Source organism: Streptomyces sp. NPDC085932 (assembly GCF_044540525.1).
GTDB lineage: Bacteria > Actinomycetota > Actinomycetes > Streptomycetales > Streptomycetaceae > Streptomyces > Streptomyces levis.
The window spans coordinates 454,476-512,146 of the sequence record NZ_JBITSJ010000002.1 but is presented as its reverse complement, the minus strand read 5'-3'; the positions used below and the strand labels follow the sequence as shown (position 1 = coordinate 512,146).

General features: G+C 71.4%; 46 protein-coding genes and 2 tRNA genes (2 of these 48 cut by a window edge). 6 read left to right on the top strand and 42 right to left on the bottom strand.

From position 1 onward, the window contains the following. Positions 1 to 1,548: the 5' portion of a leucine--tRNA ligase gene (gene leuS, locus ACIGAQ_RS11500; RefSeq protein ID WP_399781535.1), read on the bottom strand. 1,335 nt of this gene lie to the left of the window's left edge; 1,548 of the gene's 2,883 nt are visible here — the first part of the coding sequence; the start codon lies at positions 1,546 to 1,548; its stop codon lies off the left edge, out of view. Between the two features lie 476 nt (positions 1,549 to 2,024). Between leuS and ACIGAQ_RS11495 the strand changes: the two genes are divergently transcribed. Then, complete coding sequence (locus ACIGAQ_RS11495) at positions 2,025 to 3,281, top strand: ferric reductase-like transmembrane domain-containing protein (protein WP_399781532.1); 1,257 nt, start codon at positions 2,025 to 2,027, stop codon at positions 3,279 to 3,281. Continuing rightward, positions 3,278 to 4,888: an NADH-ubiquinone oxidoreductase-F iron-sulfur binding region domain-containing protein gene (locus ACIGAQ_RS11490; RefSeq protein WP_311686857.1), complete on the top strand. Its 1,611-nt coding sequence runs from the start codon at positions 3,278 to 3,280 to the stop codon at positions 4,886 to 4,888. Before ACIGAQ_RS11495 ends, ACIGAQ_RS11490 begins: the two co-directional genes overlap by 4 nt. A gap of 119 nt (positions 4,889 to 5,007) precedes the next feature. Here the strand turns inward: ACIGAQ_RS11490 and ACIGAQ_RS11485 are convergent. The 10 genes from ACIGAQ_RS11485 to ACIGAQ_RS11440 all read right to left on the bottom strand — a co-directional run bounded on the left by ACIGAQ_RS11485 (position 5,008) and on the right by ACIGAQ_RS11440 (position 10,235). Beyond that, positions 5,008 to 5,080: transfer RNA gene (locus ACIGAQ_RS11485), tRNA-Ala, on the bottom strand. A 118-nt stretch (positions 5,081 to 5,198) separates the two neighbouring features. After that, positions 5,199 to 5,432: a hypothetical protein gene (locus tag ACIGAQ_RS11480; protein ID WP_006136074.1), complete on the bottom strand. Its 234-nt coding sequence runs from the start codon at positions 5,430 to 5,432 to the stop codon at positions 5,199 to 5,201. 3 nt (positions 5,433 to 5,435) lie between these two features. Further along, positions 5,436 to 5,609, bottom strand: coding sequence for a hypothetical protein (locus tag ACIGAQ_RS11475; protein WP_311686858.1), 174 nt, complete (start codon positions 5,607 to 5,609; stop codon positions 5,436 to 5,438). Between the two features lie 200 nt (positions 5,610 to 5,809). Continuing rightward, positions 5,810 to 5,882, bottom strand: a tRNA-Ala gene (locus ACIGAQ_RS11470). 75 nt (positions 5,883 to 5,957) lie between these two features. Then, on the bottom strand, positions 5,958 to 6,629 hold the full coding sequence (locus ACIGAQ_RS11465; RefSeq protein ID WP_399783127.1) for a histidine phosphatase family protein: 672 nt from the start codon (positions 6,627 to 6,629) through the stop codon (positions 5,958 to 5,960). After that, complete coding sequence (rsfS, locus tag ACIGAQ_RS11460; protein WP_311686861.1) at positions 6,620 to 7,066, bottom strand: ribosome silencing factor; 447 nt, start codon at positions 7,064 to 7,066, stop codon at positions 6,620 to 6,622. The genes ACIGAQ_RS11465 and rsfS overlap by 10 nt, the downstream gene beginning before the upstream one ends. Positions 7,067 to 7,170: 104 nt before the next feature. After that, positions 7,171 to 8,889, bottom strand: a complete 1,719-nt coding sequence (locus tag ACIGAQ_RS11455; protein ID WP_399781527.1) for an LCP family protein — start codon at positions 8,887 to 8,889, stop codon at positions 7,171 to 7,173. Positions 8,890 to 8,905: 16 nt separating this feature from the next. Then, positions 8,906 to 9,649 (bottom strand): nicotinate-nucleotide adenylyltransferase, encoded by a 744-nt coding sequence (nadD, locus tag ACIGAQ_RS11450; RefSeq protein ID WP_311686865.1) that lies wholly within the window; start codon positions 9,647 to 9,649, stop codon positions 8,906 to 8,908. A gap of 85 nt (positions 9,650 to 9,734) precedes the next feature. Next, complete coding sequence (locus ACIGAQ_RS11445; protein ID WP_311686867.1) at positions 9,735 to 9,899, bottom strand: hypothetical protein; 165 nt, start codon at positions 9,897 to 9,899, stop codon at positions 9,735 to 9,737. Between the two features lie 177 nt (positions 9,900 to 10,076). Then, complete coding sequence (locus ACIGAQ_RS11440; RefSeq protein WP_311686869.1) at positions 10,077 to 10,235, bottom strand: hypothetical protein; 159 nt, start codon at positions 10,233 to 10,235, stop codon at positions 10,077 to 10,079. A gap of 124 nt (positions 10,236 to 10,359) precedes the next feature. On the opposite strand from ACIGAQ_RS11440, the gene ACIGAQ_RS11435 reads away from it, so the two are divergent. Beyond that, on the top strand, positions 10,360 to 11,484 hold the full coding sequence (locus ACIGAQ_RS11435) for a M48 family metallopeptidase (protein ID WP_362274719.1): 1,125 nt from the start codon (positions 10,360 to 10,362) through the stop codon (positions 11,482 to 11,484). A 174-nt stretch (positions 11,485 to 11,658) separates the two neighbouring features. Here the strand turns inward: ACIGAQ_RS11435 and ACIGAQ_RS11430 are convergent, their stop codons facing one another. The 5 genes from ACIGAQ_RS11430 to proB form a co-directional block, all read right to left on the bottom strand. After that, positions 11,659 to 12,729 carry a hypothetical protein gene (locus ACIGAQ_RS11430; RefSeq protein ID WP_362274722.1) on the bottom strand — a complete coding sequence of 357 codons (1,071 nt, stop codon included), beginning with the start codon at positions 12,727 to 12,729 and terminating at the stop codon, positions 11,659 to 11,661. Between the two features lie 87 nt (positions 12,730 to 12,816). Continuing rightward, complete coding sequence (locus ACIGAQ_RS11425; protein ID WP_362274725.1) at positions 12,817 to 13,419, bottom strand: hypothetical protein; 603 nt, start codon at positions 13,417 to 13,419, stop codon at positions 12,817 to 12,819. Positions 13,420 to 13,564: 145 nt separating this feature from the next. Continuing rightward, complete coding sequence (locus ACIGAQ_RS11420) at positions 13,565 to 14,851, bottom strand: glutamate-5-semialdehyde dehydrogenase (RefSeq protein WP_399781520.1); 1,287 nt, start codon at positions 14,849 to 14,851, stop codon at positions 13,565 to 13,567. Between the two features lie 84 nt (positions 14,852 to 14,935). Beyond that, positions 14,936 to 15,394 carry a hypothetical protein gene (locus ACIGAQ_RS11415; protein ID WP_311686951.1) on the bottom strand — a complete coding sequence of 153 codons (459 nt, stop codon included), beginning with the start codon at positions 15,392 to 15,394 and terminating at the stop codon, positions 14,936 to 14,938. Positions 15,395 to 15,540: 146 nt separating this feature from the next. Continuing rightward, positions 15,541 to 16,647, bottom strand: coding sequence for a glutamate 5-kinase (gene proB / locus ACIGAQ_RS11410; RefSeq protein ID WP_311686953.1), 1,107 nt, complete (start codon positions 16,645 to 16,647; stop codon positions 15,541 to 15,543). A 328-nt stretch (positions 16,648 to 16,975) separates the two neighbouring features. On the opposite strand from proB, the gene ACIGAQ_RS11405 reads away from it, so the two are divergent. Continuing rightward, the gene (locus tag ACIGAQ_RS11405) at positions 16,976 to 19,012 is read left to right on the top strand and encodes a hypothetical protein (protein WP_399783123.1); all 2,037 of its coding nucleotides are present in this window, start codon (positions 16,976 to 16,978) and stop codon (positions 19,010 to 19,012) included. A gap of 72 nt (positions 19,013 to 19,084) precedes the next feature. Here the strand turns inward: ACIGAQ_RS11405 and ACIGAQ_RS11400 are convergent, their stop codons facing one another. The 13 genes from ACIGAQ_RS11400 to ACIGAQ_RS11340 all read right to left on the bottom strand — a co-directional run bounded on the left by ACIGAQ_RS11400 (position 19,085) and on the right by ACIGAQ_RS11340 (position 36,924). Further along, positions 19,085 to 20,293: a glycosyltransferase family 2 protein gene (locus ACIGAQ_RS11400; RefSeq protein WP_399781517.1), complete on the bottom strand. Its 1,209-nt coding sequence runs from the start codon at positions 20,291 to 20,293 to the stop codon at positions 19,085 to 19,087. Positions 20,294 to 20,494: 201 nt separating this feature from the next. Beyond that, positions 20,495 to 22,579: a hypothetical protein gene (locus ACIGAQ_RS11395; protein WP_399783120.1), complete on the bottom strand. Its 2,085-nt coding sequence runs from the start codon at positions 22,577 to 22,579 to the stop codon at positions 20,495 to 20,497. 203 nt (positions 22,580 to 22,782) lie between these two features. Beyond that, the gene (locus ACIGAQ_RS11390) at positions 22,783 to 24,279 is read right to left on the bottom strand and encodes a bifunctional cytidylyltransferase/SDR family oxidoreductase (RefSeq protein ID WP_311686882.1); all 1,497 of its coding nucleotides are present in this window, start codon (positions 24,277 to 24,279) and stop codon (positions 22,783 to 22,785) included. A gap of 342 nt (positions 24,280 to 24,621) precedes the next feature. Continuing rightward, positions 24,622 to 26,172 (bottom strand): alkaline phosphatase D family protein, encoded by a 1,551-nt coding sequence (locus ACIGAQ_RS11385; RefSeq protein ID WP_399781514.1) that lies wholly within the window; start codon positions 26,170 to 26,172, stop codon positions 24,622 to 24,624. A gap of 274 nt (positions 26,173 to 26,446) precedes the next feature. Further along, complete coding sequence (gene obgE / locus ACIGAQ_RS11380) at positions 26,447 to 27,880, bottom strand: GTPase ObgE (protein WP_311686886.1); 1,434 nt, start codon at positions 27,878 to 27,880, stop codon at positions 26,447 to 26,449. A 124-nt stretch (positions 27,881 to 28,004) separates the two neighbouring features. Then, positions 28,005 to 28,259, bottom strand: a complete 255-nt coding sequence (gene rpmA, locus ACIGAQ_RS11375; RefSeq protein WP_010041940.1) for a 50S ribosomal protein L27 — start codon at positions 28,257 to 28,259, stop codon at positions 28,005 to 28,007. 14 nt (positions 28,260 to 28,273) lie between these two features. Then, positions 28,274 to 28,594, bottom strand: coding sequence for a 50S ribosomal protein L21 (gene rplU, locus ACIGAQ_RS11370; RefSeq protein WP_003990208.1), 321 nt, complete (start codon positions 28,592 to 28,594; stop codon positions 28,274 to 28,276). Positions 28,595 to 28,825: 231 nt separating this feature from the next. Continuing rightward, positions 28,826 to 33,331, bottom strand: a complete 4,506-nt coding sequence (locus ACIGAQ_RS11365) for an Rne/Rng family ribonuclease (protein WP_399781509.1) — start codon at positions 33,329 to 33,331, stop codon at positions 28,826 to 28,828. 259 nt (positions 33,332 to 33,590) lie between these two features. Beyond that, positions 33,591 to 34,373 (bottom strand): TIGR03936 family radical SAM-associated protein, encoded by a 783-nt coding sequence (locus tag ACIGAQ_RS11360; protein ID WP_311686892.1) that lies wholly within the window; start codon positions 34,371 to 34,373, stop codon positions 33,591 to 33,593. 48 nt (positions 34,374 to 34,421) lie between these two features. After that, the gene (locus ACIGAQ_RS11355) at positions 34,422 to 35,630 is read right to left on the bottom strand and encodes a hypothetical protein (RefSeq protein ID WP_399783117.1); all 1,209 of its coding nucleotides are present in this window, start codon (positions 35,628 to 35,630) and stop codon (positions 34,422 to 34,424) included. A gap of 90 nt (positions 35,631 to 35,720) precedes the next feature. After that, complete coding sequence (locus ACIGAQ_RS11350; protein ID WP_399781505.1) at positions 35,721 to 36,197, bottom strand: GNAT family N-acetyltransferase; 477 nt, start codon at positions 36,195 to 36,197, stop codon at positions 35,721 to 35,723. Then, positions 36,197 to 36,427 (bottom strand): helix-turn-helix transcriptional regulator, encoded by a 231-nt coding sequence (locus ACIGAQ_RS11345; protein WP_311686896.1) that lies wholly within the window; start codon positions 36,425 to 36,427, stop codon positions 36,197 to 36,199. Before ACIGAQ_RS11345 ends, ACIGAQ_RS11350 begins: the two co-directional genes overlap by 1 nt. Continuing rightward, positions 36,427 to 36,924 (bottom strand): DUF2975 domain-containing protein, encoded by a 498-nt coding sequence (locus tag ACIGAQ_RS11340; protein WP_311686898.1) that lies wholly within the window; start codon positions 36,922 to 36,924, stop codon positions 36,427 to 36,429. Before ACIGAQ_RS11340 ends, ACIGAQ_RS11345 begins: the two co-directional genes overlap by 1 nt. 148 nt (positions 36,925 to 37,072) lie before the next feature. On the opposite strand from ACIGAQ_RS11340, the gene ACIGAQ_RS11335 reads away from it, so the two are divergent. Next, positions 37,073 to 37,762, top strand: coding sequence for a GAF and ANTAR domain-containing protein (locus ACIGAQ_RS11335; RefSeq protein ID WP_399781501.1), 690 nt, complete (start codon positions 37,073 to 37,075; stop codon positions 37,760 to 37,762). A gap of 350 nt (positions 37,763 to 38,112) precedes the next feature. On the opposite strand, the gene ACIGAQ_RS11330 is transcribed toward ACIGAQ_RS11335, so the two are convergent. From ACIGAQ_RS11330 to ACIGAQ_RS11275, 12 genes are all read right to left on the bottom strand, one after another. Beyond that, a complete protein-coding gene (locus ACIGAQ_RS11330; protein ID WP_399781498.1) occupies positions 38,113 to 40,170 on the bottom strand; it encodes a restriction endonuclease in 2,058 nt (685 codons plus the stop codon). Between the two features lie 209 nt (positions 40,171 to 40,379). After that, positions 40,380 to 42,344 (bottom strand): TIGR03960 family B12-binding radical SAM protein, encoded by a 1,965-nt coding sequence (locus ACIGAQ_RS11325; RefSeq protein WP_399781495.1) that lies wholly within the window; start codon positions 42,342 to 42,344, stop codon positions 40,380 to 40,382. Positions 42,345 to 42,432: 88 nt separating this feature from the next. Further along, positions 42,433 to 43,938 carry a CHAD domain-containing protein gene (locus tag ACIGAQ_RS11320; RefSeq protein ID WP_399781492.1) on the bottom strand — a complete coding sequence of 502 codons (1,506 nt, stop codon included), beginning with the start codon at positions 43,936 to 43,938 and terminating at the stop codon, positions 42,433 to 42,435. A gap of 54 nt (positions 43,939 to 43,992) precedes the next feature. Further along, positions 43,993 to 45,195 (bottom strand): rod shape-determining protein RodA, encoded by a 1,203-nt coding sequence (gene rodA / locus ACIGAQ_RS11315; RefSeq protein ID WP_399781489.1) that lies wholly within the window; start codon positions 45,193 to 45,195, stop codon positions 43,993 to 43,995. Next, positions 45,192 to 47,438, bottom strand: coding sequence for a penicillin-binding protein 2 (gene mrdA / locus ACIGAQ_RS11310; RefSeq protein ID WP_311686907.1), 2,247 nt, complete (start codon positions 47,436 to 47,438; stop codon positions 45,192 to 45,194). The genes rodA and mrdA overlap by 4 nt, the downstream gene beginning before the upstream one ends. Positions 47,439 to 47,586: 148 nt before the next feature. Next, positions 47,587 to 48,261 (bottom strand): rod shape-determining protein MreD, encoded by a 675-nt coding sequence (gene mreD, locus ACIGAQ_RS11305; protein ID WP_311686909.1) that lies wholly within the window; start codon positions 48,259 to 48,261, stop codon positions 47,587 to 47,589. 13 nt (positions 48,262 to 48,274) lie between these two features. Further along, positions 48,275 to 49,222, bottom strand: coding sequence for a rod shape-determining protein MreC (mreC, locus tag ACIGAQ_RS11300; RefSeq protein WP_311686911.1), 948 nt, complete (start codon positions 49,220 to 49,222; stop codon positions 48,275 to 48,277). Between the two features lie 144 nt (positions 49,223 to 49,366). Further along, complete coding sequence (locus ACIGAQ_RS11295; protein ID WP_006133575.1) at positions 49,367 to 50,386, bottom strand: rod shape-determining protein; 1,020 nt, start codon at positions 50,384 to 50,386, stop codon at positions 49,367 to 49,369. Positions 50,387 to 50,661: 275 nt separating this feature from the next. Beyond that, positions 50,662 to 51,075, bottom strand: coding sequence for a nucleoside-diphosphate kinase (gene ndk / locus ACIGAQ_RS11290; protein WP_311686917.1), 414 nt, complete (start codon positions 51,073 to 51,075; stop codon positions 50,662 to 50,664). A gap of 74 nt (positions 51,076 to 51,149) precedes the next feature. After that, positions 51,150 to 51,506, bottom strand: coding sequence for a DUF4233 domain-containing protein (locus ACIGAQ_RS11285; protein WP_399781484.1), 357 nt, complete (start codon positions 51,504 to 51,506; stop codon positions 51,150 to 51,152). A 6-nt stretch (positions 51,507 to 51,512) separates the two neighbouring features. Further along, positions 51,513 to 53,036: a folylpolyglutamate synthase/dihydrofolate synthase family protein gene (locus ACIGAQ_RS11280; protein ID WP_362274756.1), complete on the bottom strand. Its 1,524-nt coding sequence runs from the start codon at positions 53,034 to 53,036 to the stop codon at positions 51,513 to 51,515. A gap of 177 nt (positions 53,037 to 53,213) precedes the next feature. Next, on the bottom strand, positions 53,214 to 55,838 hold the full coding sequence (locus ACIGAQ_RS11275) for a valine--tRNA ligase (RefSeq protein WP_399781480.1): 2,625 nt from the start codon (positions 55,836 to 55,838) through the stop codon (positions 53,214 to 53,216). Positions 55,839 to 55,976: 138 nt separating this feature from the next. Here ACIGAQ_RS11275 and ACIGAQ_RS11270 point away from each other — a divergent pair, with 138 nt between their 5' ends. Further along, positions 55,977 to 56,939, top strand: coding sequence for a hypothetical protein (locus tag ACIGAQ_RS11270; protein ID WP_399781477.1), 963 nt, complete (start codon positions 55,977 to 55,979; stop codon positions 56,937 to 56,939). A gap of 72 nt (positions 56,940 to 57,011) precedes the next feature. Here the strand turns inward: ACIGAQ_RS11270 and clpX are convergent, their stop codons facing one another. After that, on the bottom strand, positions 57,012 to 57,671 hold the 3' portion of the coding sequence (clpX, locus tag ACIGAQ_RS11265; protein ID WP_010041898.1) for an ATP-dependent Clp protease ATP-binding subunit ClpX. 627 nt of this gene lie beyond the right edge of the window; 660 of the gene's 1,287 nt are visible here — the last part of the coding sequence; its start codon lies off the right edge, out of view; its stop codon occupies positions 57,012 to 57,014.

The following is a 57,671-nucleotide window of genomic DNA, read 5'->3' as shown; positions in this document are numbered from 1 at the left end:
GTCGCGCAGCCGGAAGTTGACGGTGCCCTCGCCGACGCCCTGGGCCTCCAGCCACTCGGTGATGCGGGCCTTGGCCTCGACGACGCCCAGGCCGTCCAGGGAGACGCCCGTGCCGGTGGAGTTCACGATCTTCGCGTCGTAGGAGGCGAAGGCGTCGTCCCACTCGGACGGGTCGGTGCCGCGGCCGTCGGTCGGCTCGACCACGCAGCGGATCGGCAGCTCGAAGGCGCGGGCGAAGGCGAAGTCGCGCGTGTCGTGGGCCGGGACGGCCATGATCGCGCCGGTGCCGTAGCCCATCAGCACGTAGTCGGCGATGAAGACCGGGACCTGCTCGCCGTTGACCGGGTTGGTCGCGTAGGCGCCGACGAAGACGCCGGTCTTGTCCTTGGCCTCGGCCTGGCGCTCGACGTCGGACTTGGACGCGGCCTGCGCGCGGTAGGCGGCGACGGCCTCGGCCGGGGTCGCGTGGCCGCCGGTCCACGCCTCGTGGGTGCCCTCCGGCCAGGCGGCCGGGGTGAACTTCTCGACCAGCGGGTGCTCGGGCGCCAGCACCATGTACGTGGCGCCGAACAGCGTGTCCGGGCGGGTGGTGAAGACGGTGATGCGCTCGCCGTCGATGGGGAAGTCGACGCGGGCGCCCTCGCTGCGGCCGATCCAGTTGCGCTGCTGCAGCTTGATGGCCTCGGGCCAGTCCAGCGCGTCCAGGTCCTCCAGCAGCCGGTCGGCGTAGGCGGTGATGCGCATGTTCCACTGGCGCAGCTTGGCCTTGAAGACCGGGAAGTTGCCGCGCTCGGAGCGGCCCTCGGCGGTGACCTCCTCGTTGGCCAGCACGGTGCCCAGGCCGGGGCACCAGTTGACCGGCGCGTCGGAGGCGTAGGCCAGCCGGAACTCGCCCAGGACGTCGGCCTTCTCGGCGGCGCTCAGCTCGCTCCACGCGCGCGTGTGCCCGGGGACGGGCCGCTCACCGGACTCGAACTGCGCGACCAGCTCGTCGATCGGACGGGCCCGCCGGGCGTCGTGGTCGTACCAGGAGTTGAAGATCTGCAGGAAGATCCACTGGGTCCACTTGTAGTAGTCCGGGTCGATCGTGGCGAACGACCGGCGCCTGTCGTGGCCCAGGCCCAGCCGGCGCAGCTGGGCCTTCATGTTCTCCATGTTGGCCTCGGTGGACACGCGCGGGTGCGTGCCGGTCTGCACCGCGTACTGCTCGGCGGGCAGGCCGAAGGCGTCGAAACCCAGGGTGTGCAGGACGTTGTGGCCGGTCATCCGCTGGAAGCGGGCGAAGACGTCCGTGGCGATGTAGCCCAGCGGGTGGCCGACGTGCAGGCCCGCGCCCGAGGGGTACGGGAACATGTCCATGATGAACTTCTTGGGCCGGGCGACGGTCTCCGGGTCGCCCGCCAGGTCACCCTTGGGGTTGGGCGCGGCGTAGGTGCCGTCCGCGTCCCAGAAGTCCTGCCAGCGTGCTTCGATCTCGGCAGCCGTCGCGGCCGTGTAGCGGTGCGGCGCGGCCACCTCGGAGGTGGCCGCGGGGTTCGTCTCGCTCATGATCCTCAAAGCTCCATCGATCGTCTCTGCCTGCGGCTGTGTCGTCGAGAAACGAAAAATCCCCTCGCACAGGAGGGGACGCCGCGCCGATTCCGGCCACTCGACTCGTCCGGTGGCCGGGACTGATCAGCGCGGCCCGCTAAGCAGAAGGCGTACGGCACGCATGGCGTTAGGGTACCGCAGGCCCCCAGCGCGCCGCGACGCGCTTCGGACGGGCCCTCGACGCTCGATCCCACACTCGTCAAGCTGAACCAAGGTCAAGAGTTACTTCGCGTAACAGTAGCTAAGGGGCATCGCAACAACCGCATTGTCCTTTGATAACAACGCAATAACTCAAACCTCGTACCCATCGGTATGGCTCCGCTTAGAGTGCGGCAGCGGGACCGCTTTCCCGAACCGCTCGGAGTTGCCCCCATGAACCCTCATCGCAGTACCCCCTCACTCCCCCCGGTCGCCGGGATGTGGGGTGGCAGGTCGTGAACCCCAACGACTCCACGGCAGACGACTCCTTCGCCGAGTTCCTCAACTTCGGCGCGGGCGTGCTGTCCCTCGTGTGCCTGACCTGCTCGGTGATCTGGGGTCTGGTCGCCCAGGACCGGATCCTGCTCGACGCGCGCCGGCGCATCCTGGCCCAGGCCGTGCACCGCACCACGGCCGTCGCCTCGATCGTCTTCCTGCTGGTGCACATCGGCGTGAAGCTGGCGCTGTCCCACACGTCGTGGATCGCCGCGGTCATCCCCTTCGGCCTGGTGTTCACCGACGAGGAACTGGTCGGGGGCAGGTCGTTCCTGATCGGCCTGGGCACCCTGGCGGGCATGCTCATGATCTTCGTGGGCGTCACCGGTGTGCTCCGCAACCGCTTCGCCTCCCCCGCGCCGGTCGCGGCCCGCTGGCGCGCCATGCACATGCTGGCCTACCCGGCCTGGTGCGCCGCCCTCGTGCACGGCCTCTACGCGGGTCGCGCCGCCAAGCCGGTCTTCGTCTTCCTGTACTGCCTCTCCCTGCTCGGGGTGACCGCAGCCCTCGCCCTGCGCGCCGCGCCGCGCCCGGTCAAGCGCAAGGTCGCCGACAAGGTCGCCGCCCTCATCGGCCCCGGCGAGGGCCTCGGCCGCCGTGACCTGGAGGAGAGCCGGGCCCGGGCCGGCTCCGCGCTGCCGGGCTACGAGGGCCGCACGGGCCGGGCGGAAGCGGCGGGGGCCGGGTCCGGGCCGCGGTACGAGCGGGCCGAACGCCCCTCGCCCCAGGAGTCCACGAGCGGCTTCGCCGCGGCCTACCGGGCCGTCTCGGGACCCCCGATGGACCAGGCCTACGCGCCGGGCCCCACCACCAGCATGGAACTGCCGCTGGACCTGCAGCCGACCGAGGCCCTACCGACCGTGGACGGCCCCTCCAGCACCTCCGGCAGCTGGCCTGTCCCGTCCCCGCCCCCGGTCGGCGAGGCCCCGCCGTCGGCCTACGACCCGCTCCAGGACACGGGCTTCAACATCCCGCCCTACGACCCGCTGCGGGACACCGGACAAAGCATCCCGGCCTATGGCAATCCGGTCGCCTCCGGGTACGGATCGAGTGATGTGTACGACACGGGTGAGACGAACGCCGTCCAGGACACGTACTACCCGAACGACACGTACAACAGCGGTCCCGCCACTGAAACACTGCCCGGTGCGTCCTACGACTTCGACGCACCGGGATCGGGCGAACCTTGGAACACGCCTTCCGGAGGCTTTAAGTGAACGAGGCCCTGCCCGACGTACCCGAAGTCCGCGTGGTCGGTCTTCCCCAGCTCACGTCGGGCTTCGACCTTGTCGATCGGCTCGATCTGCCCATGCACCTCAAGGTGCACGGGCCGCTCGAGCCGATGGGCGGTGAGCAGCTCGCGCAACTCGCCGAACGCATCAACCTGAAGGGCCGCGGCGGCGCGGGTTTCCCCTTCCACAAGAAGCTGCGCTCGGTCGCCGAGGCGGCGATCAAGCGCGGTGTCCGGCCGGTCGTCGTCGTCAACGGCAGCGAGGACGAACCGGCCTGCCGCAAGGACACGGTGCTGATCAACCGTGCCCCGCACCTCATCCTGGACGGCGCACTGCTGTGCGCCGAGGCCCTGGGTGCCCGCACGCTCGTGGTGGGGGTCACCCGGGAGTCCACCCAGCGCTCCATGGAGGCCGCGCTGGCCGAACGCGGCCTCAGCAACGGCCGCCGGTCGGCCCTGCGCGCCCGCGTGCAGCGCAACCCGGTCCGCATGGTCACCGGCGCCGCCGCGTCGCTGATCCGCTCGATCGACGGCGGCCCGGCCGTCCCGCCCGGCCGCAAGGTCAGCGCCTCGCAGAACGGCGTCGGCGGCGCGCCCACCCTGCTCTCCAACGCCGAGACCTTCGCCCAGCTGGCCATCGCCGCCCGCATCGGCCCGGAGCGCTACGGCAACACCGGCCTGTACGACGAGCCGGGCACGGTCATGCTCACGGTCTCCGGGGCGGTCGCCCGCCCCATGGTGATCGAGGTCCCCACGGGCGTGCCGCTGCGCTACGTCCTGCAGCTGGCCGGCGCCCCGCCGGTGCCGCAGGGCGTGCTCACCGGCGGCTACCACGGCAAGTGGATCGACGCCGCCACGGTGAACGAGGCGATCGTCTCCCGCAACTCCCTGGACGCGGTGGGCGGTTCGCTGGGCGCCGGGGCGATCCTGCCGATCAGTCAGGACACCTGCCCGCTGGGCGAGTCGCTGCGGGTCGCCCAGTGGCTGGCCGAGGAGAGCGCGGGCCAGTGCGGCCCCTGCTACCTGGGTCTGCCGGCCGCCGCGCGCGGCATGGAGGACATCCTCAACGGCGGCGGTCCGGCCGCCCTGGAGGCGCTCAAGCAGGTCGCCAAGAACGTCAAGCGGCGCGGTGCCTGCTCCCACCCGGACGGCTCCGCGATGTTCCTGGAGTCGACCATCAAGGCGTTCACGGACGACCTGGCCGCCCACGTCCTCGGCAACGGCTGCGGACGGCGCGTGGAGGGCGTTCTGCCGCTCTTCGAGGGGGGCAGGGCCCCGACGGGCATCCCGGGCGGCGGCGAGTCCGAGGAGAACGGCCCGAGCCGTCAGAAGATCTACGTCGACTGGACGCTGTGCCGGGGCCACGGCCTGTGCGCGGACATCCTCCCCGAGGTGTTCCAGCTGGGCGCCGACGGCTTCCCGACCGTGGCCCAGGCGCAGGTGCCGCGGTACGCCGAGGCCAAGGCTCTACGCGCGGTGCGCCGCTGCCCGGCGCTGGCCCTGCGCATCGAGGAGGACACCCGCGGGCAGGCGCCCTCCCGCAACCTCCCGGTGCTCTCCCAGGGCCGCGGCCGCCGCGCCCTCGGCCGCTGAGCGCGCGTACGGCGGGTCTTCCTCCGGGAAGGCCCGCCGTACGTCTCAGCGCATCGGCAGGACGGGAACGGCAAGAAGGCGGGCCATCCGGATCGGATGGCCCGCCTTCTCATCTGCTGTGGAGCTAAGGAGAATTGAACTCCTGACCTCCTGCATGCCATGCAGGCGCTCTACCAACTGAGCTATAGCCCCTTGCGGTGTTGCCTTCCGGGCTTCCCCGGCGGCGACGCCAACTTTACTGGTCCTGCGGGCCCAACACCAAATCGGTTTTCCGGCGCCCGATATGACCGATTCGCCGCTCCTTCTCGTCTCAGGCCGTCACGAACGAGTAGAACCGCTTGAGCGTGCAGTGCTCCTCCAGAAGCCGGCCGTAGATCGGCTCTCCCTCCAGCTCGCGGTACGTCTCGATCGGGTCGCCTTTTATGATCAGCGCCCGCGCGCACTCCTCGCACCAGTACTGGTAGTCGGGATTGATCGGCTCCATGTCACGGACGATCGGAGTCCCGCTGCCGCACCAGTCGCACTTCCGCCTGTGTGCACCCATCGATCAGCTCCAGCTGTGGCCGCAGGCCGTGCACACGTAGGACACCCCGCCGTTGTCGCCGAGCATCTGGGCCACGTGCGCGGATCCGCAGGAAGGGCAGCTGAGGCGGGTGGACAGGTCCCGTGTCAACGCCGCTCCGAGGAGGTGGTCGACCTCCTCGAGGATGCTCGCAGGCATCGGTGCTCCTCCCGTCGGGCCGCGCCCCCTTCCGGCCGTTTGATTCTGCCACGGCCGGGCCAATACGGTCAGCGACGCCTCAGTACCAGTCCGGACACGGCGGTCGTCGCGACCGTAGAGGTATACGCCTCGGGCGGCCCATGTGACTCAACTCCGGGCACGAAAAATCCCGCCCCCTGGACGGGAACGGGATCTTGACGTGGAGCTAAGGAGAATTGAACTCCTGACCTCCTGCATGCCATGCAGGCGCTCTACCAACTGAGCTATAGCCCCTCGTGTTCCTTCCCGGCGGGCCGGGCGAACAAGAAGAACTTTAGCCTGCGACCTGCCGGAAAGTGAAATCCGGGGTCAGTCGTCGTCGCCCAGCACCGGTTCCGGCAGCGTGCCGGCGTTGTGCTCCAGCAGCCGCCAGCCGCGGGCGCCTTCACCGAGGACGGACCAGCAGCAGTTGGAGAGTCCGCCGAGGCTCTCCCAGTTGTGCGGCTGCAGGCCGAGGAGCCGGCCGATGGTGGTGCGGATGGTGCCGCCGTGGCTGACCACGACAAGCGTGCCGTCCTCGGGGAGCTTGTCGGCGTGCCGGAGGACCACGGGGGCGGCGCGGTCGGCCACCTCGGTCTCCAGTTCGCCACCGCCGCGGCGCACGGGCTCGCCGCGCTTCCAGGCGGCGTACTCCTCGCCGTGCCGGGCGATGATCTCCTCGTGCGTCAGGCCCTGCCAGACGCCCGCGTAGGTCTCGCGCAGGGCCTCGTCGTGGGTGACGTCGAGGCCGGTGAGGGCGGCGAGCTCGGCGGCCGTGCGCGCGGCCCTCTGCAGGTCGGAGGCGACGATCGCGTCCGGCTTCAGGGCCACGAGCAGCCGGGCGGCACGGCGCGCCTGGGCGACACCGGTCTCGGTGAGTTCGACGTCCGTGGTGCCCTGGAAGCGGCGCTCCACGTTCCACGAGGTCTGGCCGTGCCGCCACAGGATGATGCGGCGGCCGCGGCCCGGCGTGGCGGCCTCGCTGAAGGCGTTCACCGCCAGTCTCCGTCCAGCTCCGCCGCCTCCTCGGCCGCCTGCAGCTTGGCGTGCTCCTCGCCCTTGCCGCGCGTGGCCTTGGCGTCCTCGGGCAGGTCGAGCTCGGGGCAGTCCTTCCACAGCCGCTCCAGGGCGTAGAAGACGCGCTCCTCGCTGTGCTGGACGTGGACGACGATGTCGACGTAGTCGAGCAGGATCCAGCGGGCGTCGCGGTCGCCCTCGCGGCGCACCGGCTTGGCGCCGAGCTCCTTCTGGAGGCGCTCCTCGATCTCGTCGACGATCGACTTGACCTGGCGGTCGTTGGGCGCGGAGGCCAGCAGGAAGGCGTCCGTGATGGAGAGCACGTCACTGACGTCGTAGGCGACGATGTCGTGCGCCAGCTTGTCGGCGGCCGCCTGGGCGGCGGTGGTGATGAGCTCCTGGGAGCGGTCGGTCACGGTCACTACAAGGCTTTCGGTCGGCGGTCGTTTGTCCTCAAGGGTCTCACGGACCGCCGTGCGCCCCCCACGCGATTACGGCGCTCCCGTGGGGGACGGGCCCGCGCCGCCTAGCCGGCGGAGGGCTTGTAGTCCTGGCCGAGGACCACCGCGACGTCGGCGCTCGCCGAGATCCTGCCCTGCGCGACGGAGCTCTCGGGCAGCCCGAGCGTCTTGGCGACCTCGGCGGCGTTCGTCTTGCCGGCGGCGTCGGCGTAGACGACCTTCGAGGTGGACCTGGCTGCCGCCGTGCCGCCCTCCAGGAACGTGAAGCCGCCGTTGAGGAGCACCACGCGGGCCTGCTCCGTGTTGTCCTTCACACCGGTCGCGTTCTGGACGGAGACGCTGACGGCTGCGTCCTTGTCGGGGCTCTTGGCGGTGCCGCCGAGGACGTTCCTGACGATGCCGGCGCCGGTCTGGGCGCTGAGCGTGCCGTCGCTGCGCACCGGCAGCAGGTCCGTGCGGTAGTCGCCGCCCTTGGCGAGGTCGGCGAGCCCGGCGAGGAAGGTGCCGAGGTCCTTGTCGGTCAGGGACGGGTCGAGGATCTGCGCCAGGGTCTGGACGGTGGTGGTCGCGGCCCCCGGGTCGGAGGACATCTTGCGCAGCACGCCCTGCATGACCTGCCCGAACCGCTCCAGCTGGGCGTTCTGGGCCTCGCCCGGGGCACGGTAGGTGGCGTAGGCGACGGCCATCTTGCCGCTGAGCGTCTGGTCCCGGCCCTTGTTGACCAGGGGCGCCTCGCCCTTCTTCTTGGCGGCGGGGTCGGGGACATCGGTGTTCGTGTCGACGTCGATGGTGCCGACGAGGTCGACGAGGTTCTGCAGGTAGGGGGTGTCCAGGCGCCAGGTGCCCTGGATGTCGGTGCCGAGGACCGTGTCGAGCGCCTCGCGGGTGCCGTCGGAGCCGTCGTCCTCGACCGATTTGGCGAGGGTCGTCGTGGTGCCGTCGTCGCTGGTCAGGGCGAGCGAATTGGGCAGCAGGACGGTGGTGCCCCGCTTGGTGGTGGTGTTGTCGACGAGGAGCGCGGTGGCGGTGCCGTCGCCCTTGGTGTCGTGCAGGTGGACGACGATGACGTCCCGTTTCTGGGCGCCGGCGGCCGTCTCCGTGCCCGTCCCGGGGTCCTCGGAGGACAGGCCGGGCAGCTTCCCCGCGTACCAGAGGTAGCCCACGCCGCCGGCCGCGACGAGCGCGAGGACGACGACCAGGGCGACGATCCGGCTGCGGGCGCGGCGCCGGGCCTCCTCGCGGCGCTCGGTGCGGTTCTCGGTGAACTTCAGCCAGTCGATGACGTCTTCGGAGTTGTCGTCCGGTTCCTCGACGAAGGCGAACTGCTCGGTGTGGTACTCCCGGTCGTCGTGCTCCCGGCCGGCGTCCCGCTCCTCCGCTGCGGGACCGGCCTGCTGCGGGATGTGCGGGGTCTGCGCGGTCTGCCGGGCGGTCTGCCCGGCGGCGGGCGCCTGTCCGTAGGGGTCCTGGTGGGCGCCCTGCGTCTGGCCGCCCTGGTGGCTCCCGGAGGTGTACGGGTCGTAGCCGTACGGGGCGGCGGACTGCTGCTGTCCCGCTCCGTGGTCGTACGCGGGCGGCTGCTGCTGCCCGCCCGTGGCGTAGGGGTCGTAGCCGTAGCCCTGCTGGTGCTGCTGATGCTGCTGGGCGTACGGGTCGTAGGTCTGCTGCTGGGTCTGCTGGGCCTGGACCTGCCGGTAGACCGGCTGTCCGTACTCGTCGTAGCCGACGAGTTCGTACTGGTCGGCGCCGTAGCCCGCGGCCCCCGCGTCGTATCGGTCGTTCACCGGTGCCCCTCTCGGCTCACTCGCCGCGGTACAGCTCGCGCTTGTCGATATAGCGCACGACACCGTCCGGCACCAGGTACCAGATGGGGTCGCCCTTGGCGACTCTCGCACGGCAGTCCGTCGAGGAGATGGCCAGGGCGGGAACCTCCACGAGCGAGACACCGCCCTCGGGCAGCCCCGCGTCGTCCAGGTGGTGACCGGGCCGGGTGGCGCCGATGAAGTGCGCGAGGGAGAACAGCTCCTCGCTGTCGCGCCAGGTCAGGATCTGGGCGAGGGCGTCGGCGCCGGTGATGAAGAACAGGTCCGTGTCCGGGTTGAGCGCGCGCAGGTCACGGAGGGTGTCCACGGTGTAGGTGGGGCCGCCGCGGTCGATGTCGATGCGGCTCACGGAGAACTGCGGGTTCTCGGCGGTCGCGATGACCGTCATCAGATAGCGGTCCTCGGCCGGGGAGACGCTGCGGTGGCTCTTCTGCCAGGGCTGGCCGGTCGGCACGAAGACCACCTCGTCGAGGTGGAACGCCGCCGCGACCTCGCTGGCGGCCACCAGGTGCCCGTGGTGGATCGGGTCGAAGGTGCCGCCCATGACGCCCAGGCGGCGCTTGCCCGGCTGCGACGGGCTCTTGCCGGGGCCGTCGATCTGGCGGGTCGGCGTGGCGGCACGGCGGGGCGCCGAGTGTCGCTCGGTGCCGCTCGCCGTGTCCGGTGCCGGGTCGTGCGGCGTCTCGTTCGCCGGACCGGTAGGCATGTCCTGCTCTCCCATGCGTGCAGACCCTACCGGCCCCGCCTGAGGGCTCCGGCCGCCCCCGCGGTCCCCGGGGCACCCCGCGCGGGGTGCCCTGCCGGGCTCAGCGGTCGCGGTTGAAGCGGGTGGTGATCCACAGCAGGAGCAGCAGGATGAAGAGGGCGGCGCCACCGGTGAGGTAGGGGCTGAGGCTCTCGTGGTTTCCGCCGTGCTCTCCGCCCTCGGCGGCGAGGGTGACCAACGGGGCAGCGGTGCTGTGGAAGCTCATCTTCGGCAGGACCTATCGCGTGTGGGCGGGTTAAAGACGTCGGCTCATCGTAAGCGGGCGCCTCGGCCGCGATCACCCCGACTCCGCCTGTTCGTGCGGCGGGAGTCCCCGGGTCCGGGACCGCGTGCCCGCGCCGGCCCGGTCCCGGGGGTCCGGCGGGGGAACCTTCGCGCCGCCTCAGTCGTCCTTCCGTCTGTAGCCGCGCAGCAGGAACCACGCGGTCACCGCACAGCCCACGATCATCACGAGCAGAACGATCCGGAGGATCCCCGGCCCCCCTTGCCGGTCGGCGGCGTTCGCGGCCTCGGCGAGCCAGGCGGCGGGGTGGTGCTCCATGACGGTGGTTCCCTTCGCTGTACTGCCCGACCACCGTAACTCCGCCTAGGCTGAGCTCAGCCTCGGGGAAGCAAAGGGCCGCACAAGGGGCCGCAAAGGTCATCCAGACGCACAGGGGAGACACATGTCCGACGGCCATGACCAGGACGGGCACGAGCACGTGCCGAGCCGGCAGCGCAGGCGCTTCCCAGGGATCTCCTCACGGACGTACGAGCACCCGGCCGACCGCTCCGCCCTGGTGGCGCTGCGCAAGCTGAGCGGTTTCGACACGGTGTTCAAGGCGCTCAGCGGCCTGCTCCCCGAGCGCAGTCTGCGGCTGCTGTTCCTGTCCGACTCGGTGCGGGTCTCCGACCAGCAGTTCTCGCACTTGAACGTGATGCTGCGCGACGCCTGCTACATCCTGGACCTGGAGAAGGTCCCGCCGATGTACGTGAACCAGGACCCGCAGCCCAACGCGATGTGCATCGGCCTGGACGAGCCGATCATCGTCGTGACGACGGGCCTGGTCGAGCTGCTCGACGAGGAGGAGATGCGGGCGGTCGTCGGCCACGAGGTGGGGCACGCGCTGTCCGGCCACTCGGTCTACCGGACGATCCTGCTGTTCCTGACCAGCCTCGCGGTCCGGGTGGCCTGGATCCCGCTGGGCAACCTCGCGATCATGGCGATCGTCACGGGCCTGCGGGAGTGGTTCCGCAAGTCGGAGCTGTCCGCGGACCGGGCGGGACTGCTGGTCGGACAGGACCTCCAGGCGTCCATGCGGGGCCTGATGAAGATCGCGGGCGGCAACCACCTGCACGAGATGAACGTGGACGCGTTCCTCGCCCAGGCCGAGGAGTACGAGGCCGGCGGCGACCTGCGCGACTCCGTGCTGAAGATCCTGAACGTGCTGCCCCGCTCCCACCCGTTCACGACCGTCCGGGCGGCCGAGCTGAAGAAGTGGGCCGAGTCGCGGGACTACCAGCGCATCATGGACGGCCACTACCCGCGGCGCGACGAGGACAAGGACACCTCCGTCAGGGACTCCTGGCGCGAGTCGGCCAACCACTACAGCACGCACGTGAAGAGCTCGAAGGACCCGCTGATGAAGCTGGTCACGGACCTGGCCGGCGGCGCCGGCGACCTCGGCGACCGGGTGCGCCGGGGCTTCGGCGGCTTCACGAACTCGTCCCCGAAGCCGCCCGGGGGCCCGCAGTCGCCGGGCTCGTCGGACGCTCCGGGGGACGACGGAACACCGCGCGACGACCGCTGAGCCACCTCGCCCCGCGAGGTCTCCCGCCCCCGGCCCTGAAGTCCGAAGGGCCTCCCATGACCGCGCCGGCCCGCGACGGCTCTCCGGAGCCGGCCGCCCCGTGACGGCCTGCGACGCGCCTCCGGAGCCGGGTTCCCCGGGCGCAGCGGGGCGCCGCGGGTCCGGGGTGGGGCCTCACACCTTCGGCTGCGCGCTCGTCGCCAGGGAGCCGCACAGGGCCGTGGCGCTGCCCGTCGCGTAGGGGTCGGTGCCGGCGGGGCCGCCCTCCTTGGCGGTCTGGCCGGCGAGCAGGGGGCGCAGGTGGTGCGTGGAGTCCTCGGCGCAGGACAGCGGGCCGGCCTGGACGTAGGAGACGACCAGCTGGGCCTGGTGCAGGCGCAGGTCGTCGCGGTCGAAGCGGAACTGCAGCTCGCGCCGGACGGTGAACAGGGACACCTCGCCCTCGTCACCGGCCCCGGCGGGCCGCAGGGCGTACACGAACGTGTGATCGGCCGTGACCTCCAGCGTCGACGCGTCGGTCTCGGCGGCCTGGAGCGTGCCCTGGACGCGCACCCGGCGGTCGGCCAGCTCGGCCCGGGAGGGGTCGAAGCGGACGAGCCAGCCGGTCGGCGCGTGGCGTCCGTCCGCGGTGGGGCGGGCGAAGCTCTGGTCGAACTGGTCCAGCTGGTCGGGGTCGAGCAGCACGCGCACGGCACGGATCTCGCCGCCCGTGATCACCTCCGGGTCGAGGGCGGAGCGCACCACGTAGTCCTTGGCCGTGGACAGGGCGGTCACGACCTGGCTGTCCGAGAAGTGCGCGGTACGCCGCGAGGCGGGCAGCGGCACGCCCTCCGCGCCGGTCTTGAACTGCGCGGCGGGGCTGTGCGCGTACAGGTACGCCGTGTCGGCCGCCCCGGGCACCTTGCCCTCGGGGACGAGCGGGATCACAGTCATCCGCAGCGGCTCGACCGGCTCCCGGGCGGCGGGGGTCTGGTAGGGGTGCCGGACCCCCATGTAGATCGCGGTGCCGAAGGCGATGGCGATCAGCAGGACCAGGACCAGCGCCTGCCGGGACAGGCCCCGTCGCAGGGGCGGGCGGCGGCGCACGGCGGGCGCGTGGTCGGCCATGCGCTCCTGCGCGGAGAACTCCTGAAGGCGGGCAGCACGGACGAACGACTCGTCGAAGACGACGGATCGGTACTCGTCCTCTCCACCTCCGGGAGCGCCCTCGGGTGTCCCCTCAGGTGGGTCTCCAGGCCCGCCCATATCTTCAGGGTAGGTCGCCGCGAGCCCGGGTAAACGCCGGGCTGCTCCACAAGTTCTGACAGGTCCTCACCAAGGGGTGGCTTCAGGTCAGGGGGTGCGCGGGATCACCGAGACGGCCGGCTGGGAGTAGTCGGCGGAAGCGGAGGGGGCCACCCCGCCGCCCTGTTCCAGCCCGGTCGAGGCGGGCGGCGGCACGGGGCCCTCGCGGTTCGAGGACGCCCCGCGGTAGACCGCCGTGAAGGCGAGCGCGACCATGCCGATCCCCATCACGAGGGCGAGCAGCCAGGCGACCGGGCGGTGCCAGCGCACCTGTTTGGAGTACGGCCCCGTGTCGCCGTAGTGGTCCTCCAGCAGGTCGGGCTCGTCCAGGTCGTCCAGGTCCGGATCACGGCCGAGACCGCGGCCGTCCGGGCCGTACCCGTCGTCGTACCGCTCGCCCCTGGGGTGGGCGCGGCGGGCGGCCTCCGCCTCGGAGGCCTCGGCTCTCGCCTGCGCGGCGGCCAGGAGGCGCTCCACGGCGGTCGGCTCGTGCACCACGGCCGCGCGTACGAAGGCCTCGTCGAAGACCACGGAGGCGAACTCTTCGTCCGACACCCCGCGGTCGTGGTCGTCGTCGGGCTCGCGGCCGTCCGGAAACGGCGTGCCCCCCACGTCCTCCGGCACGGATCCAGAGTAGACCTGGGGGGTCAATTTGGGCAGACGGTATGGAAATTCATCCGCCGGTCGAGACGGCTCGCACCGGAGCGCGCAAGGGCGCGCGACCGGGCGCTGAGCCCTCCGCCGCACGCGCTTGCGCCATGCCGCCGTTCGGGTGCACCGGCCCTCGGGCGTCCGGTCAGCGGCGGACGTGCCCGTCGCCGGTGACGATGTACTTCGTGCTGGTCAGCTCCGGCAGGCCCATGGGGCCGCGGGCGTGCAGCTTCTGCGTGGAGATGCCGATCTCCGCGCCGAAGCCGAACTGGCCTCCGTCGGTGAAGCGCGTGGAGGCGTTGACGGCGACGGTGGTGGAGTCGACCAGCTGGGTGAAGCGGCGGGCCGCCTGCTGGGAGGTCGTCACGATCGCCTCGGTGTGGCCGGAGGTCCACAGCCGGATGTGCTCGACGGCCTTGTCGAGGGAGTCGACCACGGCTGCGGCGATGTCGTACGACAGGTACTCCGTCTCCCAGTCCTCGGCCGTCGCCTCGACGACGGTGGCCTTGGAGTCCTTGGCGTAGGCCTGCACGCGCTCGTCGGCGTGGACGGTGACCCCGGCCTCCGCGAGGGCGTCCAGGGCGCGCGGCAGGAACGCGGCGGCGATGTCCTGGTGGACCAGGAGGGTCTCGGCGGCGTTGCAGACGCCGACCCGCTGGGCCTTGGAGTTGATCAGGATCTCGACGGCCATGTCGAGGTCGGCCTGGGCGTCGACGTAGACGTGGCAGTTGCCGGTGCCGGTCTCGATGACCGGGACGACGGACTCCTGGACGACCGTGTTGATCAGGGAGGCGCCGCCGCGCGGGATGAGCACGTCGACCAGGCCCCGGGCGCGCATCAGCTCGCGCACGCTGTCGCGGCTCTCGCCGGGCACGAGCTGGATGGCGTCGGCGGGCAGCCCGGCCCCGCCCACGGCGTCGCGCAGGACGCGCACCAGGGCGGTGTTGGACTGGTAGGCCGAGGAGGAGCCGCGCAGCAGGACGGCGTTGCCGGACTTCAGGCAGAGGGCGGCGGCGTCGACGGTGACGTTCGGCCGGCCCTCGTAGATGATGCCGACGACGCCGAGCGGCACGCGGACCTGGCGCAGGTCGATACCGTTGGGCAGCGTGTTACCGCGCACGACCTCGCCGACCGGGTCGGGCAGGGCGGCGACGTCGCGCACGTCGGAGGCGATGGCGCGGACCCGCTCGGGGGTGAGCGTGAGCCGGTCGATCATGCCGTCGCCGAGGGCGGACTCGCGGGCCTTGGCGACGTCCTTGGCGTTGGCCTCGACGATCTCGCTCGTGCGGACCTCCAGCGCGTCCGCGATGGCGAGCAGCGCGTCGTCCTTCTCGGCCCGCGGCAGCGGCGCGAGGCTCGCGGCGGCGGCCTTGGCCCGGTAGGCGGCCTCGGTGACCGGGGACATGGAGTCGTACGGCGAGAGCGTGGTCATGAGGGAAGGGTAGTGCGCCGGGCGAGGGTGTTCCTCGCGCGTTCCACACCCCGAGACACTTCGCGAGACTCCTGCCGGAGCGGGTCAGAACGGGTGAACTCCGACGGGCGAGGCCGGGGGCGGCCCGTACCCCTCGGCGATGCGCTGGTGGTAGGTCGCGCGGTCGATGACCTCCAGGCCGACGATCTCCCAGGGCGGCAGTCCGGCGGTCTGCCGGTGCTCGCCCCACAGCCGCAGGGCGACGGCGGCCGCGTCGTGCAGGTCGCGGGCCTCCTCCCAGTAGCGGATCTCGGCGTGGTCGACGGCGTAGCGGCTGGTCAGCAGGAAGGGATGGTCGTGGGCGAGCTGTTCCAGGGCACGCCTGACCTCGGGCAGCGGGGCCTCCTTGCCGGAGACGCTGAGGGTGACGTGCCACAGGCGCGGGAGGTCCGCGGGTTCCTCGCCCTCGAACCGGTCTCCGGCCGCGACGCTGGTCAGGGCGCGCTCCTCACCGGCCGCGCGGGAGCCGGTACCACCACGGGACGCCGGCGTCCCAGGGCGCACTCGTCTCACGACGGCCTCCTTCGCTCAGTGGCGCTGCTTGTGGCGCTGCTGCGGAACAGTTCCCTGGGACAAAGTTGAGCAGGCCGCACGGGCTCGTGGGGCGGTTTTGCGGAACGTCCACCACCGGGGGCGGATGTTTCGACACATTACGGGTGCAGAACCACCAGGTCGTCCCTGTGTACGACCTCCCGTTCGTACGCGGGTCCGAGGTCGCGGGCGAGTTCCCGGGTGGAACGGCCGATCAGCCGCGGGATCTCCTTGGCGTCGAAGTTGACCAGCCCGCGGGCCACCGCGTGCCCGGCGCCGTCCCGCAGCTCGACCGGGTCGCCGGCGGTGAAGTCGCCCTCGACGGCGGCGATGCCGGCCGGCAGCAGCGACTTGCGGCGCTCCACGACGGCTTGGACGGCTCCGTCGTCGAGGGTCAGGGCGCCCTGCGGGGTGGAGGCGTGCTGGAGCCACAGCAGCCGGTCGGCGGAGCGCCGGCCGGTGGGGTGGAAGAAGGTGCCGGTGTCCTGGCCGGTCAGCGCGTCGGCGGCGTGGACGGCGCTGGTGAGGACGACGGGGACGCCGGCGGCGGCCGCGATCCGGGCTGCCTCGACCTTGGTGACCATGCCGCCGGTGCCGACGCCGGCCTTGCCCGCGCTGCCGATCTCGACGTGGGCCAGGTCGGCCGGGTCGCGCACCTCGGCGATGCGGGAGGTGCCGGGCCTGCCCGGGTCGCCGTCGTAGACGCCGTCCACGTCGGAGAGCAGGACCAGCAGATCGGCGTGGACGAGGTGGGCGACCAGGGCGGCGAGCCGGTCGTTGTCGCCGAAGCGGATCTCGTCCGTGGCGACGGTGTCGTTCTCGTTGACGATCGGGAAGGCGCCCATCGCCAGCAGCTTGTCGAGCGTGCGCGAGGCGTTGCGGTGGTGGGCGCGGCGGCTCATGTCGTCGGAGGTGAGCAGCACCTGGCCGACGCGGACGCCGTAGCGGGCGAAGGAGGCGGTGTAGCGGGCGACCAGCAGGCCCTGGCCGACGCTGGCGGCGGCCTGCTGGCGGGCCAGGTCCTTGGGGCGGCGGCGCAGGCCGAGCGGTGCGAGACCCGCGGCGATGGCGCCGGAGGAGACCAGGACGATCTCCCTCTCTCCCCCGCTGCGGACCTTGGCCAGCACGTCGACCAGCGCGTCCACGCGGTCCGCGTCCAGGCCGCCCGAGGCGGTGGTCAGCGAGGAGGATCCGACCTTGACGACGATCCTGCGGGCCTCGCCCACGGCCTGCCTTGCCCCTGCCACGTCGCCGTCCGTCCCCTCGCCGCGTTCCGGTCCCTCACCGGGAAATCTACGGGACGCGCGGGTCCGCCGCCGAGCCGGTCCACGCTACGGACGGTGCGGGCGGGGTCACACGAGGGTGGACACGGCGGTTCCGGCCTCCTGTGACCCGGCCCCACGACAGGAACACGAGATTCCGCTACGGTCCGAGCGCACGACGGGGCGCAGTCGCCCGGCCCGGCCCGAGGACACGCGCGTGTCGTCCGGAGGTCGCCGCGCGTTAACCCGTACGGCCGACCTGCGCCGAACCGACGCTCCTGGAGTGACCGCAGTGCCCGTACCTCTTCCCCGCCCACCGGCCCTTCTGAAGGGGCTGGTCACCGTCGTCCTGGCCGCCGCGTTCGCCGCCCAGGCAGTCGCGGCGCTGCTGCCCCACGTCCCGCTGCTGCTCGCGGCGACCGCCGTGTCCCTGGCCGTCGAGGGCGTCCTGTACCGCTGGCAGCGCGGTGTGCTGGCGCTGTTCGCCAAGTCGCACGCGGACATCACCGTGCGCCACGTCCTGCGGGACCTGCTGCTGGTCGTGGCGCTGCTGCGGATCGGCGAGCAGGACCGGGAGACGGTGTACGCCCCGCTGGTGGGCGCGCTGCTCGCCTTCTACGCGCTGCACTGCGCGATCCAGGCGGTCTCCGTGCTGGTGCGCCGCACCCGCACGCTGCCGGTGGTGACCCGCAACATCGACGCCTCGGCACTGCGGCTGTCCCCCGCCCCGGCCGTGCTGCTGCGCCGCCCCGGCCTGCGGCTGCTGGTGTTCGGCCTGCCGGCGACGGCCGGGCTGCTGGCCGGCGCGGCGGGCGGCCGGCCGGTCCTCGCGGCCGCGGGCATCGCGCTGTCCCTGCTGCTCGCCCTGGCCGGGCTGGGCGCGCTGCTGCTGCGGCTGCTGCCGGGACGCCGGCCGGCCGACGAGCAGCAGGTGCTGGAGTGGTTCGACGCGTGGCTGGCCTCCTACCGGCCGACGGTCGGCCTGTACTTCTCCGGCGGAGCCGCCTCTGCCTACCAGGCGAACATGTGGCTGGAGCCGCTGGCCGAGCTGGACGGCCGTCCGGTCATCGTGCTGCGCGAGCGGTTCATGGTGCAGAAGATCGCGGCGACGGACATCCCGATCGTGTGCCTGCCGAAGGTGTCCACGCTGATGCGCCTGGAGCACTCCACGCTCCAGGTCCTCATCCACCCCTCGAACTCGGGCAAGACCTCCCAGGTGCTGCGCATCCCCACGATCAAGCACACCTTCGTCAACCACGGCGAGAGCGACAAGCTGTCCTCGTGCAACCCGTACGCGAAGGCGTACGACGAGGTGTGGGTGGCCGGTCCCGCCGCCCGCGAGCGGTACGCGCTGGCCGAGGTCGGTGTCGAGGACAAGGACGTGGTGGAGACGGGCCGCCCGCAGCTGGACGGAGTGCTGCCCTACGCGGGTCCGCCGGCCGGGGCGTACACGACCGTCCTGTACGCGCCGACCTGGGAGGGCTGGGACGGCAACCCCGGCAACACCTCGGTGGTCGCGGCCGGCGAGAACCTGGTGCGGGCGCTGCTCGCCGACCCGGGCGTGCGGGTGCTGTACAAGCCGCATCCGCTGACGGGGTCGGTGGATCCGCGCGCGGGCGCGGCCGACCTGCGCATCCGGGAGCTGATCCGGGCGGCGAACCGGGAGCGGGCGGCGACGCGCACGCCGGCCGCGGCGGACCTGGCGCGCCGCGCCGCCGAGCTGGACCGGCTCACCACGGCCGACTTCCGGCCCGGGGCGGACACGGTGGAGCGCATGCTGGTGCAGTCGGCTCCCGAGCCGGGCCGCGCACAGGCGGTGGCGCGGGCGACCGCCGCCTGGGAGGAGGCCTACTGGGCGTCGCTGCCGGAGGGCGAGCACCAGGTCGTCACGGACGTCCGGCCCGCGCTGTACTCCTGCTTCAACGTGGCCGACCTGCTGATCAGTGATGTCTCCAGCGTGATCAGCGACTTCCTGGCCAGCGAGAAGCCGTACGCGGTGGCCAACACCAGCGGGCTGCCGGAGGACGCCTTCCGCGCGGCGTTCCCGACGGTGGCGGCGGCGACCGTGCTGACGCCGGACGCGGCCGGGGTGCCGGATCTGCTGGAGTCGGTCCGGCACCCGGAGAAGGACGAACTGGCCGCGGCGCGGGCCGAGCTGAAGCTGCGGCTGCTCGGCCCGGCCGAGCCGTCGTCGCAGGAGCGCTTCGCCCAGGCCGTGCGGGCGCTGTGCGCGAAGGCCCGGGACCACCGGGCGCGGGTGGCGGAACGGCTGGCCGCGGAGCTGCCCGGCCAGCGCACGGAAACGGCGATCCCGACCGCACCACGCTGACCGGCGGGACACCGGCACAGCGGGACGCCGGGACGACTGCGGGGCCGGGGGAAACCCCGGCCCCGCTGCCGTTCAGGCCGCCGGCCGCACCTCACGGGACGTCAGCACGCGCCGCGCCTTGCGCACCGCCCGCCGTACGAACGTCTCGACGCCGCCCTCCCGGTAGCCCGGGAACGCCCGGGCCTCGTGGGGCTCGGCGAGGTAGACCGCGTCCGGGATGCCCGCGGCACGGTCGCGGAAGTGCGGGTAGGCCAGGTAGACGCGGCGGCCCTTCTTCTCCAGCAGGGCCGCCGCCTGCTTCTTGGCCTTCACGAACCGCACCACGTCCAGGAGCAGGTCCGCGCGCTGCTCGGCGACCAGGTGCAGGCGCAGCCGCTCGTGGACCTTCAGGCGCTGGGCGACGCCCTCCGTCCAGTACGTGTCCATCAGCGGCTTGGCCAGCTCCAGCTTGTGCCGCCGGACCTCCTCGCTGTCGGTGGCGAACTTCGGGCCGAACTGCGGCAGCAGGGTGACCAGGAACGGCCGGACCATCAGCTGGTCGCGCCGGCCGCCCGCCGGGACGAGCTCGGCGATGAGGTGCATCAGGGCCCGCGCGGAGTCGAAGCGCAGCGTGTAACTGCCGCTCTTGGTCACGTGCTTGCCGTCGTCACGGCCGACCAGGTAGTAGCAGGTGTGGTCGGCCACCACCGAGACGCCGTTCGCCCGGAGGTAGGCCTCCATCGTGAACAGCGCGTCCTCGCCGGTGAACAGCGACTCGTCGAACCGCATGCCGTGCCGGTCCAGCAGCTCCCGGCGGAACAGCTTCTGCGCGCTCAACGTGAACTTGATGTTGGAGGAGTAGACGTCCGTCCGCTCCACCGTCTTCCCCCACATGGACTTCGGAGCCGAGCGGTTGACGCCCTCGACCTTGCCGAGGACGACGTCCGTGCCGGCACGGTCGGCCATGGCGACCATCCGCTCCAGCGCCTCGGGGCCCAGCCGGTCGTCGGCGTCGAGGAAGAAGACGTAGCGGCCGCTCGCCTTGCCCAGGCCCACGTTGCGCGGGCCGCTGGGGCCGCCCGAGTTCTCCTGCCGGATCACCAGCACGGGCATGGGCGCCCGCGCGGCGAACTCCTCCAGGTACTCCCCCGTGCCGTCCGTCGATCCGTCGTCCACCGCGATGACCTCGACGCGGTCCGGATCGATGGTCTGTGCCTCGACGGACGAGAGGCACTCGATCAGGTACGGCATCGCTTCGTACGCCCCGATGATCACACTCACATCAGGCTGCGTCACGGTCACTTTTCCCCCTAGTCAATGGGATATTCCCCCCGTATCGCCTCATTGCTCATTGGTAGACGGGTGATCGAGGCAAGCGGTTGCCTCGCACACGGGTGTTAGTGGGACACGTCACAGGGTGAACGGGCGGGGAACGGGAGAACAAAAAAGTCCGGCCCCCGAGGAACTCCTCGGGGGCCGAACTCGTCAGCGGTCGGCGGCGGTTCAGCCCGTGCCGACTCCGTCCGTGTCACCGGCCGTGGACACCCGTTGCCCGGGCACGGCGTTCGCCAGCTCGGCCTCGGCCTCGGCCAGGGCCGCCGCGTCCCGTGACTGCTGGCCGACGTTGCGCGTCTCTGCCTTGAGCGCGAGGTTCCCGACGGCGGTGTTGAACTGCTCCAGGGAGGTCGGCTCGTCCGGACCCAGCAGGTACTGCTTGAGCTCCTTGCGGTCCTCGGCCAGCGGATCGGCGGCCGGGTCGCGCACGGCGTCCAGCAGCTCGCCCAGCTCCTTCGCGCTGTTGGACAGGATCACCGCGGCACGCACCGCCGTGTTGTTCCGCTTGAACTCCTCGACGCCCACCTCCGCGGAGTCCGTCACCGCGTACGGCTTGCCGCTCGCGATGAAGTCGGAGACCACGCTGGAGATGTCGGAGACCATCGCGTCCGAGACGTTGAAGCAGTCGTACAGCCGCGGCTCGGCGCCGGTGACGACCCCGTGCTCCCAGCTCGGGAAGGAACGCCAGTAGGCGTCGTTCCACTCGGCGCGCAGCCGGGCGACCTCCTCGTGGCGGGCGATGTCGATCAGCCCGTCACGGGTGGCCTCGGCCTCGTCGCCGCGGTCGTTGCCGGCGCCGGACAGCTGCGCCAGCCGGGCCTCGATCCGGTTCAGCTCGGCCTTGGCCTGCGCCTGGGCGGCGGTGTCGGCGACGAAACGCGGGTCCATGGCGCGCTCCGCGGCGGCCTTGCGGACCAGGGCGGTGACGCGCTGGTGGGCGGCGCCGGCCTCCTTGCTGACCGTGCCGGTGAACGGGTGCGGCTTGTACAGCACGCGCACGGGCGGGTCGGCGGCCACCAGCTTGCGCACGATGTTCTCGCCGGCCAGCACGAGCGAGGTGTTGCCCGGGTTGCCGTCCCAGCCCTCCCAGGTGGGGGCGTACAGCACGGTCGGGATGCGGCCCTCGGGCACGCCCTGCCAGGTCTGGATGGGGGCGAGCTGGGGGCGCCCGACCTCGACGATGTCCTCGTCGCGGACACCGACGTCGGCGATGGCGTAGCGGTCGCGGCCCGCGCGGCCGGCCGTCCACACCTCGTCGTAGACCTTGCTGAACGGGTTGACGCTGGCGAGCTTGTCGCTGTCGCCGTGGCCGATGAAGACGTGCTTCATGGTGGGCACGCGCAGCAGGTGGATGTTCTTGCCGACGTTGGCCGCGTACAGCGCGACGCGCACCGTGGACAGGTCCAGGTTCATCAGGTGCACCCCTCCGGGCACGCAGATGACGGGAACCGTGGTGGGCGCCAGGTTGTTCAGGATGGCCCGCTCGCGCAGGATGATCAGCGGCTTGGAGTCCAGCTTCTCCATCGTGTCCAGCCACATGTTGACCTGGTACGCGGAGTCCTTCGAACCGGAGAAGTACAGCACCGTCTCGGGCCTGTACTCGCCCAGCCAGTCGTCGACGGCGGCCAGCACGCGCTCAGCGTTCGGCGGGATCTTCCGGCCGCGCACGAACGGCACCAGCGCCAGGACGTACAGGGTGGCGAGGGCCACCGTGAGGCCGATGCCGGCGAACCCGATCAGGGAGGACTTCAGCTGTGCGGCCAGGAGGATGCCGACGACCGCCGCGAGGTCGAGGTGGAGCATCTTCTCGGCGGAGCGGTGCAGCAGCCGGCGCGGCGGGGCGTCCGGGATGCGGATGCGGGACTTCAGGTCGACGTTGCGTGTGGCGACCGGCATGCGGCGGCGGTTGCGGATGAGCTGCACCAGCGCGCCGTGCGGGGCCTGCAGACCGTAGAAGGCGATGAAGCAGGCGATCGCGCCGTAGTAGATCAGGTTGTCCGCGAGGGACAGCCGGGCCAGCAGCAGGACCAGGAGCAGCTGCCGGATCAGGAAGCGGATCGACAGTCCGGCCCGGACCTTGCCGAGGCGGTTGATCAGGTAGCTGCCCTTGCGGTGCAGATAGTGGTCCGCCAGGTACGTCACGGCGGCCGCTGCCGCGAAGGCGGGAACGCTCGGGACGAGCGCGGCCAGCATGAGGGCGGGGAACCCCGCCACCATGAGGACCGCCGCGGCCAGCTCGGCCGCGCTGCCCACCCGGGCGACGCGAATAGCGGTGGATATCACGGAGAAACCTGCTCTTGAGAGGGGTGTGCCGGTCTTGGTTCTGAATGCGGCTGGTCTGTGAATATTCGCGGGACTGTATGGATTCAGGCCCCTGCGAACACCCCCGTTGACGGATCCCCGTTAACAGGAGGGCGCAGAGGCCTGAATTACCGAAGTCTAATTGGCGCCAATTATTACACGCCGTCCTGCCGGTCCAGAACCGAGGCCAGGGCCTGCTCGAAGCCCGACGCGCGGGCCGCGCCGGCCGTCGGGTCCTGCTGGCGGACGTCGATGACGTGCCCGGTCAGCTCGGAGAGCAGCACGTCGAGCGAGGTACGGGCGACCGCCTCGGAGGACAGCAGGGAACCCGCGGGCTCCTGGCCGAAGGCCTTGGTGCGCATGGGGGTCGCGGTGCGCTCGGGGTTGATGCAGTTGACGCGGACGCCGTCGCCGGCCCACTCGTCGGACAGGGCCTGGGTGAGGTTCACCATCGCGGCCTTGGTCGAGGAGTACAGGCTGTACTCGGCGCGGCCGCGGGTGTAGCTGCTGGAGGTGTAGAGCAGCAGCTGGCCCTTGGTCTCCGACAGGTACTTGTACGACGAGCGCGCGATCTGCACCGGGGCCAGGTAGTTGACCTTCAGCGCCTCCTCGATGGTGGCGTTGTCGGTCTCGGCGAGCTTGCCTATGCGCAGCACGCCGGCGGTGTTCACCACGTAGTCGATGCGGCCGGTCTCGGCGTACGCCTTGGACAGCGCGTCGTCGACCTCCTCCGGGTTCTCCACGTGCGTGCCGGTGGTGGAGCGGCCCAGGGCGTAGACGGTGGCACCGTAGGACTCGGCGAGTTCGGCGATGTCCTTGCCGATGCCGTACGAGCCGCCGAAGACGACGACGGTCTTGCCGGTGAGCAGCTCGCGGTAGGCCTCCTCGGAGACCTGCTCGGGCGCGGCCGTGGAGGCGAGCTGGAAGAGCTTGTCGGCGATGAAGACGTCGACGGGCTGGGTGACCTTCATGTTGTACTCGTCACCCGCGACGACGTGGATCGGCACGTCGGGCAGGTACTTGAGCACGACGGAGCAGTCGTCGGTGGCCTGGAAGTTGGGGTCGCCGGCGGCGACCTCGTAGGCCCGCCTGATCGTGGACAGCTTGAAGGCCTGCGGCGTCTGGCCGCGGCGCAGCCGTGCGCGGTCCGGGATCTCGGTGATGAACTCGCCGTCCTCGCCGTGCGTGCGCGTGACGATGATGGTGTCCGCGGACGGGATGGCCACGTCGACGGCCTGGTAGCGCTCCAGGGCGGTGACGCAGTCGTCGATGACGCGCTGCGACAGCAGGGGGCGCACGGCGTCGTGGAAGAGGACGTTGACGTCCTCGCCCTCGGCGAGACCCTCACCGAGGGCCGCGATGGCGCGCTCGGTGGTCTCGTTCCGCGTGGAACCGCCCTCGATGATCTTCGAGACCTTCTTGAATCCGGCCTTCGCGACGATCTTCTCGATGTCGGGCACGTAGCCCTGTGCCATCAGCACGATGATGTCGTCGATCGAGTCGGCGTTCTCGAAGGTGGTCAGCGTGTGCTCGATGACTGCCTTGCCGGCGATCTTCAGCAGCTGCTTGGGGATCGACAGACCCACCCGCTGACCGGTGCCACCGGCCAGGATCACTGCGGTGGTACGGGGCTTGGCTATGTGCTGGGACACAGGTGACCTACCTTGGGGCGACAGGGAACTTCGAAATGGTCCCACTCTTGGTTACCGCAGTGCAAGGTGAGCGCCCTTCGCCGCATATGTGCGCGCAACCTGTCATTCACCTGGTACTGCTGGTGATTGGTGAGACGGTTCCAGGGCCTCGCGAGGGTCCCTCTAATTGCTGTGAGTAACTCCACAAGGAGTTCTCGATCAAGATTCCGCAGCAATTCGGTCTCGGTGCGGGCAAGGTGACGCCCGCGCGCCCGGCCGCGCCCGGCCGCGCCCGTACGGCGGGAGCCCGGGACTCCGAAGAGTCCCGGGCTCCTGTGTGCCCCCGGCGTACCGGTGTCGCGGTCAGACGACCTCCACGCCCGGCCGGCCCGCCTCGACCCGGAGCCGGGCCAGCGTGCTCGGCGTCGCCTGCGGCTGCCGCACGGTGTCGACCACCCGCACCTGCGCGTCGATGCCGCCCCGGCGGATGTCGAAGAGGTGGTAGCCGCGGTGCGCGTCGAGCAGCTTCCAGTGCGGGTTGTCCGGCCGCCGCGGGTCCCACTCCCGGCGGAAGGCCTCCTGGTCCTGGTCGCCGTTGCTGGAGATGGAGGTGCCGACGAACTCGGCGCCGACGACCGCGGAGTCCGGGTCGGCGTAGTCCTCCTTGAGGTCGCTGATCATCGTCAGGTGCCGGTCGCCGGAGAGCACCACCGGGTTGCGGACCTGCCTGAACTCCTCCATGAACCGGTTGCGTTCGGCCTGGTAGCCGTCCCAGGCGTCGTAGAACCAGAGCTTGCCCTCGCCGACCTTGAGGTCCGTCTCGGCCATCATGATCTGCGAGGCGATGAGGTTCCAGCGGGCCGGCGAGTCCTGCAGGCCGTTCAGCAGCCACTGCTTCTGCCGCGCGCCCAGCATGGTCAGCGAGGGGTCCTGGGCGCCTTCCTGACTGGTGGCCTGATCGCTGCGGTACTGGCGGGTGTCCAGGACGTTGAGCCGGGCCAGGCGGCCGAACTCCAGGCGGCGGTACATCCGGATGTGGGGGCCGTTCGGCACGGCGGTGGCACGGACCGGCATGTGCTCGTAGAACGCCTGGTAGGCCGCGGTCAGGCGGGCCACGAACGCGTCGTGCGGCTGCTTGTCCGGATCCTGCGGGATCTCGCCGGCGAAGTCGTTGTCCACCTCGTGGTCGTCGAAGGTCACCACGAAGGGCGCGTTCGCGTGCATCGCCGCGAGGTCCGGGTCGGTGCGGTACTGGGCGTACCGGTTGCGGTACTGGACGAGGCCGAACGGCTCGCCGGTGCCCTCGTGCCGCCGCAGGGCCGTGGCCGAGGGCGTGGACTCGTAGATGTAGTCCCCGACGAAGACCACGACGTCCGGGTCCTGGTCGAGCATGTCCGCGTAGGGCGTGAAGTAGCCGTGCTGCCAGTTCTGGCAGGAGGCGAGGGCCATGCGCAGGGAGCCGCCGGCGCTGTAGGGGTGGGGCGCGGTGCGCGTGCGGCCGACGGGCGAGAGCTGACCGCCGGTGCGGAAGCGGTACCAGTAGGCACGGTCCGCGCGCAGTCCGCGTACGTCCACGTGAACGCTGTGCCCGTACTCGGGCCGGGCCTGCGCGGTCCCCCGGCGGACGACCCTTCTGAACCGGTGGTCCTCGGCGATCTGCCACTCCACCGGCACCACCCGCTCCGGCATGCCACCGCCGTTCAGCGGGTCCGGGGCGAGCCTGGTCCACAGCACGATGCCGTCCGGGAGCGGGTCCCCGGAGGCGACGCCGAGGCTGAACACCCCGTCGGGCAACGGCGTTTCGGCCGCGTGCGCGGCGGCCGGAAGCCACAGCTGGGCGGAGGCCGCGGCACCGAGCACGGCGGCGCCCGCGGTCAGAAAGCGGCGTCGGTCGGGGGACACTGCTCCGGTCATCGGCTGACTCCCTTACCTCGCTGGCCACATGGACACGGGGAAGCTTCACGCTCGCGGGCGGTCCGCCCGCTGAACGCCGGGGTTCACGTACATGACAACTAAGCAGACAAAAGAAGACCCGCCGCCAGCGCTGGAACAAGCCGTTGCCGGGGCGAGTCTGACAGGTGTTCAGTTCGAGGTGGGTGAGCGAAACCCGGGGGCGGTGGCCGCGTGGCGGGGGTCCGGGCCCCTCATCCGCGCGGCCCCGTACGACCCGTCGGGGAAGCGGCTCGGATCAGAACGGCTCGAAGTCGTCGAACTCCTGCTGCGCCTCGTCCCGCTCGGCCTGCCGGTCCCTGCGGCGCTGCGCGGCCGGACGCGACTCCTCGAAGCGGTGGTCCTCGCCGCGCCGGCCGAGCATCTCGGCACCGGCCGTCACGGACGGCTCCCAGTCGAAGACGACCGCGTTCTCCTCGGGGCCGATGGCGACGCCGTCGCCACCCCGGGCGCCGGCCTTCATCAACGCCTCCTCGACACCGAGCCGGTTGAGCCGGTCCGCCAGGTAGCCGACCGCCTCGTCGTTGTTGAAGTCGGTCTGCCGCACCCACCGCTCGGGCTTCTCGCCGCGCACCCGGAAGACGTCGTCCTCGCGGGTCACGGTGAAGCCGGTGTCGTCCACGGCCTTGGGCCGGATGACGATCCGCGTGGCCTCTTCCTTCGGCTTCGCGGCCCGGGCCTGCGCCACGAGCTCGGCGAGCGCGAACGACAGCTCCTTGAGCCCCAGGTGCGCCACGGCCGACACCTCGAAGACGCGGTACCCGCGCGCCTCCAGGTCGGGCCGCACCATCTCGGCCAGGTCCTTGCCGTCCGGTACGTCGATCTTGTTCAGCACGACCATGCGCGGCCGGTTGTCCAGCCCGCCGTACTGGCGCAGCTCCTCCTCGATGATGTCGAGGTCGGAGAGCGGGTCGCGGTCCGACTCCAGGGTGGCGGTGTCCAGGACGTGCACGAGCACGCTGCACCGCTCCACGTGCCGCAGGAACTCAAGGCCCAGGCCCTTGCCCTGGCTGGCCCCGGGGATCAGCCCGGGAACGTCGGCGATCGTGTAGACCGTCGAACCGGCCGTGACGACGCCGAGGTTCGGCACCAGCGTGGTGAAGGGGTAGTCGGCGATCTTCGGCTTGGCGGCGCTGAGCACCGAGATCAGGGAGGACTTGCCCGCGCTCGGGTAGCCGACGAGCGCCACGTCGGCGACCGTCTTCAGCTCCAGGACGATGTCCTGCATGTCCCCCGGCTCGCCGAGCAGCGCGAATCCGGGCGCCTTGCGCCGGGCCGAGGCCAGGGCCGCGTTGCCGAGCCCGCCGCGGCCGCCCTGCGCGGCGACGTACGACGTGCCGTGCCCGACCAGGTCCGCGAGGACGTTGCCCGCCTTGTCGAGCACGACCGTGCCGTCCGGCACCGGCAGGACCAGGTCCTGCCCGTCCTTGCCGGAGCGGTTGCCGCCCTCGCCGGGCTTGCCGTTGGTGGCCTTGCGGTGCGGGGAGTGGTGGTAGTCGAGCAGCGTGGTGACCGACTGGTCGACGGTGAGGATCACGTCCCCGCCGCGACCGCCGTTGCCGCCGTCCGGGCCGCCCAGCGGCTTGAACTTCTCACGGTGGACGGAGGCACAGCCGTGGCCTCCGCTACCCGCGGCGACATGGAGCTCGACGCGGTCCACGAAGGTGGTCATGGTGGGTGCCTCCAGAAGTACGTGCGAGATTTACTTGTTCAACGAGATGTACTTGTTCAACAAGCGAAAGGCGGACCCGCCTTCCCGCAACGGGAAGTGAGGTCCGCCTCGCGAGAGTGTCCGATCAGGCGACCGGAACGATGTTCACGACCTTGCGGCCACGGTGGGTGCCGAACTGCACCGAACCGGCCTGGAGCGCGAACAGCGTGTCGTCGCCGCCACGGCCGACGCCCGCACCCGGGTGGAAGTGGGTGCCGCGCTGACGGACCAGGATCTCACCAGCGTTGACGACCTGACCGCCGAAGCGCTTCACGCCGAGCCGCTGGGCATTGGAGTCGCGACCGTTCCGAGTGGACGATGCGCCCTTCTTGTGTGCCATTTCTCCTCAGTCCCTTACTTCGCAGCCGTGGGGATCTCGGTGACCTTGATCGCCGTGTACTGCTGGCGGTGGCCCTGACGACGGCGGTAACCGGTCTTGTTCTTGTAGCGCAGAATGTCGATCTTCTGCCCCTTGTGGTGGTCCACGACCTCGGCCTGGACCTTGATGCCGGCCAGCACCCACGGGTCGCTGGTCACGGCGTCGCCGTCGACAACGAGCAGGGTCGAGAGCTCGACCGTGTCGCCAACCTTGGCAGTGGAAATCTTGTCAACCTCAACGATGTCGCCGACAGCAACCTTGTGCTGGCGACCACCGCTGCGCACGATGGCGTACACGCGGAACTCACTCTCTCGCTCGGGAAACGGCACCCCCGCAGGCCAGCCACCCGGCAGAGCGAGCGGCCTCTCCTGGGCGCCCGGCGCCCGGAGGATGAGGTTTACGGGGATGTGACGTGTCAGTCGACACGCCGACGGTCAAGGTTACGGGGCTGCGGCCGAGAGGGTCAAACCGGGCCGGGCCCCGCGCCTGTGCGTCCGGTCACTCCGGACGCACAGGCTTCCTGCGGGTCAGTCCTCGTCGGTGGAGGCGGTGACGGAGGAGAGCGTCTGCTCCGCCGCCACGGTCTTCTTCGACGTGGCCTTCTTGGCGGCCGTCTTGGTGGTCTTCGCCGCCTTCTTGGCCGTCGTCTTCTTGGCCGCGGTGGTCTTCTTCGCCGCGGTCTTCTTGGTGGCGGCCTTCTTCGCCGTGGCCTTCTTGGCCGTCTTGCGGGCCGTCTTCCTGGCCGCGGCCGGCTCCTCGGCCGTCACGGCCGCCTCGCCCGGCTCCCCCGCGTCGGCGGCCGGAGCGGCGGCCTGCACCGGCTCCTGCGCCGGCTCCTCCGCCGGAGCCGACGGGACGACCACGACGGCCGCCTCCTCGGACGCGGTGGGCGCGGTGGACTTGCGCACGGCACGGCGCCGCGGACGGGCCGGGGCCGGGCTCTCGGCGGGCGCCTCGTCGGCCGGCTCGGGCTGCGCGGCCTGCTCGACCGCCGCGGCCTCCGGGGCCTCCGGGGCCTCGGACACCGCGGGCGCGGTCTCCGCCACCGTCACGACGGCGGCCTCGGCTCCCGCCGGCGAACCGGCCGGAGCGGACACCTTGCGGGTGGCCCGCCGCCGGGTGCGGCCCTTCGGCGCGGCCTCCTCGGCCGGAACGGCCGGCGCGGGCTGCTCGGGCTGCTCGGGCTGCTCGGGCTGCTCAGCCCGTGCCGCCTCGACCACCGGGTCCTCCACGGCCATCGGCTCGGCCTGCGCCTCGGCGGCCGGCTCCGGCTGCACGGGACGGGCGGCCTCGTCCGCCGCGGTCACGTCCTGCGCCGTGGGAGCCCCGGCCCGATCGGCGACCGGCTCGGCCGTGGTGCGCTCCGCCTTCGCGGACTCGCCGCGCGGTGCGCCCGCCGGGGCCGACGCGCGGCGGCTCGCCCGGCGCCGCGACCGTCCGCGGGTGGCCGCGGCCTCGGCCTCGGCGGCGCTGCTGTACAGCTCCTCGTCCGGCTCGAAGGCCGGCTCGGGCAGTGCGATCGGCTCGGCGGCCTCGGCGACGACCTCGGCCTCGGTCTCCGCCTCCTGCTCGGCGGTCTCGACGGCCGCCTCGTGGACGTGCGGCTGGTCGGCGGCGCCGGCACGGGCGCGCTTCTTGCGCTTGCCGCCGCCACCGGTCGAGGTCGGCTGCTCCATGTGCACGATGACGCCGCGGCCGTTGCAGTGGACGCAGGTCTCGGAGAACGACTCCAGCAGGCCCTGGCCCACCCGCTTGCGGGTCATCTGCACCAGGCCCAGCGAGGTCACCTCGGCGACCTGGTGCTTCGTACGGTCCCGGCCCAGGCACTCCAGCAGGCGCCGCAGCACCAGGTCCCGGTTGGACTCCAGCACCATGTCGATGAAGTCGATGACGATGATGCCGCCGAGGTCGCGCAGCCGCAGCTGGCGGACGATCTCCTCGGCCGCCTCCAGGTTGTTCCGGGTGACGGTTTCCTCCAGGTTGCCGCCCTGGCCCGTGAACTTGCCGGTGTTGACGTCGACGACGACCATCGCCTCGGTCCGGTCGATCACCAGCGAACCGCCGCTGGGCAGCCAGACCTTGCGGTCCAGGGCCTTGGCGAGCTGCTCGTCGATCCGGTACGTGGCGAAGACGTCGACCTCGGAGGTCCACTTCTGCAGCCGCTCGGCGAGGTCCGGGGCGACGTGCGAGACGTACCCGTGGATCGTCGACCAGGCCTCGTCGCCGCTGACGACGACCTTGGAGAAGTCCTCGTTGAAGATGTCGCGCACGACGCGGACGGTCATGTCCGGCTCGCCGTACAGCAGCGTCGGCGCGTTGCCGTTCTTGGCCTTCTTCTGGATGTCCTCCCACTGCTGCTGCAGCCGCTCGACGTCCCGGCGTAGCTCGTCCTCGCTCGCGCCCTCGGCGGCGGTGCGCACGATGACGCCCGCGTCCTCGGGGACGATCTTCTTGAGGATGGTCTTCAGCCGGGCCCGCTCGGTGTCGGGCAGCTTGCGGCTGATGCCGGTCATGGAGCCCTCGGGCACGTACACGAGGTAGCGGCCCGGCAGGGAGACCTGGCTGGTCAGACGCGCGCCCTTGTGCCCGATCGGGTCCTTGGTGACCTGGACCAGCACGGACTGCCCGGACTTCAGGGCGGTCTCGATGCGGCGCGGCCCGTTGGCCATGCCGAGCGCCTCGAAGTTGACCTCGCCCGCGTACAGCACGGCGTTGCGGCCCTTGCCGATGTCGATGAAGGCGGCTTCCATCGACGGCAGCACGTTCTGCACCTTGCCGAGGTAGACGTTGCCGACGTACGAGGTCGACTGCTCCTTGTTGACGTAGTGCTCGACGAGCACGTTGTCCTCGAGGACGCCGATCTGGGTGCGGTCGCCGTGCTGACGGACGACCATCACGCGCTCGACGGCCTCACGACGGGCCAGGAACTCGGCCTCGGTGATGATCGGGACGCGCCGGCGGCCCTGCTCGCGGCCTTCACGGCGGCGCTGCTTCTTGGCCTCCAGCCGGGTCGAGCCCTTGATGGACTGCACCTCGTCGGAGGGCTCGCTGCCCTTCTCGCGGGCGGGCCGGGGCTCGCGGACCTTGACGACCGTGCGCTTGGGGTCGTCGTCGGAGAGCTCGGCGTCGAGGCCGGAGTCCCCGGCGCGGCGCCGGCGGCGCCGACGACGGCGGCTGCTGCTGGAGCCGCCCCCGCCGGACGAGTCGTCCCGGTCGGTGGCCTCGTCGGCGTCCTCGCCGTCCTCCTCGTCCTGTTCCGCGGTGTCCTCGGCGTCCTGCGCGGCCTGGGCGGCGGCGATCTCGTCGGAGTCGCCGTCGGCGTCGCCGTCGCTCTCGGCGGACTCGCCGCGACGGCGGCGGCGACCGCCCCGGCGACGGCGCCGGCGCGAGCCCGGGCCCTCGTCGTCGTTCTGGTCGTCGCCCTCGGCCTGGTCCTCGGCGGCCTCCTCGGCCTCCTCCTCAGGCTCCTCGGCGACGGTCTCGGCGGCCGGGGCCTCCGGCTCCTCGCCGCCCCGGCGCCGGCGACGGCGGCGGGACGCGGAGGTCTGCTCGTCGCGGTCGGAGCGGTCGTCGCGTCCGTCCTGCGCGTCCGGCGTGTCCTGCGCGTCCGGCGTGTCCTGCGCGAGGTCCTCGGGCTCCTCGGCCGTGCCGGCCGCCTCGGCGGCGGCCGCGGCGGCGGCCCGCTCCGGGGTCTGGAACTGGGGCTCGGTGAAGACGGGCGGCTGGAAGAGGGCGACGGCGGGCCGGGCGGGGCGCGCCGGTCCCTCGCCCTCGCCCGCGGCCGCACCGGCGGCGCGCTTGGCGGGCTGGGCGGGCTCGGCGAATCCGCCGGCGGCCCGGCGCACGACCCGGCGGCGGCGCCGCGGGGCAGCGTCCTCGGCGGGGGCCTCGGAGGCGGCAGGGGCCTGGCCGGAGGCCTGTGCGGCGTCGGTGGCGGCCTCGGACACGGGGGTCGTCTCGGCGGCGGCCTTGGAGCGGGACCGGGTCCTGGACCTGCGGGCCGGCTCGGCGGGGTTCTCGGACACGGGAGCGTTCGCCTCCTCGGGCGATTCCGCGGGCGCCTCGGCGGACGCGGCGGTGGAGCCGGACGGACCGGCGTCGACACCGGAGTCGGCCGCGTCGGCGGCAGCGGGCGCCCCGGCGGGCGCGGACACGCGGCGCGAAGCGCGGCGGCGGGTACGGCGCGGAGCGGCGTCGTCGACGGCCTCGGCACCGGCGGTGCCGGCCTCGGTGGCCTCGGACGCCTGGGCGGCGGCCGACGCGGCGTCGACCGGCGCGCCCTGGTCGGCCTGCTCGGCCTGGACGCTCTGCGCCGCCTGGGCGGCCTGCGCGGCCTTGCCGGTCCGGGCGGTCCTGCCGGTCCTGCCGGTCTGTGCCGCCTGGGCGGGCTGGTCGGTCTGGGCGGCCTTGTCGGCCTGGACGCTCTGGTCGGCCTGCGCGGGCTGGTCGGCCTGCGCCTGCGTGTCCGTCCCGGCGGCAGCGGGGGCGGGCGAGGTGACACTGCGGGTCGCGCGGCGGCGGGTGCGCCGGGGAGCGGCGTCCTCGACGGGGGCGGAGACGTCGGCGGAGGCGGAGGCCTCGGCCTGGTCCGGCGTCTCGGGGGCGGCGGGGGCGGCGCTCGCGGGCACCACCGTCTCGGCGGCGGCCTCGGAAGCCGGAGTCCCGGCCGGCGCGGAGGCGCGGCGCACCACACGGCGCCGCTTGCGCCCGGCGGACGCGGTGTCCTCCACCGCGGCGGCCTCGGCGGGCTCCGTCGCGTCGGCGGCGGTCTCCGCGGACGGTGTCACGTCGCTGTCGGCCTCGCCGGTCTTCTCGGCATCGGCCGCCGGCTCCTCGGCATCGGCCGCGAGCTCGTCGGCCTCGGCGGCCGGTATGGCCGGCGCGACGGTCTCGGCCGGCGCGTCGGCGGCACCGGCGGGCGGCCCCGCCGGGCGGGACGCGGCACGCCGCCGCCGGCGGGGCGGCAGGGTGTCGCTGGGGGTGTTCTGTTCGGAGCCCTGCGAGGACTCTGCGGGTTCGGTCGGTTCGAGCATGCGGGCTTTTCTCCCGTCAGGCTCCCGGGCGCCGCGCCTGGTCCGGCGATGCCGGTGACGTCCGCGGCTCGCGCTGTGCGCGTCGCCGCCGTCCGGGGCGCGGGCGCCGCACGGGAGCTCTCCGTGTCCTGTCTCGCCGGTTCCGTACGCCGAATGCGCACGGCCTGGCGAAAGTCTTCTGATCGGTACGCTGCCCGACCCAGGTGGCTCCCGAGTCCAAGGGCGGCGCTACGACGTCCGTCCCTACGCGGGACCTTCCTTACGCCGGCGCCGTCGCGGCGGCAGGCTGTTCGGCCGTTGAGTGGGCCTGCGCTGCCTCGCGGTCGGGCGCGAGCGGGTCGGTCACCGTGCCGGTCTCTTCATCGAACAGCCCCTGCGCCAGCCTGGTCACCGCTGCGGGGACCGGCGGCGCCAGGTCGGCCACGGCGCGGAGACCGGACAGGACGTCGTCGGGTCGTACGGCAGGCGTCACGTGCCGAACAACCAGCCGCAGTATCGCACAGGGCTGGTCGGTCGGCCTATCAGCCTGCGAACTCTGCGTTTCCGCGAGATCGCGGCTCTCCAGGCTCACGACGGCGGAGCGGGCGTCGAAGGTACGGACCCCGTTCTTGGCGAGGCGCTGGACCTCGACGGTCCCGGCCGCGGTGAAGGCGTCCGCCGCGCGGCGGGCCTCCTCCGGCGACACGCCGTCCAGCCGCAGCTCCCACACGGAAGCGGTCAGCCGGTCGGCGAGGCCCGAGGTGCGGGCCTCGACCGCCTCGACGATGTCGAGCCCGGCGGGCAGCGACGCGTCGAGAAGGAGCCTGAGCTGCTCCGGGTCGCGGGGCGCGGTGAGCGCGATCTCCAGGTATTCCGCCTCACTGCCCGTGCCGGTGGGTGCGGCATTGGCGTACGACACCTTCGGGTGCGGCGTGAACCCGGCCGAGTAGGCCATCGGCACCTCGGCACGGCGCAACGCACGCTCGAAGGCGCGCTGGAAGTCACGGTGGCTGGTGAACCGGAGGCGGCCGCGCTTGGTGTAGCGCAGTCGGATGCGCTGCACCGCGGGTGCGGGCGGCGGGCCTTCGGGCTGTCGCTTGCCCAGTGTCGTTCAGTCCTTCGTGAGAGCGGTCGTACTGCCACCAAGAGTACGTGCCTCGCGGCCGGAAGGTTCCCTCCGGGCGACCGGCGCGGGTCGCCTCGGCTCTCCGAAGAGCATCCGCCGGACGTCGGCGCGGGCCTGGCGTACGGTCTCGCGGGCGGTGGCGAGCGCCTGCCGGGTGGCCCGTCCGGCGCTGCGGGCGGCCTCGGCGGCGGGCCGCAGGACGTGGTCGCGCACGACGTGTCCGACGGGCGTGAGCACACTGCGGTACGCCCAGCGCACCGGCTCGACGAAGATCCACCGCAGGAGCGTGCCGAGGAACCGCCCGACGGCGAGCGAGACGTGGCCGGCGATGCGCCAGGCGTGGCCGAGGGCGTCGAGCACCTCCCGTCCGACGACGGCGAGGACGCGGCCGACGGGCGCGAGGACCCAGCGCCAGAGGGCGAGCGCGGGCAGGACGAACAGGATCCGCGTGATCCAGTACAGGGCCACCCCGAGGCCGTTGACGGCTGTGCTCACCAGCCACACGAGCCCCTTGCCGCACCACAGCAGGGCGTGCCCGACGGGCCTGAGCACCCAGGTGTACACCAGGACGGCCGGCAGGACGACGAGGTACCGGCCGAGCCACGCCACGGCCGCGTACACACCCGAGCCGATCGCGGCGAGCACGGCACCGATGCCCCTCAGGACCCACGTCACGGCGTGTCCGACGGGCGTGAGCAGGTGCGCGTACACCCAGCCGAGCCCGGCCCCGACGCCCCGGCCGGCCCAGGCGATCGCATGTCCCACCGGCGTCAGCACGTAGCGGTGAAGACCGACGAGCGGCACGACGACGAGGACCTTCCCGAGCCAGGCGAGAGCCTGGCCCAGCGGCACCGCCACGTACCGCCACAGCCCCACCAACGGCAGGACGAACACCGCCCGTCCCAGCCACAGCAGGGCCCGTCCCAGCGGCCGGAACAGGGTGTCGTTCAGGAAGCGGCCCGTGACGACGAGGGCGTCCCAGAGCATCCGCACGGGGACGACCAGCACGAGCACGACGATCCGCACGGGGATCCGGATCGCGACGGCCAGACACCCCTCGGGCGGCTCGGAGGCCTCGGGCACCACGGCAGCCACGGGCGCCACGGGCTGCCGCCGGACGGGTGGCCCGGCCGGGCTCTCGCGCGGATCGACCCGCGGCTGGGTGCCCTCGCGGGGCGGCTTGTGCAGATCCATACCGTCGAAGACGCCGCAGCCTCCCGTCCGGATCCCGTTCCGCACGATCCCGACGCCGCTCTCCCGCGGTTCCTCCACCCGGAGTCCTGCTCACACGGCCCGTGTCCCGGCGACCCGGGCGTGCCGCAGCCGGGGTGACTCCCGGAAACCCCAGCGGGCGTAGGCGGGGATCGCCCGCTCGCTGGAGTGCACGGTCACCCGCTCCAGGCCGAGCTCCCGGGCCTCGTCCAGCACCGCCCGGACGAGCCGCCCGCCCGGACCGCCGTCCCGAGCCCCGGGGACGACGTAGACGCACTGCAGGTCACCGGAGGCCCGGTGGGGCGCCCGCGGGGTGGGCACCCGCTGCACGACGGCCAGCCAGGCCATGCCGATGACGACGTCGTCCCGGACGAGCACCGTGCAGCGGTGGGTTCCGGCGTTGTCCCGCGCCCAGGCGGTGAAGTGCCGCAGGAAGTCCTCGCGTCCGACGGCGGCCTCCTCGGCGTTCTCGACGAGCCACTCCCACCGCAGCGCGGCCACCGCGGCCAGGTCCCCGGTACGGACCGGACGGATGTCGGTGTTCTCCATCAGGGCATGGTCGCGGGGGCGTCCCCGTCCGGCTCGAAACGCAGCAGATCGCCGGGCTGGCACTCCAGCACCTCGCACAGCGCGGCGAGGGTGGAGAAGCGGACCGCCTTGGCGCGGCCGTTCTTGAGGACGGCCAGGTTGGCCGGGGTGATGCCGACGCGTTCGGCGAGCTCGCCCACGGACATCTTCCGCTTGGCCAGCATCACGTCGATGTCGACGGCGATCGGCATCAGATGACCTCTTCCAGCTCGGCCTGCATCCGCGCCGCCTCGATGTCGCGCGCGACGGCCTGCGCCAGCAGCATCCGCAGCACCAGCACGACCAGTGCCACCCCCAGCACCGCCAGGCCGACCCCGCCCAGCAGCAGCACCACCCCCGGGGCGACGGCCTCGCCGGGCGCGAGCACCACCCCGAGCGCGAACACCAGGCAGGCGGCCGCCACGAACGCGCCGATCACGATGTGCACGTACCGGAAGGCACCCGTGGAGAACACCGTCCCGCGCCGCACCATCGTCACCAGCCGCCACACGCAGACCAGCACGACCTGGGCCGTCACGACCCCCAGCACCAGGATCACCAGGATCGGCGTCCGCAGGTGGGCGTACTCGGGCTTGAGCCCGTTCATGTCGATGGCCAGCAACGGGACCATCACGCCCTGCACGAACAACGACCCGGCGAGCAGCACCCCGAGCACCGCCCGCAACGCGGCCACGGCCAGCTTTCCCATCCCACTCCCCATTCTCCGATCGAACTACGATGGAAATCTATCGAGAATCGATAGACGCGGCAAGTGGTCGTCCCAACGGAGGCGTGCGACCCGTGACACCGTGGCAAGAGGCATCCAAGGCCGGCACCCCGGACCGAGGAGGACGACGGTGGACTGGCGCGTGTTCGCACGGGAGATGGCCTCCATGGCGCGGGACCTGCTCGCCCAGGACTCGGTGGAGGCCACCCTCGGACACATCACCGGCGCGGCCGTCGAGCTGGTCCCGGGCTGCGACGCGGCCGGCGTCCTGCTGCTGCACGGCAAGACGGCGGAGTCGCTCGCCCCGACCCACGACCTGGTGGTGGAGAGCGACCGGCTCCAGGAGCGCCTCGGCGAGGGCCCCTGCTTCGACGCGGCCCGCACCAGCACCGGCGAGCGCGTGTTCCGCATCGGCGACATCACCCATGGGCGGTCCCGCTGGCCTGCCTACGCCACCCGGGCCGAGGAGCTCGGCATTGGCAGCATGATGGGCTTCCTGCTGTACACCGAGGACGAGGACCTCGGCGCGCTCAACCTGTACTCCCAGCGCCCCGGGGCCTTCTCCGAGGACAGCGAGACCGCCGGCTGGCTGCTGGCCTCGCACGCCGCCGTGGCCTTCTCCAGCGCCCGCAGTCACGCCCAGCTGGAGCAGGCCATCGCCACCCGGCACGCCATCGGCGAGGCGATGGGCATCCTCATGGGCAGCCACCGCCTCACCGAGGAGCAGGCCTTCGACGTGCTGCGCCGCTACTCCCAGGAGAACAACGTCAAGCTCCGGGAGGTCGCCCGCCGGGTCTGCGAGCACGGCGGACTGGGTTGACGGCTCCCCCAGCACACATTCTGAACTGGGGGAACCTGACGGCGCCGGTCCCCCGGGGGAGCGTCACCGACCCCGCCTCTTCAGCGGGTCCCCCAGGACCGGTGTCTCACCCCTCACGGTCCCGCCCGCACAACGACCGCCGGCACGCGACCACCGACCCGTCGTACACGTGGTCCGGCATGACGACCTCCGTGACCGCGCGGGCAAGCAGCGTGGACGGCTACTGCCAGCCGGGTTCCAGTCGGTGACGTCCTCGACCTCGCCGCTCAGCATCCGGTGGGTGTAGCCGCGCGGGTGCGGCTCGGGGTGTCCGCCACCCCGGAGGCCACGCACATGCAGCAGTCAGGGGATCACTCCACCTCGATCCCGTAGTCCCGGACGAGTTGCTCCAGGCCACCCGTGTAGCCCTTGCCGCCCAGCACGAAGTCCCAGTCGCCGTTGGACCTGCGCCGGAAGGAGCCGAGGACCAACGCGCTCTCTCCGGCCCGCCCGTCGGAGACTTCGAGCCGCCCGAGCTCGGTCATCGCCGGATCCAGGAGCCGGATGCAGGCATCGGTGAACCGCGACAGGTCAGCCTCCGGATTCACCTCCGGATCCACGGCAGCCACGATCACGAGCCGATCAGCTGCCTCGGGCAGCCCGTCGAAGGAGACCCGCATGGCTGCCTTGTCGGGTCCCGCAGCCGGTACGGCGCATACCGTGCCGTCAGGTGTTTGCGGGTTGTTGAAGAACACGAAGTGATCCTCACTGAGGACCCGGCTGCCCCGGCAGACGAGCGCGCACACGTCGAGTGCGACGTCGCCGGACCACGTCATGCCCAGCACGTTGTGGTCGTCCGGCGGTACCGAGGGGCCGGCGCCTGCCGGCTGCGCCGGAACCGCCGTTCCTCCCCCTCCCAGACGCCCACGCAGCCCATGCCGGTGCAGGAGGTCCACGAGCTCTCCGCCCGAGATCAGCTCCAACGGCTTACCTCTGGCGAAGGTGTGAGAGCCCGGACCGAACCCGGACGTCGTCACGAGTACGCCCTTGTTGGCACCGACGTCCTGGACGGTGCCGTAGAGATCGCGCACGGCCGTGGGCGGCACCGTGTTGCGGTAGCGCTTCACCTGGACGACGATCTTGCCGCCGCGGATGGGAGCCGGGTCCGTCGCATCGACGTCCACGCCACCGTCGTTCGAGCGCTGGGTCGTCACGGCCTGCATGCCCATGGCGCGGAACAGATCGGCGACCAGGGACTCGAAGGCGATCGGATCCATGGCGTACAGGTCGGGCTCGTGATCGCCACCATGGGCGGCCACAGTGCTGCCGACGTCCTGGGGCTGCCGGCCCGGCCGCACGGAAGTGAGCTGGTCGGGCCGGGTCGAGAGCTGTCCCCTCAGCGCGTCGGTCAGGCAGCTGACCGGGTCCACCTGTCCCAGATGCAAGTCCGTGAAAACCGCCCGGGAAGCCATGACGGTCGCCAGGAAGATCTGCGTCTGTCGTCCTGTCGCCGGGTCGGGGGCGTCCACGAAGCCGTTCAGCGCTATCGAGTCGAGGATGCCGTACTCGTCCGCCGTGAACAGCTGGTGCAGCACCAGCAGCATGCTCTGCCCCAGCACCTCGCGGTACAGCGCCCGCCGCTGACTCACCGGGCGTGCCGCTTCCTTGTACTGGTCCTCACGGGACAGATACCTGACGGACTTCGCTTCGGGAACCACCTCGTACGGGGGCAGCTCCCAGTCCAGCACCAACTGCCGTCCCGCCGCGTCGTAGGCCGCCGCCACCTGCCGGGGAAAGCCCTCCGGCCAGGCCGTCGACGCGTACAGCGCGGCCGAGAAGTACGCGACCACGGAATCCGGCTCGCCCCGCCGGACCCCGTCGGTCACCTCCGCGACCCCGGCGTTGTGCCGACGCACCTCGGCCCGCTGGGACTCCGTCCGCTGCTCGTGGTCCCGCTGCAACGCGGCTAACCGCTGCTGCCGCTGCGCCTCGGCGGTCTGAGCGGCATGCCAGTCCTGCTCGAACCGGGCCCGCGCCTCGGCTTGTGCCCGCGCTCGCTGACCGGCGGTCCAGCCGCCCTGCGCCTGGTAGTGACTCGGGTCCGGCATCCGCACCGGCCAGGCGAGCTGCCCGGGGTCGAACGGTGCGACGTCTTCCGCACGCAGGAGAGACGCGGCCCTGAAGGCCGGCGCCCGGCAACCCGTGGTCAGCAGACCCTGCAGAGCTGCGACCTGGGCCTCCAGTTCCTCCGTACGGCGTCTGGCCTCCGCCTGGCAGTACTCCCGGTGCCCTTGCGCGGCCGACCGCTGATACGCCCGGGCTTGCTGCGCCTCGTACCGCCGACGCCTTGCATCGGCTTCCACCTGACGTTGTTGCTGCCGCTGAATCTCAGCCCAGGCACCGACCACACCAGCAGAGCGACGACTCATGCGCTACAGGCCCTCCCCAGGACGTCGGCCCAGCCGACCAAGCCCTGGTTGCCCCCGCAACCAGGAGTGACAAAACGACTGTATCCAGCAATCGCCGCCGTGAATATCACGTTGCCGAAGTGATCAGAACGGATCATTCGAGCAGGTCACCCGGCCGCCGATAGCACTGAGCCCCCTCCACGCCGGAGGGGGCTCGGTCGGTGCTCAGGTCAGTGTGCGTGGCCGCTCGGGGCCGGGGCCGCGTTCTTGACCGTCAGGGGCAGGAGCTTCTTGCCCGTCGGGCCGATCTGGATGTGGGTGTCCATCTGCGGGCACACGCCGCAGTCGAAGCACGGCGTCCAGCGGCAGTCCTCGACCTCCGTCTCGTCGAGGGCGTCCTGCCAGTCCTCCCAGAGCCAGTCCTTGTCCAGGCCCGAGTCGAGGTGGTCCCAGGGGAGGACCTCCTCGTAGGTGCGTTCGCGGGTGGTGTACCAGTCGACGTCCACGCCGAACGGCTCCAGGGCCTTGTCCGCGCACGCCATCCAGCGGTCGTAGGAGAAGTGCTCGCGCCAGCCGTCGAAGCGGCCGCCGTCGTCGTAGACCGCGCGGATGACCGCGCCGATGCGGCGGTCGCCGCGGGAGAGCAGGCCCTCGACGATGCCGGGCTTGCCGTCGTGGTAGCGGAAGCCGATGGAGCGGCCGTACTTCTTGTCGCCGCGGATCCTGTCCCGGAGCTTGGCCAGGCGGGCGTCGGTCTCCTCGGCGGAGAGCTGCGGGGCCCACTGGAAGGGCGTGTGCGGCTTGGGCACGAAGCCGCCGATGGAGACCGTGCAGCGGATGTCGTTGGAGCGGGAGACCTCGCGGCCCTTGGCGATGACCTTCGTCGCCATGTCGGCGATCTGCAGGACGTCGTCGTCGGTCTCGGTGGGCAGGCCGCACATGAAGTACAGCTTCACCTGGCGCCAGCCGTTGCCGTAGGCGGTGGCGACCGTGCGGATCAGGTCGTCCTCGGAGACCATCTTGTTGATGACCTTGCGGATGCGCTCCGAGCCGCCCTCGGGGGCGAAGGTCAGGCCCGAACGGCGGCCGTTGCGGGTCAGCTCGTTGGCCAGGTCGATGTTGAAGGCGTCCACGCGGGTCGACGGCAGCGACAGGCCGATCTTGTCGTCCTCGTAGCGGTCGGCGAGGCCCTTGGCGATGTCGCCGATCTCGCTGTGGTCCGCGGAGGACAGCGACAGCAGGCCGACCTCCTCGAAGCCGGTCGCCTTCAGGCCCTGCTCGACCATGTCGCCGATGCCCGTGATGGAACGCTCACGGACCGGGCGCGTGATCATGCCGGCCTGGCAGAAGCGGCAGCCGCGGGTGCAGCCGCGGAAGATCTCCACCGACATGCGCTCGTGGACCGTCTCGGCCAGGGGCACCAGCGGCTGCTTGGGGTACGGCCACTCGTCCAGGTCCATGACGGTGTGCTTGGACACCCGCCACGGGACACCGCTGCGCTTGGGCACCACGCGAGCGATACGGCCGTCGGGCAGGTACTCGACGTCGTAGAAGCCGGGCACGTACACCCCGCCCGTCTTCGCCAGGCGGAACAGCAGCTCCTCGCGCCCGCCCGGGCGGCCCTCCGCCTTCCAGGCACGGACGATGGCGGTGATCTCCAGGACGGCCTGCTCGCCGTCGCCGATCACGGCGCAGTCGATGAAGTCCGCGATCGGCTCGGGGTTGAACGCGGCGTGGCCGCCGGCCAGGACGATCGGGTCGTCCAGGCCGCGGTCCTTCGACTCCAGCGGGATGCCCGCCAGGTCCAGGGCGGCCAGCATGTTCGTGTAGCCGAGCTCCGTGGAGAAGGAGAGGCCGAGCACGTCGAACGCCGTCACCGGCCGGTGACTGTCGACCGTGAACTGGGGGACGCCGTGCTCGCGCATCAGCTCCTCCAGGTCCGGCCACACGCTGTACGTGCGCTCGGCGAGGACGCCCTGCTGTTCGTTCAGGACCTCGTAGAGGATCTGCACGCCCTGGTTGGGCAGACCGACCTCGTACGCGTCCGGGTACATGAGCGCCCAGCGGACGTCACAGGACTCCCAGTCCTTGACCGTGGAGTTCAGTTCTCCGCCGACGTACTGGATCGGCTTCTGCACATGCGGGAGCAGAGCTTCGAGCTGCGGGAACACCGACGCAGCGACTTCGGCAGGCATGTCGCGCACCTTCGTGAGCTGGACTTAACTGACAGGGGTGACCATCCAGCCTAACGCGGCCGCGGGGCACCTCCGTACGCCGTGCGCCTCACAGGCCCGCGATCGTGCCCCTGATCTCCTTCCACAGCCCGGGCAGCTCGGCCTCCGTGCGCAGGGCCCGCTGCTCCTCGCGCTCGTGGAGCAGGCCATAGGTGAAGGCGCTCTCCCCCGCCGCGTGGGCGACCGCCGACAGCTCGCGCAGGGTCTGCCGGGCCATCACGCTGTCCTGGTGCTCGCCGAGCAGCTTCTGCAGTGACTTCATGGACTTGAGCATGGTCTTTGCGGGCTTGCCCAGGGCCGGTTCGGCCGCCTCCGCGGCGTAGCGGGCGCGCTTGGCCTTCTTGCGGGCCTCGTGCACGGCGACGTCCCGCTCGCTGCCGGGCTCCAGCTCCAGCGCCCGCTCCACCAGCCGGGCCACCTTGCGGAAGTCCTTGTTCACCGCGGCGGCGAGCGGCTTGCCGGGCTTCTTACCGGCCGCTTTCAGCAGCGGCGGATCGGCGATCAGCGCGTCCAGGGTGTCGAGCAGGGCGAGATGGCGGCGGGAGTCCAGGATGCCGAGGAGCCGGCCGCGGGCCGTGTGGTGCTCGGCGCTCGACCAGCCGCGCAGCCGCTCCCCGACGGGACCGCGGACCAGGTCGTCGGGCACCTCGTCGAGGGCCGCCGTCAGCCGTGCGGCCAGCACCTCGCGGTCGCGGTCCAGGCCCAGCTCCCCGGCCAGCCACTTCAGCTCGTCGGCGACCGGGTCGGTCACGGCCCGGTCGAGGATGTCCGGGAAGGACTTGAAGGTGCTGCGCAGCCGCCGGGTGGCCACGCGCATGCTGTGCACGGCGTCCTCGGCGTCCCGGCGGACGGCCGGGTCCAGCGCCACGATCGCGTCGCGCTGGACGCGTACGTACGCGAGCACGTGGTCCGCGGCGGTCACCGGCTCCCCCGTCTCCGCGGCGGGGCGCCGCTTCCGGGGCGCCGTCTCGGCCAGGGCCCGTGCCAGCTTGGACGGCGACTTCGAGGGCCGCACGCCCGCCTTGCGCAGCCGCTTGTCCACCTTGTCGAGGAAGGCCGGGTCACCGCCGTCGGCGAGCTCGACCTCCATCTCGGTCCACTGCGCCGCGCCCCCGTCGGCCGTGAGCCGCTCGGCGTGCACGGCGTCCACGCTGACCTCCGCGAGCAGCCGGCCCTCGGCGTCCACGAGGTGCCGCACGTCCCGCTCGGAGCGCAGCCGGACCAGCGGGACCAGCTCGGCGTCGCGGACGCGGGAGCGGACCAGGCCGGCGAGTTCGCCGGGGAGGGTGTCGGAGAGCGGGGCGTGGATCTCGTCCCGGGTGTCGGGGCCGACCGGGAACTTCAGGTGCCAGCCGGCGTCCGAGCCGCCGGTGCGGCGGCGCAGGGTGACGGATGTCGCCGCGAGGCGTTCGTCGGCGGTGTCGTAGTAGGTGGCGTCGAGGTGGGCGACCCCTTTGTCGACCACGTTCGCGACGCCGGGCACACCGGTCAGGTCCGGCAGCCCGCTGTCCTCGGCCTCGTACTTCCGCTCGATCTCACGCTTGGTGTCCGCCATGAAGCGAATCTAGTCGGCCCGGACGCGGGGCGGCAGAGGGCCACCCCGCGTCGGTCATGCCGACATCGGCCGCTGCACCCGGATCGACTGCAGCAGTCCCACCGCTATCCACACGGCGAACATCGAGGAGCCGCCGTAGGAGACGAACGGCAGGGGCAGGCCCGTGACCGGCATGATGCCGAGGGTCATGCCGATGTTCTCGAACGTCTGGAAGGCGAACCAGGCGACGATGCCGGCGGCCACGATCGTGCCGTACAGGTCGGTCGTCTCCCGGGCGATGCGGCAGGCCCGCCACAGGACGATGCCGAGCAGCAGGATGATCAGGCCGCCGCCGAGGAAGCCCAGCTCCTCCCCCGCCACGGTGAAGACGAAGTCGGTCTGCTGCTCGGGCACGAACTGGCCGGTGGTCTGCGAGCCGTGGAAGAGGCCGGAGCCGGTCAGTCCGCCGGAGCCGATGGCGATGCGGGCCTGGTTGGTGTTGTAGCCGACGCCGGCCGGGTCGAGCTCGGGGTTGGCGAACGCGGCGAAGCGGGCGATCTGGTAGTCGTCGAGCACGCCGAGCTGCCAGACGGTGATCGCGCCGGTGGCGCCCGCGCCCAGCAGCCCGAACACCCACCGGTTGGTGGCGCCGGAGGCGAGCAGGACGCCCAGCACGATGATGACCATCACCATGACCGACCCGAGGTCGGGCATGAGCATCACGATCAGCATGGGCACGGCGGCCAGGCCGAGGGCCTGCACGACCGTGCGGTGGTCGGGGTACTGCTTGTCGCCCGCGTCGACCCGGGCCGCCAGCAGCATCGCCATGCCCAGGATGATCGTGACCTTCACGAACTCCGAGGGCTGGAGCGAGAAGCCGCCGGGGAGCTTGATCCAGGAGTGGGCGCCGTTGATCGTCGAGCCGAGCGGGGTGAGCACCAGCAGGATCAGCAGCACCGAGAGGCCGTACAGGACCGGCACGGCCGTGCGCAGGGCGCGGTGGCCGAGCCAGATCGTGCCGGCCATCAGGGCGAGGCCGATGCCGGTGTTCAGCAGGTGCCGGACGAGGAAGTAGTACGGGTCGCCCTGGTTGAGCTCGGTGCGGTTGCGGGTCGCCGAGTAGACCAGCAGCGTGCCGAGCAGGGACAGGGCCAGCGCCGACAGCAGGATCGGCCAGTCGAGCCGCCGGGCCACCGAGTCGCGGGCCAGCAGCCGGGTCCAGCCGGAGCGCTCGGGCCCGTAGCCGGAGACCTGGAAGCTGTTCACACCGCCGGTCATGTCGGCAACCTCCGGCTTCCCCGCCGGCGCCGGCGCCTTCGGGTGTCACGGTTCTCGGGCGTCGGCGGGGCCGCCGTCGCCGGCTGGAGCGGGTCGGCCGGGGCGTTCGGGTCCTTCTTGTTCGCCTGCTGGTCCTTGGCCGGGTCCTTGGACATCTTCGGGGAGGCGATGGTGCCGTCGACCTTGACCTTCGGCAGGGTCTTCTGTGGCGTGGGCAGCAGGGCCTTCTTCGTGTCGATGTCGCCGTCGGGGGAGACGCCGTACAGCGCGTTGTAGATGTTGCGCACGGCCGGGCCCGAGGCGCCGGAGCCCGTACCACCCTGGGAGATCGTCATGACGACCGCGTAGTCCTTGGTGTACGTGGCGAACCAGGAGGTCGTCTGCTTGCCGTAGACCTCGGCCGTACCCGTCTTGGCGTGCATCGGGATCTTGTCCTGCGGCCAGCCGCCGAACCTCCAGGCGGCCGTACCGCGGGTGGCGACTCCCGCGAGGGCATCGCTTATCTCGTTGCGCGTCTTCTGGCTCATCGGCAGCTTGCCGTGGGCCTGGGGCTTGATCGGCGTGACGGTCTTGCCGTCGGCGCTGATGACGGCCTTGCCGACGGAGGGCGTGTACATCGTGCCGCCGTTGGAGATGGCGGCGTAGATGGTGGCCATCTGGATGGGCGTGACGAGCGTGTCGCCCTGGCCGATGGAGTAGTTGACGGAGTCACCGGCGCGCAGGCGGTTGCCTTCGAGGCAGTTCTCGTAGGCGATCTTCTCGGCGTAGCTGCCGTTGCGCTTGCCGGTGCGGCACCAGACGTTCTTGTTGGCCTTCCAGTAGTCGAGCTTCCACTGGCGGTCGGGGACGCGGCCGGTGACCTCGTTGGGCAGGTCGATGCCGGTCTCCTTGCCGAGGCCGAACTGGTGGGCGGTCTTGTAGAACCAGTCGTTGGCGTTCTTCTTCGGCTTGGTGCCGCCGTCGCGCTTCCACTCCTCGTGCGAGAGGCGGTAGAAGACCGTGTCGCAGGAGACCTCCAGGGCGCGGCCGAGGCTGATGGCCCCGTAGCCCTTGGACTCGAAGTTCTTGAAGACCTGGCCGCCGATGGAGTACGAGCTGGAGCACTCGTAGGGGCCGTTGAAGGAGTAGCCGGCGTTGACCGCGGCGGCCGTCGGGATGACCTTGAAGATGGAGCCGGGCGCCGACTGGCCCTGGATGGCGCGGTTGAGCAGCGGGTAGTTGGACTTCTTGCCCGTCAGGCGCGCGTAGTCCTTGGCGGAGATGCCGCCCACCCAGGCGTTCGGGTCGTAGGTCGGGTTCGACGCCATGGCGACGACGCGGCCGGTCTTGGCCTCCATGACGACGACGGCGCCGGAGTCGGCCTTGTAGTTCGTGCCCGTGTTGCGGTCGTGCTCCTTGCGGGCCTGCTTCATGGCCTCGTTCAGCTCGTACTCGGCGATCCGCTGGACACGGGCGTCGATGCTGGTGACGAGGTTGTCGCCGGGCTGGGTGGGGTCGGCCTCGGCCTGGCCGATGACGCGGCCGAGGTTGTCCACCTCGTAGCGCGTGACGCCGGCCTTGCCGCGCAGCTGCTTGTCGTACTGGCGCTCCAGGCCGGAGCGGCCGACCTGGTCGGAGCGCAAATACGGCGAGTTGGTGTTCTGCGCCTTCTTGATCTCCTCGTCGGTGACCGGGGAGAGGTAGCCGAGGACCTGGGCGGTGTTGGCCTTGCCCGGGCTCGGGTAGCGGCGCACGGCCTGCGGTTCGGCGGTGATGCCGGGGAAGTCCTCGGCGCGCTCACGGATCTGCAGGGCCTGCTTGGGGGTGGCCTCGTCGGTGATGGGGATGGGCTGGTACGGCGAGCCGTTCCAGCAGGGCTGGGGCGTCTTGGCGTCGCACAGCCGGACCTTCTCCATGACCTCCTTGGGGGTCATGCCGAGGACGCCGGCGAGCTTGGTGAGGACTTCCTCGCCGTCGTCCTTCATCTTCAGCAGGTCCGTGCGGGAGGCGGAGACCACCAGGCGCGTCTCGTTGTCGGCGAGGGCCACGCCGCGGGCGTCCAGGATGGAGCCGCGGACGGCGGGCTGGACCACCTGCTGGACGTGGTTGCCCGACGCCTCCTTGGCGTAGGCCGCGCCCTCACGGATCTGGAGGTACCACAGGCGTCCGCCGAGGGTGAGCAGCAGGGAGAGGACCAGGACCTGGATGACGACGAGCCGGATCTGGACCCGTGGGTTCCGACCGGTCTCGGGAATGTTGGTCACTGCGGCTGCCTCCCCCTCTCCGTGCGTGTACGGATGTGCGAGTCCGACGGTCTGTCCGGACACATGTGTGCGGTTGCGAGTGATGAACGACCGGCCCACGCGCCGACGTTCCTACGGGACCGCCCCGTTCGGGTGAACTTCCCCGCCTTCACAGCCGCTTGACCCCCTTGATGCGCCCGGCCCGCGCCATCCGCGCCCGGGCCGCCTTCACCCGCAGCCCGTTGCGCTGGCTGCCGATTCGCAGGCCCGTGCCGCCGGAGAGCCAGCCGGAGGAGATGTCCGTGGCCTTGGCGGCGGCCGACGTGGACTCGGCGAGCGGATCGTTCTCCGCGCGCCGGGCCAGGGCCATCACCCCCGGCACCACGAAGGGCGCGAGCAGCAGGTCGTACAGGGCCGCCGTGAACAGCAGGCCGCCCAGGCCCACGTGGCGGGCGGCGGTGTCCCCGACAAGGGCCCCGACGCCGGCGTACAGCAGGGTGGAGCCGACCGCGGCGGCGACCACCACGACCATCGGGCCGGTCGCGGACTTCAGCCGGCCGGTCTCGGGCTTCGCCAGGCCCGCGAGATAGCCGATGACGCACAGCACCAGGGCGTACCGCCCGGCGGCGTGGTCGGCGGGCGGGGCCAGGTCGGCGAGCAGCCCCGCGCCGAAACCGACGAGGGCGCCCCCGACGTGCCCGTACACCAGCGCGAGGCCCAGGACGGTGAGCAGCATCAGGTCGGGCACGGCGCCCGGCAGGTGGAGCCGGGCGAGGACGCTGACCTGGATCACCAGGGCGACGACGACCAGGGCGGAGGAGAGCAGGATCCGGTTGACGCGCATGAGGTGACAGCTCCTACTGCTCTTGCTGGTTCTGGCCGTCCACGGGGGCCTCGGCGGACGGCGTCACGGTCACCGTCACCGTCGGCCTCGGGGTCGGCTTGGGCTTGGGCGGGAGCACCGTGTCACGCGGATCCTTCTTCGGGGGCTCGACCACGACACCGACGATGTCGAGCTTGGTGAAGGCGGCGTACGGCGTGACGTACAGCGTGCGGGTCAGGCCGCCGCCGGAGGGGTCGACGCGGGAGACCACGCCGACGGGCACGCCGGGCACGAAGGGCCGGTCGGCCTGCGAGCCGAAGGTGACGAGACGGTCGCCCTTCTTCACCTCGGCCTTGCCGTTGAGGAGTTCCACGCGCAGCGGGCGGTCGCCCTGCCCGGAGGCGAAGCCCAGCTCGTCACCGGACTCCATGCGCGTGCCGACCGTGAAGTCGGGGTCGCTGGCGAGCAGGACCGTGGCGGTGTTCGGCCCGACGGTGGTGACGCGGCCGACGAGCCCGTCCCCGTTGAGGACGGTCATGTCCCGCTTGATGCCGTCGTCGGCGCCGACGTCGATGGTGATGGTCCAGGAGAAGCCCTGCGCCGCGCCGATGGCGATGACCTCGGCGCCCTTGATGCCGTACTGGCCCTGCCCGGCGACCTTCAGCATCCTGTCGAGTTGCTTCAGGCGGCTGCGGGCGCGGTCGTCGCTGCCGAGGCGGGCCTTCAGGGCGGCGTTCTCCTGCTCCAGCGCGGCGAGCCGGTCGTGCCGTTCGCCGGAGTCGCGGATCGCGGAGACCGCGTTCCCGACCGGGTCGACCGCGGACGACACGCCGCTCTCGATCGGGCCGAAGACCGTCGCCGCGGCCTGCCGGGCACCGTCGACGGGCGAGTCCTCCCCACCGCGGATGTCCACCGTGATCAACGCGAACGCGATGGCGATCAGCAGCACCAGGAGCAGCCGGCTCTCTCGTGTGTCCCTCACGTGCGGCGGCCGTGCCCTTCCTCATAGGAATTCAGGAAGCCCCAGGGAATACCGAGGGGCTGCTTTACGGGAGCTTATGCCTCTATATCAACGATCCGCCGTACGAGAGGAGATCGTCCCGTACGGCGGAATCGAAGAGTTATGTCATCTGCGCGGCTGGGCGTCCAGCACCTGCTGCAGCGCCTCGAACTCCTCGACGCACTTTCCGGATCCGAGCGCCACGCTGTCCAGGGGGTCCTCGGCGATGTGGATCGGCATGCCGGTCTCCCGGCGCAGCCGCTCGTCCAGGCCCCGCAGCAGCGCTCCGCCGCCGGTCAGAACGATTCCTCGGTCCATGATGTCGCCGGACAGCTCCGGCGGGCACTTGTCGAGGGTCGTCTTGACGGCGTCGACGATGGCGTTGACCGGTTCCTCGATCGCCTTGCGGACCTCGGCGGCGGAGATGACGACGGTCTTCGGCAGCCCGGACACCAGGTCCCGGCCGCGGATTTCGGTGTGCTCGTCGGTGTCGAGGTCGTACGCCGAACCGATCGTGATCTTGATCTGTTCGGCCGTCCGCTCACCCAGCAGGAGCGAGTACTCCTTCTTGATGTGCTGGATGATCGCGTTGTCCAGTTCGTCGCCGGCGACCCGGATGGACTGGGCGGTGACGATGCCGCCGAGGGAGATGACCGCGACCTCCGTCGTGCCGCCGCCGATGTCGACCACCATGTTGCCCGTGGCCTCGTGGACCGGCAGGCCGGAGCCGATGGCCGCGGCCATGGGCTCCTCGATGATGTGCACCTGGCGGGCGCCGGCCTGGGACGACGCCTCGATGACGGCACGGCGCTCGACGCCCGTGATGCCCGAGGGCACACAGACGACGACCCGCGGACGAGCCAGATACCGCCGCTTGTGGATCTTCAGGATGAAGTAGCGGAGCATCCGCTCGGTGATCTCGAAGTCGGCGATCACGCCGTCCTTCAGCGGACGAACGGCAACGATGTTGCCGGGCGTGCGCCCGATCATCTTCTTCGCTTCGGCGCCGACCGCGAGGATGCCACCGGTGTTGGTGTTGATCGCGACAACGGACGGCTCGTTGAGTACGATCCCGCGACCCCTGACGTACACCAGCGTGTTGGCGGTCCCGAGGTCGACAGCCATGTCACGGCCGATGAACGACATTGAGTTCCCCATCAGGATTCGTCTGGCCTTCCCATGAGCTTTTGAGGGCTTTTCAGGTCGGCAAAGGTGGGTGCTGTGACGTGAAGGCTTCCATGGTAGACGCGCCTTCGCGAACACTGCGGGAGGGTCTCCGCCATTGTCAGCAGATGCTGTGCGGGTTCGCTTGTGGAGACGGGCGTTCGGGGGCGATCGTTCCCTCGTACGCCACGCATATGCCGCAAAGTCCGGGGGCCGGCGCCCCCGGACCCGCCGTTTGTGCTGGTGGGGTGCGGACGCTACGCCCGACCGGGGAAGAAGATCTTCACCTCGCGCTCGGCGGACTCCTCGGAGTCGGAGGCGTGGATCAGGTTCTCCCGGACGATGACGCCGTAGTCGCCGCGGATGGAGCCGGGCGCCGCGGCGATCGGGTCGGTCGGTCCGGCCAGCTGACGCACGCCCTCGATGACCCGCTCACCCTCGACGATCAGCGCCACGACCGGGCCGGAGGCCATGAACTGCACCAGCGGCTCGTAGAAGGGCTTGCCCTTGTGCTCGCCGTAGTGCTGCTCCAGCGTGTCCTGGTCCAGGGTGCGCAGCTCCAGCGCGGTGATCGTCCAGCCCGCCTTGCGCTCGATGCGGCTGATGATCTCGCCGGTCAGGCCACGACGGACGGCGTCGGGCTTGAGGAGGACGAGGGTGCGCTGGGTCACGACGGGGCTCCTTATGCGTCAAGGCTGTGCGGTCATGCGGTGGGACGAGATTACCCGGCGTGTCGGGGCACCTGTTACGCAGCGTCAGGTGTGGAGGAAGCGGCCTGGGCGGCGAATCTCGCCTTGGCCTCGTCCACCTTCCGCCCGTAGTGCACGGACGCCCACCACAGGGCCGCGAAGATCGCGCCCAGGAAGAACATGGTCGGCACGATGAAGCCGGACGCGATCAGCGTGATCTGCAGGGCCCAGCCGAGCGCGACCCCGCCGGGGCGCGTCACCAGGCCGCACAGCAGCACGCACAGGAACATCGCGATGCCGCTGACCGTCCACACGGTGGTCATGGACAGGTCGGGGTCCTTCATGGCGACCAGTCCGGCGAAGCCGATGACGAAGAACTCGCCGATCAGCGTGGAGGAACAGAGCGTGCGCATGGGTTCTCAGCCTCTCCCCAGGAGCAGTCGGGCCTCGCCGACGGTGATGACCGAACCGGTGACGAGCACGCCGCCGCCCGCGAACTCGCCCTCCTCCTCGGCCAGCGTGATGGCGGCCTCCAGGGCGTCGGGCAGCCGCGGCTCGACCTGGACGCGCTCCTCGCCGAACACCTCGACGGCGATGCCGGCCAGTTCGTCGGCGTCCATCGCGCGGTGGCTGGAGTTCTGCGTGACGACGACCTCCGCGAACACCGGCTCGAAGGCCTCCAGCAGCCCCCGTACGTTCTTGTCGCCGCTCGCGCCGACCACGCCGATGAGGCGGCTGAACTGGAACGCCTCCCCGATCGCCTCGGCCGCGGCCCGGGCGCCCGCCGGGTTGTGCGCGGCGTCCAGCACGATCGTCGGGGAGCGCCGCACGACCTCCAGCCGGCCCGGCGAGGCGACGGCGGCGAACGCCTTGCGGACCGTGTCCAGGTCCAGCGGGTCGGGCCGCTGCGCACCGACGCCGAAGAACGCCTCGACGGCGGCGAGCGCCACGGCCGCGTTGTGCGCCTGGTGCGCGCCGTGCAGCGGCAGGTACACCTCCCGGTACTCGCCGCCCAGCCCGCGCAGGGTCAGCAGCTGACCGCCGACGGCCACCTGCCGGTCCACGACACCGAACTCCAGCCCCTCCCGGGCCACCGTCGCGTCCACCTCGACGGCCTTCTTCAGCAGCACCTGGGCCGCGTCGACCGGCTGCTGCGCCAGGATGACGGTGGCGCCCTGCTTGACGATGCCGGCCTTCTCCGTGGCGATCTCGGCGTGCGTGGTGCCGAGGCGGTCGGTGTGGTCGAGGTCGATCGGGGTGACCACGGCGACGTCACCGTCGATCACGTTCGTGGCGTCCCAGGAGCCGCCCATGCCGACCTCGACGACGGCGACGTCCACGGGGGCGTCGGCGAACGCCGCGTACGCCATGGCCGTGAGCACCTCGAAGAACGACAGGCGGTACTCCTGCGACGCGTCGACCATCTCCACGTACGGCGTGATGTCCCGGTACGTCTCGATGAACCGCTCGGCGGTGATGGGGGCGCCGTCCAGGCTGATGCGCTCGGTGATCGACTGCACGTGCGGCGAGGTGTAGCGGCCGGTGCGCAGCTCGAAGGCGCCCAGCAGCGCCTCGATCATGCGGGCCGTGGACGTCTTGCCGTTGGTGCCCGTGATGTGGATCGACGGGTACGACCGCTGCGGCTCGCCCAGGACGTCCATCAGTGCGGCGATCCGGCTGACCGACGGCTCCAGCTTCGTCTCGCCCCAGCGGGTGGCGAGCTCCGTCTCGACCTCGCGCAGGGCCTTGTCGACCTCGGGGTCGGCGGGCCGGGCCGGGATGTCGGCCTCCGGGGGGCCGCCCTGGGTGCGGAGGGTTCGGCTGCCGGCCTCGATGACCGCGAGGTCGGGGTCGCGGGTGGTCTCCTCCGCGATGATCTCGTCGAAGGCGGTGAGGGGGTCGGGCTGGTCGTCGGCGCTGGGGTCTGGAGGGAGCTCGCTCACGGGGCCAGTCTACGGAGGCCGGGTGACGTCGGTCGGGGGTGGCTTGTGTCGTCGGGCGAGTGCGGGCCGTCCGTGGCTGGTCGCGCAGTTCCCCGCGTCCCTGTGGACGTCCCCCGAGGCAGGCACGAGGCCCCCGGGCCGGGTGGCTCCGGGGGCCTTCATCACCGCACGAACGGGCTAGGCCTGCGGCAGGCGCTCCAGCTGGGCCTGGATGCGGGCGATGTCCTCCTCCGCCTTGGCGAGGCGGGTGCGGATCTTGTCCACGACGTGGTCGGGGGCCTTCGCCAGGAACGCCTCGTTGCCGAGCTTGGCGTTCGCCTGGGCCTTCTCCTTCTCGGCCGAGGCGAGGTCCTTCGCCAGGCGCTTGCGCTCGGCCGCCACGTCGATCGTGCCGGAGAGGTCGAGGGCGACCTCGGCGCCGGCGACCGGGAGGGTCGCCGTGGCCGTGAAGCCGTCGCCCTCCGGCTGGAGGCGGAGCAGCTGGCGGATGGCGGCCTCGTGGGGCGCGAAGGGCGTGCCGTCCAGCGTGAGGCGGGCCGGGACGCGCTGGCCGGGCTGCAGGCCCTGGTCGGCGCGGAAGCGGCGGACCTCGGTGATGACCGACTGGAGCGACGCGATCTCGCGCTCGGCGTCGGCGTCCCGGAAGCCGCTGTCCTTCGGCCATTCGGCGATGACGACGGACTCGCCGCCGGTCAGCGTCGTCCACAGCGTCTCGGTGACGAACGGGACCACCGGGTGCAGCAGCTTCAGCGTGACGTCGAGGACCTCGCCGAGGACGCGCTTGCTGACCTCGGCCGCCTCGCCGCCTGCCTGGAACGTCGTCTTGGACAGCTCGACGTACCAGTCGAAGACCTCGTCCCACGCGAAGTGGAACAGGGAGTCGGACAGCTTCGCGAACTGGTAGTCGTCGTAGTACGCGTCGACCTCGGCGACGACCGAGTTCAGGCGGGAGAGGATCCAGCGGTCCGTCGGGGACATCCTCGACGGCTCCGGGAGCGGGCCCTCGACGGTCGCGCCGTTCATCAGCGCGAAGCGCGTGGCGTTCCAGATCTTGTTGGCGAAGTTGCGCGAGCCCTGGACCCAGTCCTCGCCGATCGGCACGTCGACGCCCGGGTTGGCGCCGCGGGCCAGGGTGAAGCGCAGGGCGTCGGAGCCGTACTTGTCCATCCAGTCCAGCGGGTTGACCGCGTTGCCGAAGGACTTCGACATCTTCTTGCCGAACTGGTCGCGGACCATGCCGTGCAGGGCGATGGTGTGGAACGGCGGGGTGCCGTCCATCGCGTACAGGCCGAACATCATCATCCGGGCGACCCAGAAGAAGAGGATGTCGTAGCCGGTGACCAGGACGGAGTTCGGGTAGAACTTCGCGAGCGACTCGGTCTGCTCGGGCCAGCCGAGCGTGGAGAACGGCCACAGGCCCGAGGAGAACCAGGTGTCGAGGACGTCGGTGTCCTGGCGCCAGCCCTCACCGCTCGGCGGCTCCTCGTCGGGGCCGACGCAGACGACCTCGCCGTCCGGGCCGTACCAGACCGGGATGCGGTGGCCCCACCACAGCTGGCGCGAGATGCACCAGTCGTGGAGGTTGTCGACCCAGTCGAAGTAGCGCTTCTCCATCTCCTGCGGGTGGATCTTGACCCGGCCGTCGCGGACGGCGTCACCGGCCGCCTTGGCCAGCGGGCCGACCTTGACCCACCACTGCATCGACAGGCGCGGCTCGATGGTGGTCTTGCAGCGCGAGCAGTGGCCGACGGAATGGACGTAGGGCCGCTTCTCGGCGACGATCCGGCCCTCGGCGCGCAGCGCGGCGACGATCGCCGAGCGGGCCTCCAGCCGGTCCAGGCCCTGGAAGGGGCCGTGGGCGGTGATGACCGCGTGCTCGTCCATGATCGTGATGGCCGGCAGGTCGTGGCGCTGGCCGATCTCGAAGTCGTTCGGGTCGTGCGCCGGGGTGACCTTGACGGCGCCCGTGCCGAACTCGGGGTCGACGTGCTCGTCGGCGACGACCGGGATGGAGCGGTCGGTCAGCGGCAGCTTGACCAGCTTGCCGATCAGGTGCTTGTAGCGCTCGTCCTCGGGGTGGACGGCGACGGCCGTGTCACCGAGCATCGTCTCGGCGCGGGTGGTGGCGACGACGATGGTGTCGTCCCCGTCGCCGTACTTCATGGAGACGAGCTCGCCGTCGTCGTCCTGGTACTCGACCTCGATGTCCGAGATGGCGGTCAGGCACCGGGGGCACCAGTTGATGATGCGCTCGGCGCGGTAGATCAGCTCGTCGTCGTAGAGGCGCTTGAAGATGGTCTGGACGGCCTGGGAGAGGCCCTCGTCCATCGTGAAGCGCTCGCGCGACCAGGCGACGCCGTCGCCCAACCGCCGCATCTGGCCGCTGATCTGGCCGCCGGACTCGCCCTTCCACTGCCAGACCCGCTCGACGAAGGCCTCCCGGCCGAGGTCGTGGCGGGACTTGCCCTCCTTGCCGAGCTCGCGCTCGACGACGTTCTGCGTGGCGATGCCGGCGTGGTCCATGCCGGGCTGCCACAGCGTCTCGTAGCCCTGCATCCGCTTGCGGCGGGTCAGGGCGTCGATGAGCGTGTGCTCGAAGGCGTGGCCCAGGTGCAGGCTGCCCGTGACGTTCGGCGGCGGGATGACGATGGTGTACGGCGGCTTCTCGCTCTTGGCGTCGGCCTCGAAGTAACCCCGCTCCACCCAGCGCTCGTACAGCGGCCCCTCTACGTCGGCCGGCGCGTACTGGGTCGGCAGGTCGGTGCTGGGCGCTGGTGGCTGCTGCTGAGCGTTCTCGGTCACGGGGGTCAGTTTAGAGGTGTCACGACCCCGTCCCGAAACGCGTTTGTCTTGTAACGGTGCGGGCCCCGATGCCATGCACACGGCGGGTCTGCGCCAGGATGTCGGAAACACGTAAGCATCTGGAGGGGAACCCAGAACATGAGCTACAACCAGCCGGGCCCGTACGGCGGGCAGCCCCAGCAGCCCGGACCGTACGGCCAGCCGGGCCCGTACGGCCAGCAGCCGCAGGCGCCCCAGCCCGGCTACGGCTACCCCCAGCAGGCCCCTCCGCCCCAGCCGGGTTACGGCTACCCGCAGCAGCCCCCGCACGGCGTCCCGCCCCAGCAGGCTCCGTACGGCCAGCAGCCCCCGTACGGCCAGCAGCCGCCCTACGGCCAGGCCCCCTACGGCGTGCCGCAGCCCCCGGCCCCCGGCGGCGGCAAGAAGAAGACGGGCATCATCCTCGGCGCGGTCGCCGTCGTGGCGGCGATCGGCGTGGGCGCGTACTTCGTGCTCGGCGGGGGCGGTGGCGCGGGCGCCGTCGAGGACGACGGGCCGCACAAGCTGGCGACGCCCGCGAAGGTGCTGAGCGAGTACAAGCGCTTCAGCAAGGACGGGCAGACGGCCGGGGACGACTCCACCAAGGAGTTGGAGAAGAGCGGCGTCAAGAACGCCAAGTCGGTGCTGGGCACCTACTCCACCGCGGACCTGAGCAACTACGACCCGACCGACCCGTCCTCGGCCGCCCAGATGGCGACGGCCAAGGGCGTCACGTTCGTCGGGCTGTACGGCGAGATCTCCGACCCCGAGGCGGCGCTGGACACCTTCTTCGCCAACTTCAAGAAGTCGGCGGAAGAGGGCTCTTCGGGCAGCAGCGGCAGCAAGACCGAGCTGATCGGCGAGCCCGAGGAGGCCGACCTCGACGGAGCGGTCATGAAGTGCCAGGCCGCCAAGGGGCAGGACCCGACGACGAAGAAGGAGAAGACCGACTGGTTCTGCGCCTGGTCCGACTACAGCACCATCGTGCTGGTGTCGCCCGGACAGGCCACCGGGGACGTCTCCAAGGACACCGCCGTCGACATCACCACCAAGCTCCGCCCGGAGATCCGCGTCAAGGCCTGACGGCCACGCGCTCGACGGACACGACGAAGGGCCCCGGTCGGCGACCGGGGCCCTTCCGTCACGTCTGCCGTGTCACGCCGTCTTCTGCTCGCCCGGCCCCCGGCCGCGCGCGTCGCGCGGGATCAGCGTCGGGTTGACGTTCGACTGGACGACGTCCGCCGTGATGACGACCCGGGCCACGTCCTTGCGGGACGGGACCTCGTACATCACGCCCTGCAGGACTTCCTCCATGATGGCGCGCAGGCCGCGCGCGCCGGTCTGGCGGAGGATGGCCTGGTCGGCGATGGCCTCCAGCGCCTCGCGCTCGAAGTCCAGCTCCACACCGTCGAGTTCGAACAGGCGCTGGTACTGCTTGACGAGGGCGTTGCGCGGCTCGACGAGGATCTGGAGCAGCGCCTCGCGGTCGAGGTTGTGGACCGAGGTGATGACCGGGAGACGGCCGATGAACTCGGGGATCATCCCGAACTTGACCAGGTCCTCCGGCATGACCTCCTGGAACTGGTCCTTGGACTCCATCTCGCGCTTGGAGCGGATCTGCGCGCCGAAGCCGATGCCCTTGGCGCCGGCCCGCGACTCGATGATCTTCTCCAGGCCGGCGAAGGCGCCGCCCACGATGAACAGCACGTTCGTCGTGTCGATCTGGATGAACTCCTGGTGCGGGTGTTTGCGGCCGCCCTGCGGCGGGACCGACGCCGTCGTGCCCTCCAGGATCTTCAGCAGGGCCTGCTGGAC

Bases quoted from the DNA above. Each gene is read 5' to 3' on its own strand.
- ACIGAQ_RS11480 (WP_006136074.1), bottom strand. From the start codon at position 5,432: ATGGGTGCACACAGGCGGAAGTGCGACTGGTGCGGCAGCGGGACTCCG.
- ACIGAQ_RS11475 (WP_311686858.1), bottom strand. From the start codon at position 5,609: ATGCCTGCGAGCATCCTCGAGGAGGTCGACCACCTCCTCGGAGCGGCG.
- nadD (WP_311686865.1), bottom strand. From the start codon at position 9,649: ATGGGAGAGCAGGACATGCCTACCGGTCCGGCGAACGAGACGCCGCAC.
- ACIGAQ_RS11445 (WP_311686867.1), bottom strand. From the start codon at position 9,899: ATGAGCTTCCACAGCACCGCTGCCCCGTTGGTCACCCTCGCCGCCGAG.
- ACIGAQ_RS11440 (WP_311686869.1), bottom strand. From the start codon at position 10,235: ATGGAGCACCACCCCGCCGCCTGGCTCGCCGAGGCCGCGAACGCCGCC.
- ACIGAQ_RS11435 (WP_362274719.1), top strand. From the start codon at position 10,360: ATGTCCGACGGCCATGACCAGGACGGGCACGAGCACGTGCCGAGCCGG.
- ACIGAQ_RS11430 (WP_362274722.1), bottom strand. From the start codon at position 12,729: ATGGGCGGGCCTGGAGACCCACCTGAGGGGACACCCGAGGGCGCTCCC.
- ACIGAQ_RS11420 (WP_399781520.1), bottom strand. From the start codon at position 14,851: ATGACCACGCTCTCGCCGTACGACTCCATGTCCCCGGTCACCGAGGCC.
- ACIGAQ_RS11385 (WP_399781514.1), bottom strand. From the start codon at position 26,172: ATGACCGGAGCAGTGTCCCCCGACCGACGCCGCTTTCTGACCGCGGGC.
- obgE (WP_311686886.1), bottom strand. From the start codon at position 27,880: ATGACCACCTTCGTGGACCGCGTCGAGCTCCATGTCGCCGCGGGTAGC.
- rpmA (WP_010041940.1), bottom strand. From the start codon at position 28,259: ATGGCACACAAGAAGGGCGCATCGTCCACTCGGAACGGTCGCGACTCC.
- ACIGAQ_RS11365 (WP_399781509.1), bottom strand. From the start codon at position 33,331: ATGCTCGAACCGACCGAACCCGCAGAGTCCTCGCAGGGCTCCGAACAG.
- ACIGAQ_RS11355 (WP_399783117.1), bottom strand. From the start codon at position 35,630: ATGGATCTGCACAAGCCGCCCCGCGAGGGCACCCAGCCGCGGGTCGAT.
- ACIGAQ_RS11350 (WP_399781505.1), bottom strand. From the start codon at position 36,197: ATGGAGAACACCGACATCCGTCCGGTCCGTACCGGGGACCTGGCCGCG.
- ACIGAQ_RS11345 (WP_311686896.1), bottom strand. From the start codon at position 36,427: ATGCCGATCGCCGTCGACATCGACGTGATGCTGGCCAAGCGGAAGATG.
- ACIGAQ_RS11340 (WP_311686898.1), bottom strand. From the start codon at position 36,924: ATGGGAAAGCTGGCCGTGGCCGCGTTGCGGGCGGTGCTCGGGGTGCTG.
- ACIGAQ_RS11330 (WP_399781498.1), bottom strand. From the start codon at position 40,170: ATGAGTCGTCGCTCTGCTGGTGTGGTCGGTGCCTGGGCTGAGATTCAG.
- ACIGAQ_RS11325 (WP_399781495.1), bottom strand. From the start codon at position 42,344: ATGCCTGCCGAAGTCGCTGCGTCGGTGTTCCCGCAGCTCGAAGCTCTG.
- ACIGAQ_RS11320 (WP_399781492.1), bottom strand. From the start codon at position 43,938: ATGGCGGACACCAAGCGTGAGATCGAGCGGAAGTACGAGGCCGAGGAC.
- rodA (WP_399781489.1), bottom strand. From the start codon at position 45,195: ATGACCGGCGGTGTGAACAGCTTCCAGGTCTCCGGCTACGGGCCCGAG.
- mreD (WP_311686909.1), bottom strand. From the start codon at position 48,261: ATGCGCGTCAACCGGATCCTGCTCTCCTCCGCCCTGGTCGTCGTCGCC.
- ACIGAQ_RS11295 (WP_006133575.1), bottom strand. From the start codon at position 50,386: ATGTCGTTCATCGGCCGTGACATGGCTGTCGACCTCGGGACCGCCAAC.
- ACIGAQ_RS11285 (WP_399781484.1), bottom strand. From the start codon at position 51,506: ATGCGCACGCTCTGTTCCTCCACGCTGATCGGCGAGTTCTTCGTCATC.
- ACIGAQ_RS11270 (WP_399781477.1), top strand. From the start codon at position 55,977: ATGAGCTACAACCAGCCGGGCCCGTACGGCGGGCAGCCCCAGCAGCCC.